53 protein-coding genes are annotated in these 56,863 nt (G+C 71.0%); 29 read left to right on the forward strand and 24 right to left on the reverse strand.

The window, feature by feature from the left end:
* The first annotated feature begins 201 nt into the window (after positions 1-201).
* The 5 genes from ABGB18_RS19545 (at position 202) to ABGB18_RS19565 (ending at position 4,024) form a co-directional block, all read left to right on the forward strand.
* A complete protein-coding gene (locus ABGB18_RS19545; protein ID WP_347696959.1) occupies positions 202-1,413 on the forward strand; it encodes a homoserine O-acetyltransferase in 1,212 nt (403 codons plus the stop codon).
* A 19-nt stretch (positions 1,414-1,432) separates the two neighbouring features.
* A complete protein-coding gene (locus ABGB18_RS19550; protein ID WP_347696960.1) occupies positions 1,433-2,770 on the forward strand; it encodes an O-acetylhomoserine aminocarboxypropyltransferase/cysteine synthase family protein in 1,338 nt (445 codons plus the stop codon).
* Positions 2,767-3,249, forward strand: a complete 483-nt coding sequence (locus ABGB18_RS19555) for a CoA-binding protein (protein WP_347696961.1) — start codon at positions 2,767-2,769, stop codon at positions 3,247-3,249. The genes ABGB18_RS19550 and ABGB18_RS19555 overlap by 4 nt, the downstream gene beginning before the upstream one ends.
* Before the next feature lie 225 nt (positions 3,250-3,474).
* On the forward strand, positions 3,475-3,606 hold the full coding sequence (locus ABGB18_RS19560) for a hypothetical protein (protein WP_347696962.1): 132 nt from the start codon (positions 3,475-3,477) through the stop codon (positions 3,604-3,606).
* A 10-nt stretch (positions 3,607-3,616) separates the two neighbouring features.
* Positions 3,617-4,024: a YciI family protein gene (locus ABGB18_RS19565; protein ID WP_347696963.1), complete on the forward strand. Its 408-nt coding sequence runs from the start codon at positions 3,617-3,619 to the stop codon at positions 4,022-4,024.
* Between the two features lie 51 nt (positions 4,025-4,075).
* Here the strand turns inward: ABGB18_RS19565 and ABGB18_RS19570 are convergent, their stop codons facing one another.
* Together ABGB18_RS19570 and ABGB18_RS19575 are read right to left on the reverse strand one after the other, a co-directional pair.
* Positions 4,076-5,194 carry an aminotransferase gene (locus tag ABGB18_RS19570; RefSeq protein WP_347696964.1) on the reverse strand — a complete coding sequence of 373 codons (1,119 nt, stop codon included), beginning with the start codon at positions 5,192-5,194 and terminating at the stop codon, positions 4,076-4,078.
* A complete protein-coding gene (locus ABGB18_RS19575; RefSeq protein ID WP_347696965.1) occupies positions 5,191-6,108 on the reverse strand; it encodes a hypothetical protein in 918 nt (305 codons plus the stop codon). Before ABGB18_RS19575 ends, ABGB18_RS19570 begins: the two co-directional genes overlap by 4 nt.
* A gap of 52 nt (positions 6,109-6,160) precedes the next feature.
* On the opposite strand from ABGB18_RS19575, the gene ABGB18_RS19580 reads away from it, so the two are divergent.
* Positions 6,161-6,748, forward strand: coding sequence for an XRE family transcriptional regulator (locus tag ABGB18_RS19580; RefSeq protein WP_347696966.1), 588 nt, complete (start codon positions 6,161-6,163; stop codon positions 6,746-6,748).
* Positions 6,749-6,760: 12 nt separating this feature from the next.
* Here ABGB18_RS19580 and ABGB18_RS19585 read toward each other — a convergent pair whose 3' ends face one another.
* Positions 6,761-8,044 (reverse strand): M20/M25/M40 family metallo-hydrolase, encoded by a 1,284-nt coding sequence (locus ABGB18_RS19585; RefSeq protein WP_347696967.1) that lies wholly within the window; start codon positions 8,042-8,044, stop codon positions 6,761-6,763.
* Complete coding sequence (locus ABGB18_RS19590) at positions 8,041-9,036, reverse strand: Lrp/AsnC family transcriptional regulator (RefSeq protein ID WP_347696968.1); 996 nt, start codon at positions 9,034-9,036, stop codon at positions 8,041-8,043. Before ABGB18_RS19590 ends, ABGB18_RS19585 begins: the two co-directional genes overlap by 4 nt.
* Positions 9,037-9,133: 97 nt before the next feature.
* Here ABGB18_RS19590 and ABGB18_RS19595 point away from each other — a divergent pair, with 97 nt between their 5' ends.
* The 3 genes from ABGB18_RS19595 to ABGB18_RS19605 are packed head-to-tail and all read left to right on the forward strand — an operon-like array spanning position 9,134 to position 12,299.
* Positions 9,134-10,426: an MFS transporter gene (locus ABGB18_RS19595; RefSeq protein ID WP_347696969.1), complete on the forward strand. Its 1,293-nt coding sequence runs from the start codon at positions 9,134-9,136 to the stop codon at positions 10,424-10,426.
* On the forward strand, positions 10,423-11,364 hold the full coding sequence (locus ABGB18_RS19600) for a pyridoxal-phosphate dependent enzyme (RefSeq protein ID WP_347696970.1): 942 nt from the start codon (positions 10,423-10,425) through the stop codon (positions 11,362-11,364). Before ABGB18_RS19595 ends, ABGB18_RS19600 begins: the two co-directional genes overlap by 4 nt.
* Positions 11,361-12,299 (forward strand): hypothetical protein, encoded by a 939-nt coding sequence (locus ABGB18_RS19605; protein ID WP_347696971.1) that lies wholly within the window; start codon positions 11,361-11,363, stop codon positions 12,297-12,299. The genes ABGB18_RS19600 and ABGB18_RS19605 overlap by 4 nt, the downstream gene beginning before the upstream one ends.
* A gap of 207 nt (positions 12,300-12,506) precedes the next feature.
* On the opposite strand, the gene ABGB18_RS19610 is transcribed toward ABGB18_RS19605, so the two are convergent.
* From ABGB18_RS19610 to ABGB18_RS19635, 6 genes are all read right to left on the reverse strand, one after another.
* Positions 12,507-12,875, reverse strand: a complete 369-nt coding sequence (locus ABGB18_RS19610) for a DUF6632 domain-containing protein (protein ID WP_347696972.1) — start codon at positions 12,873-12,875, stop codon at positions 12,507-12,509.
* Positions 12,876-12,886: 11 nt separating this feature from the next.
* Positions 12,887-13,423: a carboxymuconolactone decarboxylase family protein gene (locus ABGB18_RS19615; RefSeq protein WP_347696973.1), complete on the reverse strand. Its 537-nt coding sequence runs from the start codon at positions 13,421-13,423 to the stop codon at positions 12,887-12,889.
* Positions 13,424-13,457: 34 nt separating this feature from the next.
* Positions 13,458-13,610 carry a hypothetical protein gene (locus tag ABGB18_RS19620; protein WP_347696974.1) on the reverse strand — a complete coding sequence of 51 codons (153 nt, stop codon included), beginning with the start codon at positions 13,608-13,610 and terminating at the stop codon, positions 13,458-13,460.
* A gap of 160 nt (positions 13,611-13,770) precedes the next feature.
* The gene (locus tag ABGB18_RS19625; protein ID WP_347696975.1) at positions 13,771-14,151 is read right to left on the reverse strand and encodes a hypothetical protein; all 381 of its coding nucleotides are present in this window, start codon (positions 14,149-14,151) and stop codon (positions 13,771-13,773) included.
* 112 nt (positions 14,152-14,263) lie between these two features.
* Positions 14,264-16,807, reverse strand: coding sequence for a polysaccharide lyase family 8 super-sandwich domain-containing protein (locus ABGB18_RS19630; protein ID WP_347696976.1), 2,544 nt, complete (start codon positions 16,805-16,807; stop codon positions 14,264-14,266).
* Between the two features lie 127 nt (positions 16,808-16,934).
* Complete coding sequence (locus ABGB18_RS19635) at positions 16,935-17,171, reverse strand: hypothetical protein (protein ID WP_347697263.1); 237 nt, start codon at positions 17,169-17,171, stop codon at positions 16,935-16,937.
* 63 nt (positions 17,172-17,234) lie between these two features.
* On the opposite strand from ABGB18_RS19635, the gene ABGB18_RS19640 reads away from it, so the two are divergent.
* Complete coding sequence (locus ABGB18_RS19640) at positions 17,235-17,711, forward strand: MarR family transcriptional regulator (protein ID WP_347696977.1); 477 nt, start codon at positions 17,235-17,237, stop codon at positions 17,709-17,711.
* 224 nt (positions 17,712-17,935) lie between these two features.
* The gene (locus ABGB18_RS19645; protein WP_347696978.1) at positions 17,936-19,162 is read left to right on the forward strand and encodes an MFS transporter; all 1,227 of its coding nucleotides are present in this window, start codon (positions 17,936-17,938) and stop codon (positions 19,160-19,162) included.
* A gap of 86 nt (positions 19,163-19,248) precedes the next feature.
* Here the strand turns inward: ABGB18_RS19645 and ABGB18_RS19650 are convergent, their stop codons facing one another.
* The 3 genes from ABGB18_RS19650 to ABGB18_RS19660 form a co-directional block, all read right to left on the reverse strand.
* Positions 19,249-19,854 carry a dihydrofolate reductase family protein gene (locus ABGB18_RS19650; RefSeq protein WP_347696979.1) on the reverse strand — a complete coding sequence of 202 codons (606 nt, stop codon included), beginning with the start codon at positions 19,852-19,854 and terminating at the stop codon, positions 19,249-19,251.
* A 240-nt stretch (positions 19,855-20,094) separates the two neighbouring features.
* Positions 20,095-20,367 (reverse strand): hypothetical protein, encoded by a 273-nt coding sequence (locus ABGB18_RS19655; RefSeq protein ID WP_347696980.1) that lies wholly within the window; start codon positions 20,365-20,367, stop codon positions 20,095-20,097.
* 136 nt (positions 20,368-20,503) lie between these two features.
* Complete coding sequence (locus ABGB18_RS19660) at positions 20,504-21,736, reverse strand: MFS transporter (RefSeq protein ID WP_347696981.1); 1,233 nt, start codon at positions 21,734-21,736, stop codon at positions 20,504-20,506.
* Between the two features lie 75 nt (positions 21,737-21,811).
* Here ABGB18_RS19660 and ABGB18_RS19665 point away from each other — a divergent pair, with 75 nt between their 5' ends.
* On the forward strand, positions 21,812-22,840 hold the full coding sequence (locus tag ABGB18_RS19665) for a LacI family DNA-binding transcriptional regulator (protein WP_347696982.1): 1,029 nt from the start codon (positions 21,812-21,814) through the stop codon (positions 22,838-22,840).
* A gap of 33 nt (positions 22,841-22,873) precedes the next feature.
* Entirely contained in the window at positions 22,874-23,080 is a 207-nt protein-coding gene (locus tag ABGB18_RS19670; protein WP_347696983.1) for a hypothetical protein, read from the forward strand.
* 302 nt (positions 23,081-23,382) lie between these two features.
* Here the strand turns inward: ABGB18_RS19670 and ABGB18_RS19675 are convergent, their stop codons facing one another.
* Positions 23,383-24,723: an FAD-binding oxidoreductase gene (locus ABGB18_RS19675; protein WP_347696984.1), complete on the reverse strand. Its 1,341-nt coding sequence runs from the start codon at positions 24,721-24,723 to the stop codon at positions 23,383-23,385.
* A 176-nt stretch (positions 24,724-24,899) separates the two neighbouring features.
* On the opposite strand from ABGB18_RS19675, the gene ABGB18_RS19680 reads away from it, so the two are divergent.
* Complete coding sequence (locus ABGB18_RS19680) at positions 24,900-25,817, forward strand: RNA polymerase sigma-70 factor (protein ID WP_347696985.1); 918 nt, start codon at positions 24,900-24,902, stop codon at positions 25,815-25,817.
* 36 nt (positions 25,818-25,853) lie between these two features.
* Here the strand turns inward: ABGB18_RS19680 and ABGB18_RS19685 are convergent, their stop codons facing one another.
* On the reverse strand, positions 25,854-27,218 hold the full coding sequence (locus ABGB18_RS19685) for an ankyrin repeat domain-containing protein (protein ID WP_347696986.1): 1,365 nt from the start codon (positions 27,216-27,218) through the stop codon (positions 25,854-25,856).
* A gap of 119 nt (positions 27,219-27,337) precedes the next feature.
* Between ABGB18_RS19685 and ABGB18_RS19690 the strand changes: the two genes are divergently transcribed.
* The gene (locus ABGB18_RS19690; protein WP_347696987.1) at positions 27,338-27,523 is read left to right on the forward strand and encodes a hypothetical protein; all 186 of its coding nucleotides are present in this window, start codon (positions 27,338-27,340) and stop codon (positions 27,521-27,523) included.
* A gap of 249 nt (positions 27,524-27,772) precedes the next feature.
* A complete protein-coding gene (locus tag ABGB18_RS19695) occupies positions 27,773-28,114 on the forward strand; it encodes an Lsr2 family protein (protein WP_347696988.1) in 342 nt (113 codons plus the stop codon).
* A 311-nt stretch (positions 28,115-28,425) separates the two neighbouring features.
* On the opposite strand, the gene ABGB18_RS19700 is transcribed toward ABGB18_RS19695, so the two are convergent.
* Complete coding sequence (locus ABGB18_RS19700; RefSeq protein ID WP_347696989.1) at positions 28,426-29,361, reverse strand: CAP domain-containing protein; 936 nt, start codon at positions 29,359-29,361, stop codon at positions 28,426-28,428.
* A gap of 257 nt (positions 29,362-29,618) precedes the next feature.
* On the opposite strand from ABGB18_RS19700, the gene ABGB18_RS19705 reads away from it, so the two are divergent.
* Positions 29,619-31,814 carry a DEAD/DEAH box helicase gene (locus ABGB18_RS19705; protein ID WP_347696990.1) on the forward strand — a complete coding sequence of 732 codons (2,196 nt, stop codon included), beginning with the start codon at positions 29,619-29,621 and terminating at the stop codon, positions 31,812-31,814.
* Between the two features lie 175 nt (positions 31,815-31,989).
* A complete protein-coding gene (locus tag ABGB18_RS19710) occupies positions 31,990-33,204 on the forward strand; it encodes a cytochrome P450 (RefSeq protein ID WP_347696991.1) in 1,215 nt (404 codons plus the stop codon).
* Between the two features lie 60 nt (positions 33,205-33,264).
* Here ABGB18_RS19710 and ABGB18_RS19715 read toward each other — a convergent pair whose 3' ends face one another.
* The 3 genes from ABGB18_RS19715 to ABGB18_RS19725 form a co-directional block, all read right to left on the reverse strand.
* The gene (locus ABGB18_RS19715; RefSeq protein ID WP_347696992.1) at positions 33,265-33,606 is read right to left on the reverse strand and encodes a DUF6300 family protein; all 342 of its coding nucleotides are present in this window, start codon (positions 33,604-33,606) and stop codon (positions 33,265-33,267) included.
* Entirely contained in the window at positions 33,603-37,157 is a 3,555-nt protein-coding gene (gene dnaE / locus ABGB18_RS19720) for a DNA polymerase III subunit alpha (RefSeq protein ID WP_347696993.1), read from the reverse strand. Before dnaE ends, ABGB18_RS19715 begins: the two co-directional genes overlap by 4 nt.
* A gap of 274 nt (positions 37,158-37,431) precedes the next feature.
* The gene (locus ABGB18_RS19725) at positions 37,432-38,178 is read right to left on the reverse strand and encodes a WYL domain-containing protein (RefSeq protein WP_347696994.1); all 747 of its coding nucleotides are present in this window, start codon (positions 38,176-38,178) and stop codon (positions 37,432-37,434) included.
* 50 nt (positions 38,179-38,228) lie between these two features.
* Between ABGB18_RS19725 and ABGB18_RS19730 the strand changes: the two genes are divergently transcribed.
* Together ABGB18_RS19730 and ABGB18_RS19735 are read left to right on the forward strand one after the other, a co-directional pair.
* Positions 38,229-38,663, forward strand: a complete 435-nt coding sequence (locus ABGB18_RS19730) for an ATP-binding cassette domain-containing protein (RefSeq protein ID WP_347697256.1) — start codon at positions 38,229-38,231, stop codon at positions 38,661-38,663.
* A gap of 173 nt (positions 38,664-38,836) precedes the next feature.
* Positions 38,837-39,691 (forward strand): metalloregulator ArsR/SmtB family transcription factor, encoded by an 855-nt coding sequence (locus ABGB18_RS19735; RefSeq protein ID WP_347696995.1) that lies wholly within the window; start codon positions 38,837-38,839, stop codon positions 39,689-39,691.
* Positions 39,692-39,996: 305 nt separating this feature from the next.
* Here the strand turns inward: ABGB18_RS19735 and ABGB18_RS19740 are convergent, their stop codons facing one another.
* The 3 genes from ABGB18_RS19740 to ABGB18_RS19750 form a co-directional block, all read right to left on the reverse strand.
* Complete coding sequence (locus tag ABGB18_RS19740; protein WP_347696996.1) at positions 39,997-40,452, reverse strand: erythromycin esterase family protein; 456 nt, start codon at positions 40,450-40,452, stop codon at positions 39,997-39,999.
* A gap of 1 nt (position 40,453) precedes the next feature.
* Complete coding sequence (locus tag ABGB18_RS19745) at positions 40,454-41,218, reverse strand: hypothetical protein (protein WP_347696997.1); 765 nt, start codon at positions 41,216-41,218, stop codon at positions 40,454-40,456.
* 79 nt (positions 41,219-41,297) lie between these two features.
* Positions 41,298-42,011 carry an ATP-binding cassette domain-containing protein gene (locus ABGB18_RS19750; protein WP_347696998.1) on the reverse strand — a complete coding sequence of 238 codons (714 nt, stop codon included), beginning with the start codon at positions 42,009-42,011 and terminating at the stop codon, positions 41,298-41,300.
* A 162-nt stretch (positions 42,012-42,173) separates the two neighbouring features.
* Between ABGB18_RS19750 and ABGB18_RS19755 the strand changes: the two genes are divergently transcribed.
* The 6 genes from ABGB18_RS19755 (at position 42,174) to ABGB18_RS19780 (ending at position 50,044) form a co-directional block, all read left to right on the forward strand.
* Entirely contained in the window at positions 42,174-43,322 is a 1,149-nt protein-coding gene (locus ABGB18_RS19755) for a histidine kinase (RefSeq protein ID WP_347696999.1), read from the forward strand.
* 88 nt (positions 43,323-43,410) lie between these two features.
* Positions 43,411-44,652 carry an ROK family transcriptional regulator gene (locus tag ABGB18_RS19760; RefSeq protein WP_347697000.1) on the forward strand — a complete coding sequence of 414 codons (1,242 nt, stop codon included), beginning with the start codon at positions 43,411-43,413 and terminating at the stop codon, positions 44,650-44,652.
* 184 nt (positions 44,653-44,836) lie between these two features.
* Positions 44,837-46,177: a hypothetical protein gene (locus tag ABGB18_RS19765; protein ID WP_347697001.1), complete on the forward strand. Its 1,341-nt coding sequence runs from the start codon at positions 44,837-44,839 to the stop codon at positions 46,175-46,177.
* 7 nt (positions 46,178-46,184) lie between these two features.
* A complete protein-coding gene (locus ABGB18_RS19770; protein ID WP_347697002.1) occupies positions 46,185-47,132 on the forward strand; it encodes a sugar ABC transporter permease in 948 nt (315 codons plus the stop codon).
* The gene (locus ABGB18_RS19775) at positions 47,129-47,986 is read left to right on the forward strand and encodes a carbohydrate ABC transporter permease (protein WP_347697003.1); all 858 of its coding nucleotides are present in this window, start codon (positions 47,129-47,131) and stop codon (positions 47,984-47,986) included. The genes ABGB18_RS19770 and ABGB18_RS19775 overlap by 4 nt, the downstream gene beginning before the upstream one ends.
* A gap of 168 nt (positions 47,987-48,154) precedes the next feature.
* A complete protein-coding gene (locus ABGB18_RS19780; protein ID WP_347697004.1) occupies positions 48,155-50,044 on the forward strand; it encodes a S9 family peptidase in 1,890 nt (629 codons plus the stop codon).
* A gap of 50 nt (positions 50,045-50,094) precedes the next feature.
* On the opposite strand, the gene ABGB18_RS19785 is transcribed toward ABGB18_RS19780, so the two are convergent.
* A complete protein-coding gene (locus tag ABGB18_RS19785; protein WP_347697005.1) occupies positions 50,095-50,589 on the reverse strand; it encodes a hypothetical protein in 495 nt (164 codons plus the stop codon).
* Between ABGB18_RS19785 and ABGB18_RS19790 the strand changes: the two genes are divergently transcribed.
* Positions 50,583-50,744, forward strand: coding sequence for a hypothetical protein (locus ABGB18_RS19790; protein ID WP_347697006.1), 162 nt, complete (start codon positions 50,583-50,585; stop codon positions 50,742-50,744). The two genes, ABGB18_RS19785 and ABGB18_RS19790, sit on opposite strands and share 7 nt — an antisense overlap.
* Positions 50,745-50,862: 118 nt before the next feature.
* Entirely contained in the window at positions 50,863-53,622 is a 2,760-nt protein-coding gene (locus ABGB18_RS19795; protein ID WP_347697007.1) for a BTAD domain-containing putative transcriptional regulator, read from the forward strand.
* 89 nt (positions 53,623-53,711) lie between these two features.
* Here the strand turns inward: ABGB18_RS19795 and aceE are convergent, their stop codons facing one another.
* Entirely contained in the window at positions 53,712-56,171 is a 2,460-nt protein-coding gene (gene aceE / locus ABGB18_RS19800; protein WP_347697008.1) for a pyruvate dehydrogenase (acetyl-transferring), homodimeric type, read from the reverse strand.
* Positions 56,172-56,226: 55 nt separating this feature from the next.
* On the opposite strand from aceE, the gene ABGB18_RS19805 reads away from it, so the two are divergent.
* A complete protein-coding gene (locus ABGB18_RS19805; protein ID WP_347697009.1) occupies positions 56,227-56,844 on the forward strand; it encodes a GntR family transcriptional regulator in 618 nt (205 codons plus the stop codon).
* Positions 56,845-56,863 lie beyond the last annotated feature (19 nt).

Raw genomic sequence — 56,863 nt, forward strand, 5'->3', positions numbered from 1 at the left:
TCACCAAACACCTGATGCGGGCCGTGGACGAGATCACCGGCGGGCGTACGTCACAGGCCAACATGGCGGTGCTCATCAGCACCGCCGAGGTAGGTGGGGTGCTCGCGGCGGCCCACGCCCGCCACCGATCCGCCAATATTCACATTCCAGGTAGAGATAGTCCATAAGGCCGTCTGTTGGGGCGGGCTATAACATAGCTCCATGTCACAGCCCGCCCCGACGCTCGCTGCCGGCTCAGTCGGCACGGTGGAGACGCAGTATCTCGACCTGCCGCAACCAGTGAAACTCGACTGCGGGCGGGAGCTGCACCCGGTTCGGGTGGCGTACGAAACCTACGGCTCCCTCTCGCCGGAGCGCGACAACGTCATCCTGGTCTGTCACGCGCTCAGCGGCGACGCTCACGCGGCCGGGTTCGCGAAGGCGCCGCCCGAGGAGGGCACGCGCGACGGGTTCGGCTCCGAGGACCGCGACGGCACGAGCCGCAAGGGGCTCGGCTGGTGGGACGGCATGATCGGCCCCGGCAAGGCGTTCGACACCGACCGCTACTTCGTCGTCTCCACCAACCTGCTCGGCGGCTGCCGCGGCACGACGGGGCCGTCGTCGATCGATCCGGCGACGGGCAGACCGTACGGGCCGGACTTCCCCGTGATCACGGTCGCGGACATGGTCCGGACCGAGCGGGCGTTCCTGGACGAGCTGGGCATCGAGCGGCTCGCGGCGGTGGCCGGGGGCTCGCTCGGCGGGATGCAGGCGCTCGAATGGGCGGTCATGTTCCCCGACCAGGTCGACGCCGTCGTGTCGATCGCCAGCACGCACGCCCTCCACCCGCAGGGGGTGGCCTGGAACGCGATCGCGCGTGAGGCGATCCTGCGCGACCCGGCCTGGCAGGGCGGCCGCTACCACGGCACGGGCCGCGCGCCCGATGCCGGCATGGGTGTGGCACGGATGGTCGGCCACATCACCTACCTGTCCGCGCCCGCGCTGAGCGAGAAGTTCGGCCGGCGGCTGCAGTTCGCCGACGACCTCCGCTACACGATCGACGAGCCGGAGTTCGAGGTGGAGAGTTATCTGCGCCACCAGGCCGACTCGTTCGTCAAGCGGTTCGACGCCAACACCTACCTCTACACCTCGCGCGCGCTGACCTATTTCGATCTCGCCCAGCAACATGGCGGCGGCTCACTCACGCGGGCGCTCGAAGGCGTTTCCGCGCGGACGCTGCTGATCTCATTCAGTTCCGACTGGCTCTATCCGCCCTCCGCGTCGGAGGAGATCGAGGAGGCGCTCCAGGCCCTCGGCAAGCCGGTCGAGTCGCATGTGATCGAGGCGATGTACGGCCACGACTGCTTCTTGCTGGAGGAAGCACGGCAGACTCCCATCATCCGCCGGTTCCTGGCCCAAGGCAGGCCCGCATGACATCGAGGAAGAGACCTTCGTGACCGACAAGCCTTCCCGCGCCGAACAAGCCCGCGCGTTCGGATTCGAGACCCGGCAACTGCACGCCGGGCAACGGCCCGACCCGAACACCGGCGCTCGTGCGGTGCCGATCTTCCAGACGACCAGCTACGTGTTCGAGGACCCGGAATCCGCGGCGGCGTACTTCAACCTGCAAGAATACGGAAACACCTACTCGCGGATCATGAACCCGACCGTCGCGGTGTTCGAGGAGCGCGTGGCGAACCTCGAAGGCGGCTCCGGCGCGGTGGCCTTCTCCAGCGGGATCGCCGCGCAGGCGGCCGCGCTCTTCACGCTGCTGCAGCCGGGCGACCACGTCGTCTCGTCCTCTGCTCTCTACGGCGGGACGGTCAACCAGTTCAAGCACCTGCTGCGCAAGATGAACGTGGAGCTGACCTGGGTCGATCCCGACGACCCGGACGCCTGGCGGCAGGCGGTCCGCCCGAACACCAAGGCGTTCTTCGGCGAGACGATCGGTAACCCCGCCGGCAACGTGCTGGACCTCGAGACCGTGGCGGCCATCGCGCACGAGCACGAGCTGCCCCTGATCGTGGACAACACGTTCGCGACGCCCTACCTGTGCCGCCCGATCGAGTGGGGCGCCGACATCGTGATCCACTCGGCCACCAAGTTCATCGGCGGCCACGGCACGAGCATCGGCGGGGTCGTCGTCGAGGGCGGCACGTTCGACTGGTCCAACGGCCGTTTCCCGGTGGTCGCGGATCCGTCCCCGGCCTACCACGGGCTGCGCTTCCACGAGACGTTCGGCGAATACGGCTATCTGATGAAACTCCGGGCCGAGACGTTGCGCGATCTCGGCGGCGCGCTCTCGCCGTTCAACGCCTTCCTGTTCCTGCAGGGGCTGGAGACGCTGTCGCTGCGGATGGAACGCCACGTCGAAAACGCGCTGGCGGTCGCGACGTTCCTGGAGTCGCATGAGCTGGCGTCCAACGTGACCCACCCCGGCCTGCCCGGGAGCAAATACCGGCCGCTGGTGGAGAAATACCTGCCGCGCGGTGCCGGCGCGGTGTTCTCGTTCGACTGCGCCGGTGGCCGGGCCGGCGGGCAGGGCCTCATCGGCGGCATGACGCTCTGGTCGCACCTGGCCAACGTCGGCGACGCGAAGAGCCTGGTCATCCACCCCGCGAGCACGACGCACCGGCAGCTCGACGACGACGAGCTGCGGGCGGCCGGCGTCGGGCCGGGAACGGTGCGGCTCTCGGTCGGCACCGAGTCCGTCAATGACCTGATCTGGGACCTTGAGCAGGGTTTCGAACGCGTCGCCGCGGCGATCGGAGAGAAGGTGGAGTCGGCATGACCGACCTCGGGCGATACCAGGACCCGTTGACGATCCAGCGCGTGCTCCACACCGGCGGGACGATCGCGATCGTGGGCCTGTCGAACAACGAGCTGCGGGCCAGCTACTTCGTCGGCTACTACCTCAAGCGGCACGGCTACCGGGTGATCCCGGTGAATCCCCGCGAACCGGAGATCCTCGGGGAGACCAGCTACAAGAGTCTGCTGGACGTGCCCGTGCCGGTGGACATCGTGAACGTCTTCCGCGCGCCGGACGCGCTGCCGGGGATCGCGCGGGAGGCCGTGCAGATCAACGCCGGCGTCCTGTGGTGCCAGTTCGGCGTGATCAACGAGGAGGGCGCGCGGATCGCCGAGGACGGCGGCCTGACGGTGATCATGGACCGCTGCATGAAGGTCGAGCACGCGCGTTATGTGGGCCGGATGCACTGGCTCGGCTTCAACACGCGACGCATCACGTCGGTCCGCGCCGGGCTGCAGTAACCGCCTTTCTGAATGCCCGGGCCGCGCGCATTCGCGCGGCCCCCACCGCCTCGCCGTTTCGCCGGCGGATCCACCACCGGCGCGGGCGAGCCCGCTGAGCATGCCCGGGCCCCAGCCGCGGAAAATCTTGGCCGAAGACGGCACCCCATGTCGAGAACGCGCGGCCGGCTCCGTCTGACTGACGAACGCGCCAGGCGGGCGCGGCGGCCGACAAGGGAGAAGGACATGGACCGCCAAGGCGTCGCAGGGACACCGGCCAAGCCAGATCTCGCAGGAGCTGCCGTGGCCGTCGATCCCGGCGCGGCTGCCGATGGGCAGGTCACGTTCGACGACGCGGACGCGCGGCGGGACGGCTGAGGAGGAGACCATGACCAGATTCATGTTGCTGACCAAGTACGACGACGACTTCGGGGCGGGCCCGATGTCCGAATGGGATCCCGACGACATGACCGCGCACCTGGACCACCTGCGGAGGCTGAACCAGGCGCTGATCGACAGCGGTGAGCTGGTCGAGATGCGGGCGCTCGCCGGGCCGGACCTGGCCAAGGTCGTGGCCTCCGACGGCCGGACCGGCCCGGTGATCGCCGGCGGGCCGTGGACCGGGCTGAAGGAGGTCCTGGCGGGCTACCAGGTGGTCGATGTGGAGTCCGAGGCGCGCGCGATCGAGATCGCCGCGCAGGTCTCGGCCGCGCCCGGTCCCGGCGGCGTGCCGCTGCGGCAGTCGATCGAGGTACGCCAGGTCATGGGCGGGGTCCCGGAGCTGGAGGACATGTGACCTCGGGTGCGGGCACGGCGACTTCGACGCCGCCGAGCGGCAGGCCCGCTGCTACGCGTCGGCGAGGAAGTCCCCGAGGAGGGGCAGGCCCGCCGCCAGCACGGCCGGGTTGTTGGCGTAGCCGATGCGCAGGTAGCCCTCCATGCTCATGGCGCTGCCCGGGGTGAGCATGACGCCGGTCTCCTCGATCAGGCGGACGCACAGCTCGCGGGAGCCCATCGGCAGGTCGTGCCGCAGCAGCGCGGTGGTGCCGCCCCGCGGCTTGATCCAGCCGATCCGGGGCTGGGCCTCGACCCAGCCGGACAGCGTGGCGAGGTTGGCGCGGGTGAGCGCGCGGTTGCGGTCGAGGATGGCGGAGGCGTTCTCCAGCGCGATGGAGGCGAGCAGGTCGTCCACCAGGCCGACGCTGATGGTGCTGTAGTCGCGGTGGACGCTCAGCTCGTGGATGAGCGACGTGGGGCCGACGGCCCAGCCCAGGCGCAGGCCCGCCAGGGAGAACGCCTTGGACATCGACCCGGTGCTGATGCCACGCTCGTACAGGTCCGCCACCGAGGCGGTGGTGCCGGGGTCGGCCTGGTCGATGCCGCGATACACCTCGTCGCACAGCAGCCACGCGCCGACCTGGTCGCAGACGCGCACGACCTCCTCCAGGAAGGCGCGGTCCATCAGGGAGCCGGTCGGGTTGTTCGGATTGTTGATGGCGACGAGTTTGGCGCCGCCGTGGACCAGCGCGGCCAGCTCCTCCAGGTCGGGCAGCCAGCCGTTCTCCTCGCGCAGGCGCAGGATGCGCACGTCGGCGCCGATGGACTCGGGGATCGAGTAGTGCTGCTGGTAGGTGGGCAGCACCGACACCACGCGGTCGCCGGGCTCCACCAGCGTCAGGTGCACGAGGTGGTTGGCGCCGATGCCGCCGTGGGCGATCATGACGTTGCCGGCGGCCTGGTGATCGTACAGGGCAGCGACGGCCGAGCGCAGGCGGTCGCTGCCCTCGATGGCGCCGTAGGTGAGCCGCAGGGGAAGCAGCTCCTCCAGCAGCGAGTCGCCGCGGCCGGCCAGGTCGAGCAACTGTGCGACGGTGAGCGACTCCACGCAGGTCTCGGCGAGGTTGTGGGTGCAGCGGGTCTCGTACGCGTTCATCCACTGCTCGACGCCGAACGGGGCGATCCTCACGACAGCGTCTCCAGGACTGCCAGGGCGACGGCGGCATCCTCGATGCCCAGCCCGACGGAGCGGAAATAGACCGGTTTGTCGCCGGTGGGAGCGGGCGCGGAGCCGGAAACGAGGCCGGCCAGGTCGCCACGGATGGCATCCAGGGTGAAGCCGTGCTCGGCGGTGGCGATGCGCATGTCGCCGGCGGCGGCGTGGGCGCCCGGCGCGTGGTCGGCGTACACGTCGAGCCCGGTCAGGGCGGCCGGGTCGATCTCGTGCGCCATGGGCGCGTTGGTGGAGATCGAGGTGACCAGCGTGCCGGGCGGCAGGCGCCGTACGTCGATGACCGGAGCGGCCGCCGAGGTGCACAGCAGCACCACGTCGGCACCCTCGGCCGCCTCGTCCGCGCTGCCGGCGAGCCGCACGTCACCCAGCCCGTCGAGATCCGCCTTGGTGGCGGTGCGCGAGTAGAGGCGCACGTCGTCGAAGGCGCGCACGGCGCGGGCGTGGCGCAGGTGCGCGCGGCCGACCGGGCCGAGGCCGACGACCGCCAGCGAGCGGGCGCCGGAACGCGCGAGCAGGTCGACGGCCAGCGCGGTGGTGGCGGCGGTGCGCTCGGTGGTGAGCCGGCCGGCGTCCGCGAGCAGCAGCGGCTGCCCGGTACGCGTCGACAGCAGCAGCGTCCAGGCGGTGACGATCGCCTTGCCCTGCGGCTGCGGGAGATAGGGCGAGACCTTCACGGCGTAGACCCCCGCGTCGGCGAGGACCGCCTGGTAGGCGATCACGTCGCCGCCGCCGGGCAGATCGGTCACGACCTGCTGCGGCTGGACCGCGCGGCCCACCGCGAGCTGCGCGAACGCCTCACGCACCCGGGCCTGGACGGCTGCCTCCGGCAGCGCGGGAGAGCTCGCATCGACTACCATTGGAATACCCATAATGAGCAATATAGTGCGCATGTCGGGCGGATGGTCAACCAGGAGGATGGACGTGACCGACGAGGTCGTCACCAGCGGGCCGACCGCCGAGTTCCTCACCCGGCTGGGCGAGGAGGTGCGCCGGCGCCGCAAGGACGCCGGGCTGACCGTCCAGCAGCTCGCCGACGCCACCCGGCTGAGCCGCCGGATGCTCACGCTCGTCGAGCAGGGCAGGGCCAACCCCAGCCTGGTGACCGTGGACAAGATCGCCCGCGCCTTCGGGACGGACTTCGCCTCGCTGACCCGGGACAGCCACCCGGACCCGATCGTGGTCAACGCCCCCGGCACCGCGGCCGGCGTGTGGTCCTCCACCACCGGCAGCCGCGCGGCGCTGCAGGTCGCCACCTGGCACCACCCAGCCGCCGAGCTGTGGGAATGGACGCTGCAACCCGGCGACCGCTACGACGCCCAGCCCGACCCGGCGGGCTCCGAAGAGCTGTTCTACGTCTTCGACGGCATCCTCACCCTGGAGGTCGAAGGGAGGCGGCCGGTGAGCGTACGGGCCGGCGGATCGGCCCGCCTGTCCAGCGACCGCCGCTACGCCTACGTCAACTCCGGCCCGAAGCCGGCCCGGTTCGTCCGCGTCGTACGACTGGCGTAGCCGGGCAACCGGTCAGTACGTGGACAGCAGGTCGCGCAGCACCCGAGCCCCGAACCGCAGCGCCGACACCGGCACCCGCTCGTCCACGCCGTGGAACATGGCCGCGAAGTCGAGCTCCGGCGGCAACCGCAGCGGGACGAAGCCGTAGCCCCGGATGCCCAGCCGGTCGAAGGTCCTGTTGTCGGTGCCCGCCGACAGGCAGTACGGCACCACCCGCGCCTCCGGATCCTCGGTCCGCAGCGCCGCCAGCATGGCCTCGACCAGCGGCGTGTCGAAGGGCGCCTCGACCGCCTCCTCGACGTCGATGAACTCCCGCCGCACCGACGGCCCGGCCAGCCGGTCGATCGTCTCCAGGAAGTCGTCGCGCAGCCCCGGCAGGAACCGGCCGTCCACCTCGGCGACGGCCAGTTCCGGCACCACGTTGGTGGCGTACCCGGCCTGGAATCTGGTCGGGTTGGCGACGTGCACCAGGCTCGCCCCGACGAAGCGGGCCACCGGCCCGAGCCGGTCCAGCACGGAGTCCAGGTCGTCCTCGTCGAAGGGGACGCCGCAGGCATCGCAGATCTCGGCGAGCATGCGGCGGGTGGTCGGGGTGAGCCGCCGCGGCCACGGGTGGGAGCCGATCCTGCCGATCGCCGCGGCCAGCTCGGTCAGCGCGCTGTCGGGGTGCAGCATGGAGCCGTGCCCGGCCCGGCCGCTGGCCGTCAGCCTGAGCCAGGCCAGCCCCTTCTGCGCCGTCTCGACGAGATAGAGCCGCAGGCCGGGGGCCGGCTCGATCGAGTAGCCGCCGACCTCGCTGATCGACTCGGCGCAGCCCTCGAACAGCTCGGGCCGCTTGGCGACGAGGTGACGGGCGCCGTGGTCGCCGCCGGTCTCCTCGTCGGCCAGCCAGGCGAAGACGAGGTCGCGGCGGGGCCGCAGCCCCGAGCGGGCGACGGCCGCCATCATCGCGGCCATGTGCTTCATGTCCACCGCGCCGCGGCCCCACACGCAGCCGTCGGCGATCTCACCGGAGAACGGCGGCACCGTCCACTCGCGCGGGTCGGCGGGCACCACGTCGAGGTGCCCGTGCACGAGCAGGCCGGGCAGCGAGGAGTCGCTCCCCGGCACGCGCAGCACGACGTTCCCCCGGCGCGGTGCCGTCTCGATGTAGAGGGGGTCGAGCCCGGCCTCGGTCAGCCAGGTCATGACCAGTTCGGCGGCCTCGCGCTCCCCCGGGCCCGGGTTGCTGGTGTCGGCGCGGATGAGCTCGGCGCACATCCGTACGGCGTCGTCCTCGTACTGGGCGGGGGTCATGTGGGCCTCCTGGTGAGACGGCCGTCCTTCAGCAGGTGACCGCGCTTGTAGGCGTGCGTGATGAGGAACATGTCCACGTCGTTGACCTCGTCCAGCCCGCCGATGAACTCGGTGGCCAGCTCGTACAGGTCGCTCTCGTGCGTCAGGCACACCTCGACGAGCAGGTCGTGGGCCCCGGCGATGGCCGCGCAGTAGCGCACGCCCGGATGGCCGGCCAGCGCCCTGCCGACCCTGTCGATGCCGGCCGGCCGCACCTCCAGGCCGAGCTGGGCCTCGACCTGGAGGCCGAGCAGCGCGGGCTCGACCTCGGCCCGCAGGTGGACGAGGCGGCGTTCGAGCAGCCAGCCCACCTTGCGGGCGGCGGTCGGCACGGAGGTGCCCAGCTCCTCGGCTATCTGTGTGTAGCTCATCCGGCCGTCGCGTACGAGCAGGTCTGCCACGGCCCGCTCGGCCGGCCCGAGCTCCACGTGAGCGGGCGGCTCGGCCAGCGTCGGCACCGCGCACGCCCGCAGCGCCTCGACCTCGGCCGCGTCGAGCAGCGGCGCGTGCCAGTCGGCGACGGTGGTGAACGTGCGCAGCACCACCTCCGACTCGGTGGCCCGCACGCCCGGCATGGCGGGCAGCTCGCGGGTGAGGATCTCGTGCAGCCGCTGGAGCGGGTCCGGCCCGCCGGCGATCAGCTCGCACCACACGTCGGTGGCCCCCGTCACGGCGAACACGCTCCGCACGTCGGCCCGCGCGGCCAGCGCGGCGGCGGTGTCGTCCACGCTGCCCGGGTCGGTGACCACGCGCACGTGAACGGGCTTGCCGAGACCGCACCGGAGGTCGTCGAGGATCGCGGTGATCCGGATCGCACCCTCGGCGAGCAGCCGCTGTAACCGCCGCGCCACCGTACGCTCGTGCTCCCCCACCGCGCGGGCGAGGTCGCCCCACGACGCGCGGGGTGCCACCTGCAGCGCCGCGACCAGGCGGCGATCAAGCGCGTCCAACATGTCTCAATCTTATAGCCGATCTTTTGGTATGACGGTTTTGTTAAAGCATTCAGCCGATACTTGCCGAAATTTAATGACAAGGGCCAAACTGCGTGACATGGTACTAGCGTCCCCCCTGCGCAGCCGGGTCCGCCAGCTGACGGCCACCTCGATCGGCAACGTCGTCGAATGGTACGACTGGCTCCTCTACGCGTTCCTCAGCACATATTTCGCCGACCAGGTGATCCCCGCCTCCAGCCACGTGGCCTCGCTGCTCGGCACGTTCGCCGTGTTCGCGGTCGGATTCGTGATGCGCCCGGTCGGAGGGCTGGTCATCGGGCTGATCTCCGACCGGTACGGCAGGCGCATGGCCATGACGCTGACCATCGTGCTGATGGGTATCGGGCAGCTCATGATGGTCCTGCTGCCCACGTACGAGCAGGTCGGCCTGCTCTCGCCCATCCTGCTCGTGGTGTCCAGGCTGGTGCAGGGCTTCTCCGTGGGCGGCGAGTTCGCGGTGTCGTCGGTGTTCCTGGTCGAGTCGGCCACCCCCGGGCGGCGCGGTCTCTATTCGAGCATGAGCTACTTCAGCTCCAACCTCGGGCAACTGGCCGCCTCCGGCATCGGCGCGCTGTTCAGCAACCTGCTGTCCAAGGCGGACATGCTGAGCTGGGGCTGGCGCATGCCGTTCCTGATCGGTGCCGTCACCTGCCTGAGCGGCCTGTGGATCAGGAGCGGCACGCACGAGACGTACGCGCTGGCCGACGCCATCAAGGAGGGCCGGGCCGAGCGACCGCGCATGTGGGACTTCCTGCGCCACCACCCCCGCGAGACGCTGCTGGTGGTCGGCATGACGGTCGGCTCCACCGTGAGCTTCTACACCTGGTCGGTCTACCTGCCCAGCTACGCCGAGACGACGGCCGGCACCGACCCGGCCGACTCGCTGCTGGCCACCACGATCGCGCTGGCCTTCTTCACCGTGATCCAGCCGATCGGCGGCTGGCTGTCGGACCGCATCGGCAGGAAGCCGCTGCTGGTGGCGTTCGGTGTCGGGCTCACACTGCTCACCGTGCCGCTGCTGGCCGCCCTGGACCGGTCGTTCTGGAGCCTGCTCTGGATCTCGTGCGTGGCCATGCTGCTCCTGACCTGCTACACCGCGGTCTGCTCGGCGGTCATGGTCGAGCTATTCCCCGCCAAGGTGCGTACCGCGGGCCTCGGCATGCCGTACTCGGCGACCGTGGCCCTGTTCGGCGGCACCGCTCCGTACGTCGCCACGGCGTTCATCGACGCCCACCACACCGTGCTGTTCGGCTGGTACGCGACCGCGCTCATGCTGATCTCCACCGTGGTCTACTTCAGGATGCGGGAGACCAAGGACGTCGTCGTCGAGGTCGCCGGAGCCGGGGCGTGAGCGGAATCCGGCAGGTGGACCCGCCCTCCGGCGACGACCTCGACCGTGCCTGGGCGGCGGTCGGCGGCCGGCTGGCCCCCACTCCGCTGGTGCCGGCCGCGCTCGCGCCCGGTGCGCTGCTGAAGCTGGAGTCGTTCCAGCCGACCGGCTCGTTCAAGGTGCGCGGCGCGGTCGCCGCGCTGTCCGCCCTGCCAGAGGGCGTGGCGGCCGTCACGGCGAGCGCCGGCAACCACGCGCTCGGCATGGCCCACGCCGCGGAGGCGACCGGCCGGAAGGCCACCGTGGTCGTCGCCGAGACGGCCTCGCCCGCCAAGGTCTCGGCCCTGCGGCGCTTCCCGGTCGACCTGGTCAGGCACGGCCCCGACTTCGACGCGGCCGAGGCGTACGCGCTGGAGCTGGCCGGTCGCGACCGGGTCTACGTGTCGGCCTACAACGACACGCACGTGATCGCCGGCCAGGCGACCATCGGCTGCGAGCTGGACTCCCAGACCGACGGCCCGCTCACAGTGGTGTGCGGAGTCGGCGGCGGCGGGCTGGCGGCCGGGCTCGGCCTGTGGGCCGAAAGACGCGGGGACGTCCGGGTGGTGGGGGTCGAATCCGCGGCCTCCCGCGGAGTCTCCGCGTCGGTCGCGGCCGGGCGCGTGGTGACCGTCACGGTCGGCGAGACCGTCGCCGACGGCCTGAGCGGGAACATCGAGCCCGGCTGCGTCACCCCGTCGCTGATCGGCGGCCGGGTCCTGCTCGCCTCGGTCACCGAGACCGAGGTACGCCAGGCCATGCGGTGGCTGTTCGCCCGGCACGGGCTGGTCGCCGAGGGCGCCGGGGCGGTGGGGGTCGCGGCCGTACTGGCCGGGAAGGTGGAGATCGTGGGCAGGCTCGTGGTCGTGCTCACCGGGCGCAACATCGCGCCCGCGGCGTATGCGGAGGCCATCGCGTGAGGGTGCTGACGGAGGAGGAGGTCCGGGCCCTGGTCGGCCCGGGGCTCGCACTGGCCGTGACCAAGGAGGCCCTGGTGGCGCAGGCCACGGGGGCGGTGTCCCAGCCCGACCCGTGGCACCTGGAGCTGCCCGAGGTCCGGGGCGAGGTGCACATCAAGGGGGCCCACCTCCACGGGGCCACCCATTTCGCGGCCAAGCTGGCGACGGGCTTCTACGCCAACGCCGCCAAGGGCCTGCCGGTCAGCTCCGGCCTGAGCGTGATCGCCAACGCGGAGACCGGGTTCCCCGAGGTGATCGCCCTCGACAACGGCTACCTGACGGAGCTGCGCACGGGTGCGGCGGGCGCCGCCGCGACCGAGGCCCTGTCGCGCCCCGACGCGGCCGTGGTCGCGGTGATCGGCCCGGGCGCCCAGGCCCGCTACCAGCTCCGCGCGCTGCTGGAGGTGCGCGCGCCGGTGGAGCTGCGCGTCCACGGGCGCGACCCGGAGCGGGCGGCCGTTTTCGCCGAGGAGATGCGCGGGCTGCACGACTGGCGGGTGGTCGTCGCGCCGGCCGCCGAGGCGGCCGTACGGGGAGCCGACATCGTCCACACCGTCACCCCGTCGCGCGAGCCCGTGCTCTCCGGCGCCTGGCTGTCGCCGGGCGCCCACGTCACGGCGGTCGGCGCCGACATGGCCGGCAAGCGCGAGCTGGACGCGGCGGTGCTGGAGGGGGCGGACGTGGTCGCGGCCGACGACGTGCGGCAGTGCCGGGCGATCGGCGAGCTGCAGTACGCCGCGCGGCGGCCCGCCGTCGCGCTGGGCGACGTCATCGCGGGCCGCGCACCGGGCCGCACGTCGCCCGGTCAGATCACCGTGGCCGACCTGACCGGACTCGGCGCCGAGGACGCCGCCATCGGCACCGCCCTGGCCCGCGCCCTCGCATCCGGGACCTGACGTTCCGCAAGCGCCGGCCTTCGGGGGCGCGGCGGCGCGCTCCTGGACCGCGGCCCCACGCGGCCTCTCGCAGGGGAGGCGCCGCAGCTACGAGCGGTTGCCACCCGACTCGACCTCGGTGGTGCTCAACCACCTGGCGCTCAACTGGCTCATCGTGGACCGGGGCCGACGAGGCCGGCCCACACCACCCCGGGCCGCGCGAACGTGCTACCGCAGGCGGCGCGGTGTGAACACGGCGAGCACCACGGCCACGATCGCCAGCGCCGGCACATCGCCGGCCAGATGAGCCCGCTCGCCGGGATCCGCCACCGCGTGCACGGCCATGACGGCGGCGTGGACCAGGCTCGACCACATGGTGAACCGGATCAGGGAAAGGTGCCCGAGCGGGTCCCGGGAGGCTCGGAGGAGGAAGACGCCCAGCACCGCGTAGATCGCCGCGATCATCTGCTCGTACTCGGGCTGCTCCGCCTGCCAGCGGAACCCGGCGGGCCAGAGGTGGATCAGCGGGTAGACCGCGGCGACGAAGCCGATGCCCACGACGACGAGGACGATGCGAAGGCGTCGATCCGCGTCCACGGGTGAGGCCTTCAACGACGTGCCTCGTGCTGTTCTGCCGGTTGCAGGCCGGCCAGGAGGTTGAAGGCGCCTGTCAGGAGGTTGAGGGCGACCACGCCCGGGATCTCCGCGATGATCCGGTCGCTCCAGCCGTGCGCCCGTAGCGCGGCGACGTCCTCGTCGGTGATCGAGGCGGGCTCCGCGAGCACGCGCACGGCCAGGGAGATGAGTGCGGCCTCCCTGGCGTCGGCCGACGTGCCCTGCCGGGCCAGCGCGATGTCGGCCTCGCTGAGCCCGGCGGCGCGGCCTGCCTCCAGGTGTGCCTGGAGGCAGGTGCCGCAGCCGATCCACTCCTGTACGGCGAGGGAGATCTTCTCGCTGAGGGCACGCGGCACCTTGAGGCGTTTCATGGCACGCGAGAAGTCCAGGTAGCCCTCCAGCAGCGCCGGTGAGTGGGCCATGGTGGCGGCCATGTCACCCACGCCGCCCCTCCTGCTGACGATGTCGTTCAGCAGGTCCTTGGACTTTCCGGGCGCGTCAGCGGGGTCGAGGGGGGTCAGGCGTCGCACACGTCCTCCTTCATGCTCTGAGTACCATACCCCCCTACCGTACACTCTGGAGGAATGACAGCAGGGACTTCGCCAGCTCGTGCGGGGCTTCCTCGGCGGTGTGGTGACCGCAGTCGATCGCGTGGCCGGTCACGTCGCCGGCCCAGGTGCGCCACATCGCCAGGGGGTCGCCGTACAGGTCCTCCATGTCGTCCCTGGCCGGCCAGAGGGCCAGGGACGAGCAGGCGACCGGCCTCCCACTGGGTCCGCCGATTCCGCCACATACCGCCCGCCCTCCTGCCATCGGCCGATGTCATCGTCGGCTCCCCCTGTCAAGCGAGTCGGACAGTGGCGGACATATCCGCCTTTTATCGGTTGAACCACTCCAGCCCTTTGTCCGTGAGCAGCACCGAGCCGATCACGAGGGCGAGAACGAGTCCGACGACCATGGGGAGCCCGCCTCCGAACACGAGCCCGAACAGGACGTTCAGCACGACCACGGCCTCGATGGACAGGACGACCGCGCGTACCCAGCGGTACCGCCTCGGCGCGAGGATCCCGCAGATGACCAGCACGACGGCCACGGCGGCGGAGAGGTACAGCAGGCCACGGACCAGACCGAGGTTCGGCACCTCCTGACCGTGGTCGAGCCGGGCGTTGACCTCGTACAGCAGCGCGAAGGCCCCGAACGCGTTGGCGACGGCCTGGAACCAGACCCCCACGAAGGCGACCTTCACGCTTGCCGGCATGCGTTCCGACACCTGATCAGCCATTGAGCTCGCCTCTCTCCGTATCAGGGAAGGTCCCGGTGCGCCTGAACTGTCTCAGGTCGCGCCCGGGACCGGTCCGCTGATCCGAGGCTCAGCGCAGGGTGGCGGTGAAGGTACGGCCGTAGGCGTGGCGGGTCACCGCCTGGACCAGGGTGCCGCCCGGCACACGCCGGACCGTCACCCCCTCGTCGGCGCTGTCGAGGCGGAGCGGCGCGCCGTGCAGCATGACGGTGACACGCTCGCGTTGCATCGTGGGGTCGGACAGGGCGACCACCGTACGCCTGCCTGACCGTACGATCACCGAGGCGGGGCCGTCGATGACCAGGCGGTCGACGCGCGCCGGGCGAGCGTCGAAGACGTTGGCCGCGACGATCCCGAGCTTCCCGTGCCTGATCGCCTGCACGTCCGGGTCGTTGGCCAGCACGGTCAGCGGGCCGCGCTCGTAGCTGCGCAGGCGGGCCTCGGTCGCGTTCGGGACCAGGGCGTAGGCCAGGGCGGAGGTGCCGCCGGCGGCGGGGTGGGTCACCGAGGCGGTGAACACCTTCTTGGTCACGCCGGTGTCGGGATTGGCCGTGCGTACGACCCTGCGGCTGCGGGTCACCGTCTCCAGCCCGGCCGTGACGGGCTGCCTGCTGAGGAAGGCGTAGCCGATCGCGGTGCCGCGGGTGGCGTTGGCGTAGCGCAGCCAGCGCGGCGGCGCGGTCTCGCCCTGCCGCCAGGCCCCGCCGCCCCAGCCCTCGCCGGTCAGCGTGATCGCGTCGCCCGGGGCGGCGATGCGGCTGTCCACGGTGGTCACCGCGGTCCGGCCGCCCTGACCGGAGACGCCCGCGGCCAGCACCACGATCTCGTCGTCGAGCATGAACCAGGATTTGGTCGCGCGGGCGTTCCGGTAGGCGACGAAGTCGTCCGGCAGGGTGCCCGCCTGCTTGGCGGTGTAGGCGGCGTCGTCGGACTGGACCATGCCGGCCGTGCCGTACGCGCCGAGCGTCACGCCGCCGGAGAAGGCGTTACCGGCCCGCGGGAAGTACACGTAGGTGTTCTGCGACTCCGAGGAGGAGGTGAAGTTCAGCGGGTGCCCCGGGTTCTCGTACCAGAACCGGCCGTACAGGTCGGGCACCGTGCGCCGCTCCTCCTCCGGCGCGGTGATCCCGGCCAGCCGGTAGGGCGAGACGGCGGTGTAGTAGTCCACGCCGAAGACCTCGCGCTGGTCCTCGCCGGCCAGGTAGAGGTAGTACGCCCCGTCGCCCTGGAACCAGGGCATGAGGTTCTCCCCGTTCATGTACTCGTACTTGCTGATCCGGCTGGAGCTGCGCGCCAGGGCGAAGGCGTAGCCGGGGCGCCGGTGCACGGTCCGGTCCATGGCGTTGAAGGCCACGCAGCGCTCGGGCGGGTTCAGGTCAGCGGCGGGGATCGCGGAGTCGGCGCGGATGGCGGCGTAGCGGGCGATGCTGACCGGGGAGGCGAAGGCCGCCGTGTCGGCGGCCGGCAGGAACTTGACGTACTTCCGCAGGGCGCGCGCCGAGGCGTCGTCCACGTGGTCGGCCAGGTCGGCGATGGCCTCCACGACCACGCCGACGTCCTCGTACCCGGTGGCGGGGCGCGAGACCGCCCGCCCCTTGACGATCTCCATCATCCAGCCCTCGAAGATCAACGGGGCGAAGCCGTCGGTGATCCACCGATACACCACGCCGGCCAGGTCGGCCGCGTCGCCGCCGGTCGCGCCCTGGAGCGTCTTGAGGGTCTGCACGACGCGGGTCAGCAGGATGCGCCCGTAGGAGCCGGTGTAGGCGACCGAGTGGTGCTGGATGAAGGAGCCGTCGCGGTAGTAGCCGTCGGTGTTTCCGTGCCGCAGGTCGTAGGGGTCGATCGTGGCGAAGACGGTGGCCTGGTCGGAGATCGCCTTGTCCACGCGGGCGTCGTTGCCGGTGAGCGCGCCCTGCAGGATCCGGTTGGCGGTGAGGTCGGCCAGGTTCGCGCCCGTGTGGAAGCGCGAGTCGAGGTCGACGTCGCCGTTCTTGCCGTTGCGCAGATAGGCGTCCATCGAGGCGACGTAGGTCGCCGTCAGGCCGGGGCGGTCCGTCCGTACGCGCTCGGCCAGCAGGACCAGCGTCCTGCTCACGTGGGTGGAGATGCCGATCTCCCAGTTGTGCCAGTTGCCGTAGTAACCGGTGGACTGGTTGCCGTAGTAGCGGTCGTGCAGCCACTGCAGGCCGTCGATGACCCGCCGTTGCGCGGCCGTGTCGTTGTCGAGCGCGCCGCCTGGGGTGCGGGTCGCGAGCGCGATCTCGTACAGGTATTGGTAGGCCAGGCGGAGGTTGGCGTCGTCGGTGCCGAGCCGCAGGCCGGCGAACAGCTCGCCGTCGCCCGCCCGGTCCATGGCGGTCAGCCGCTGCCGTGCGGTGGCGAGCATCGCCGCGAGCTTGCCGGCGACCTCGGGCCGGGCGTTGACCTCCGCGGTTCCGGCGAGCATCGCGACGGTGTTGGCGAGCAGCCGCGCGTGGTCGATCGCCGCCGCGGCGCGGGAGGGGGAGGGCGCGGCGAGCAGCCCGGCGGCGGGGAGCAGAGAGAGAACCTGGCGACGGGAGATGTGCGGCACGACGGGCTCCAGGCCGTTGGGGGGATATGCCCCGCTCACCCTACATGATCTATTTCCTCGGCCCAGAGACGCACGCGCCGGCGGACCTCGCCGGCCCCGTGAGCTCAACCGGCCACTCCGCGCGTTTCATGCCTCGCTGATCCTGTGCGGCGGCGAGGCGGGTAGATCAGTCGCGGGCGCCCGCGAGCACGGCGTTACGCATCACCTGGTGCGCCTGGCCGGCGTAGTCGCCGATCGCGACGGTGTTGCCGTCGAGATCGAGCGGACACGCGCCGGCCACCCAGAGGGACCGCGCCGGTGCGTCGGCGACCGCGGCATACGCGTAGGGGCCGGATCCGATCCGCCAGGCCGACGCTGGCGCGGACGGCCTGCGCGTCGAGCGCGACAAGATCGACGTTCTCATTTATAAGCATCTGCACATGATGTGCATGCGCTTACTAGCTTGTCAACTGGGTATCTTGGACCCGTGACGAGCCGCCGCGACCTGGCCGAGATGCTGCACCCCCTGCTGCAGTCGCTCATCGCGGCCGAACGACCGGTGCTGGCGGCGCACCGGGTCTCCATGTGGGGCTACGCGGTGCTCGGCGCCCTGGACGACGGTTCCGTACGCACCCAGGCCGCGCTCGCCGAAGCCATCGGCGCCGACAAGACCCGCATCATCGGCATCCTCGACAAGCTGCAGGCAGCCGGGCTGATCACCCGCGACCCGGACCCTCAGGACCGCCGCGCCCGGATCCTCACGATCACCGGCGAGGGCCGCAAGATGCGCAGATCGATACGGGCCGAGATCCAGGCCAACGAGGATCGCCTGCTCGCGCGCCTCCCCGAGGCCGACCGTCATGGTTTCCTGCGCGCCCTCCAGGCGCTCCACCGGTTGCCCCGCGAGCAGATCACCAACGGCTCCCCGCTCGATCGGCGCCTCACCCAGCGAAGAGATCGATGACCGGCCCTGTCACCCGCGGACAGGCATGACCACAGGATCGACCCATGGACATCGAACGCGCCCGCACCGCCTTCGCCACCGGCTGGTCACCCTGACGCGGATGACCAGCGAGCCGAGTGGCGCCGGCCACCGGGCCGCCGCCGCATCCGCGGTCGCCGTGACCCTCCTTGCCGACGCGAAAACGCGTTGCCGTACATGCCCGCAAAACGTATGGTTTTGCGCTCGTGATCACAGTGGTGGAGCGAGTCCTGCCTGCCCGGCTGGGGACAGGATTCAGGTGGTTGCTGGCCTCGAGCTGGCTGACAAATCTCGGTGACGGGGTCGCGGCCGCGGCAGGCCCCCTGCTGATCGCGACGTTGACTCGCGACCCGCTGATGATCGCGCTGTCGGCCCTGGTGAGCTGGGCACCGCCGCTGGTGTTCAGCCTGTACGCGGGCGTGCTGTCGGATCGGTACGACCGGCGCAGGATCGTGCTCGTCGCGAACACGGTGCGGGCCGTGGTGCTGGCGGCGCTCGTCGCGCTCATGGTGACCGGCACCGTGACCGTGGTGACGGCGCTGGTGGCGCTCACCCTCCGATCCATCACCGAGGTGTTCGCCGACAACGCGACGGCCACGCTGACGCCCATGATGGTCGGCAAGGACGATCTCGTCATCGCCAACGCCCGCCTGGGCACCGGGTTCATCACGCTCAATCAGCTCGCCGGGCCGCCGATCGGCGCGGCACTGTTCGGCCTGGGCCTGACCTGGCCGTTCGCGGGCCAGCTACTCCTGGTGGTGGCGGGGATCGTCCTGGTCTCCCGGATCACGCTGCCGCCGGACGGCCGACGGGCCGACGGGCCCAGGCCGAACACCGTACGAGAGCTGATCGCCGGGTTCAGCTGGACCATCCAGCACGCGGCGGTCCGCACGCTGGCGCTCACCATCCTGATCTTCAACTTCACGTTCGGCGCGGCCTGGTCGGTCCTCGTCCTCTACACCCAGGAACAGCTCGGGCTCGGCGCTCTGGGCTTCGGTCTGATGACCACCATCGGCGGGATCGGCGGCCTGATCGGCACCGCCCTGTACGGGGCCATCACTCGCAGGATGAGCCTCGGCGCCCTGATGAGGATCGGACTCATCATCGAAACTCTCACCCATCTGGGCCTGGCCCTGGCCCATTCGCCGTGGGTCGCCGGGGGCATCTTCCTGGTCTTCGGCGCGCACGCGTTCATCTGGGGTACGACCTCGGTCACCGTCCGCCAGCGCGCGGTCCCGCGCGAACTGCAGGGCCGGGTGGGCAGCGTCAACACCGTCTGCGTCTACGCCGGTCTGGTGGTCGGCTCGTTGATCGGCGGTGTCCTGGCCACCCACCTCGGTGTCACGGCGCCCTTCTGGTTCGCCTTCGCCGGCTCCGCGGTGTTCGTGGTACTGCTGTGGCGGCAACTCATGCTCATCGCCCACGACGACTGAGATGTCCGGCTGAGAGACCACAGGCCGGTACGCCACTGTCGCCGAGCCCGGTGGTCCTGGACCGGGCTCGGCGACCTCGCGCGGCGTCAGGCGATGGAGCCGGTGAGGGGCTTGCCGCTGTAGTCGTAGGTGGCGTACAGGATGCCGGAGCCGGTGGATCGCGTGCCGGTCAGCTTCAGACCGGCCGGAGCCGTACCCTCGGCGAAGACCCGCTTGCCCTCGCCCAGGACCACGGGGAAGATCAGCAGCCGATACTCGTCGACCAGGCCGGCCTGCTGCAGCGAGTGGATGAGCCCACTGCTGCCCTGGGTGATGATCTCGCCGTCGGTGCGCTTCTTGAGCGTGGCGACCGTCTCGGCGGCCTCGCCCACCAGCACCTCCGTGTTGCGCCAGGTGGCCGTCATGGGCGTGCGGGTGGTGACGTACTTGGGCATGTCGTTGATCCAGGCGCCCTCCTCGTCCGGCACGTTGGGCCAGTGCGAGGAGAGGATGTCGTAGGACCGGTGGCCCAGCAGCATGCCGGTCGAGTTGGCGAATACCCCGCCCATGATCTCGCCGAAACCCTCGTCCACGTGCGGGGGCAGCCAGCCGCCGTGCGGGAAGTTGTTGTCGCCGTCCTCGCCCGGTCCGCCCGGGGCCTGCATCACGCCGTCCAGCGAAACGAACGCCGCCACCACAAGCTTGCTCGCCATCGTGTGCTCCTCTGCTTCATCCTGCGGAGGGGCTCGTTCGCCCCTGATCTGTGCCCAAAGCTTCGCGCGGCCCGTTTACGGATCTCTTAAGGCTTTCCTACGGCCCGCCCTCGACGCGGCGCGCGACGGGACGCGCGGAGGGCGACCACGCCATCCGGCCCATCCTTCCGCTCCGGCATGGCGAAGGCCAGCGCGACGATGAGCAACGCCGGCCGCAGGAGGCGGCTCAACGCAGCGCGATCACTCTGACGATCCGCGGGAGCCGGGTTGCAGGTAGACGACGGTCGCGAGGGGGACGCGCTCGCGGATGCACTGCTCCGTCTCGTGCAGTGCCTCGGCCACCTGCCCGGCCCCGGACGGGTCCGCCATGGTGACGCGGGCCGCCACGAGCAGCTCCGCGGGGCCCAGGTGCAGGGTACGGAGCCGGGTGAAGTGGCCGATGGCGGCGTCGTCCCGCAGCACGTCCTCGATGGCCCGCTGGATCTCGGGCATGGCCGCCTCGCCGATGATCATGAGGCTGAGGAGCAGCCCGTACGCCTCGGACCCGGGACCCGCGTCCGGGGACCGATCGCGGACCAGCGTCCCGAGCCGCTCGGCCAGCGCGTGAGCCGCGACGGCGTCACCCTGGCCCGGAAGCGCTGAACCGGCGTCACCCTGGCGCGGAAGCCCTGAGCCAGGAGCGCCGTCCGATCGACAGTGCCGGGATGGTCACCGGCAGCACGGCGGTCAGTACGGCGACACCGACGAACGCAGGCTGCACCCCGGTGGCGTCGGCGAGCAGCCCGAAGTACGCAGGTCCGGCGAGGTAGCCGAGGTAGGCGACCGTGGAGATGGCGGAGGTGGCTCGCCCCCGCGACTCGTCGGCAACCGGTCGGAGCCCGTAGGACAGCAGGGTGGGAAAGAGCACCGAGGCGCCCGCCGCGGCGGCGACGATGCCCGCCAGCGCGAGCGGCAGCGTGGGCGCGAACGCCGTCAGAACGCCTCCGGCCGTGGCGACCAGGCTCGCCACGACCAGCGTGGCGATCGCGCGGCGCATGGTGATCGCGGCCGTGGCGAGGCGCGTCAGTGCGGCCGTCGTGGCGAAGGCCGCCGGCGCGACCGCGGCCAGCGCCGGCGAGGCGGCGAACGCGTCGGTCAGCAGGACAGCGACCCAGGTCTGGTACGCGTTCTCCGCCGCGAACGCGAGCGCCCCGATCGCACCGATCACGATCAGGGCGACCCACCGAGACCCCCGTCCGCCACGGCGCATCGACACCCCCTCACTCCCCGACACGACGCCACCCTCGCTCCCCGGAGCGGCACCGCCCCCGGCAGGGGCCGAGTGGGTCGAGACGACGACGGCCAGGCCGAAGGCCGCGACGCCGATGGCGGCCGCGGCGAAGGTCACCAGCAGGCTGTCCGCGAGCGCGGCGAGCGCGCCCGCGCCCAGGCTCGACACCGCGACCGTGGCTGAGAACGTCGCGTGCGAGCGGGCCACGACCGGCCGCCCGGTACGCTTCTCGACCGTCGCCGCCAGCGTGTTGATCGCCACGTCGGCCGCCCCCGAGCTGGCCCCCACCAGCAGGATGCCCACGCACAACGCGCCATAGCTCACCGACCCTGCGGCGAGCACCACACCCATGACACCCAGCAGAGCGAGCAGTATGCCGGCGACCCGCAGCCCGACCGCGTCAACGAGCCGCCCGGCCAGCAGCATGGCGGGCAGCGCCCCGGCGCCCACGAGGAGCAGCGCGACGCCGAACTCCGCGTCGCTGACACCGGCCTGGGCCCGCAGCAGGGGCAGGGCGGCACCCCACACCCCCCAGAACGCACCGAACCCGGCGAAGCCGAAGAAGGGTGCCATGCGGAACGCCACGGCGGGGCGAACGATCGCGGTCGACATTTGTGTAACGCTACACAAGTGCGATGTGTAACGCTACACAACTAGGATGTCCCCGTGCCGACCGACCGCAGACGCGTGACCCTGAAGGATGTGGCGGCGCGTGCGGGGGTGTCACCCATGACCGCCTCCTACGCCTTCACCCGGCCCGCACGGGTCGCGGCGGCCACCCGCGAACGTGTGCACCGCGCGGCCGGCGAGCTGGGATATCGCCCCGACACCGTGGGCCGCGCGCTGAAATCCGGCCGCACGCACCAGTTGGGGGTGGTCTTCAGCGAACACCTGGCCTACGCCTTCGACGATCCGCAGGCGGCCCAGTTCCTGGCCGGGGTGGCGGAGGTCTGCGTAGACGAAGGGCGGGGCCTGACGTTGATCCCCACGCGGGGCGACGCCGCCGACGCCGACCGGGTGCTGTCCGCGGCGGTCGACGGCTTCGTACTGTGGACCACCGCGCAGGACGATCCGGTGCTGACGGCGGTGGCCGGCGACCCTCGTCCCGCGGTCATCCAGGGCGGCCCGGCACGACCGGGGATCGCGTGTGTCACCCAGGACGACTACGCGGCCGCCCTCGCGGCCGCCTCCCAGGGGTTGCGCGACGGCCGTACGCCCGGCGTGATCTCCTTCCCGCTGGATCGCGACCGCGCGCACATGGTGACGACCGGCGCCGACCTGCCGCCCCGCGCGCCGTTCCCGGTCACGGACGCCCGCCTGCGCGGCTACCGCGCCGCCATCGAACAGGCCGGGCTGAGCTGGTCGAGCACACCGGTCGCGGTCGTGGCCCGCAACACCCAGCAGGACGGAGCCGCGGCGGCGCGAGAACTCGCCCATCACCTCGCCCCCGACGCGCTCGTCATCGCCATGAGCGACGAGCTCGCCCTGGGAGCCCACCGGGCGCTGCGGGACAGCCATCCGGAGGCCGCCTACCTCGGCTGGGACGCCTCACCGGCGGGGCAGCGCCTCGGCATCACCTCCGTCACCAACCCGCTGCGCGACCAGGGCCGCCGCTGCGCGCGCCTGGCCCTCGACCCCGCCCGCCCCGACGACCGGGAGATCCCCTGGACCCTCACCCCCGGGGTCGCGGGCACCTCGGCGGACGATGACTCCTGAGCAGGCGCCTCAGGGCAGGTCTCGATGGAGGCGATGACGCCTGAGCGCTCTGCTGCTCCGGCACGCGCCGTCGGCTGTAACAACGGCAACTACCAGGCGTGGTGGAAGATGACGCGGGGGCTGCCCGCCTACCGGAACGCGCAGACCAGCAAGTGCCTGGACCTCGGCAACACGTACGGCGTGCGTGGCGTCAACTGCGACAAGAGCAACTACCAGCACTGGGAGGCCATGCACGTCTGAGCGACGAGTCCACGCGAAGGGCCGGCCCCGCCTCTCGGATCGGGCGTCCATGTCACTGGGAGCCGGGCTACCCCGTCTCGGCGGTTGTAGCCATCGACGGCCCCAGAGGAGAGAAACCATGGACGCGCGACTGAACTACTTCGACGACCCCTTCCATGAATTCGGGGAACGTCTCGAACTGCGTCCACTGGTTGTAGGCGACACTGATCGGGACACGGACGTCTTGGGAGTACTCGATCGTGCTCATGATCGTGCCGCTGCCCGCGTGGCGGCCGGGCTACGCCCGAGGGATGCTCCGAGGGTCACTGGGGCCGGACGTTGTGGTTGCGGGCGAACACGTTGCGGGGGTCGTACTGGCGCTTGACCTCCGCGAGCCGCCGGTGGGTCTCCGCCGGATAGATCGCGGCGACGTCGTCCTCTGTGGCAGAGGTGAGGAAGTTCGCGTAGGCGCCGCTGACGTGCGGCGCGAGTCGCTTCCAGATCGCGTCCAGGACGGGACCGGCGGCCTCGACGACCGGCTTCGGCCCCGCGGTGGTGGTCACGAACATCAGCTCCGCCCGGCGGTGCGCGAAGGCGGTGGCGTCGGCGGGGACGCGGGCCACCGCACCGCCGACGCTGCGAACGGCGATGAACGGCGACCCCGCCGACGCCCCCACCTCGGCGAGGATCCGCAGGACCGCGGGTACCGACTCCCGGTCGGCGAACGCGCTCCGGGTGACGAGCTGGATGCCGGGCGGCGGGGTGAGGCCGTCCACGAGCGTGTCCGCGTACGGCCTCAGCGCGACGTCGTCGCCGATCACCGTGCCGAGCCGGCGGATCGGGTCGATGGCCCGGTGCGCGAGCTCCGGGTCGTCGCCGTCGAAGGCCACCAGGATCTCGACCGGCGCCTCGGGCCCTCCGGCGAACGGATTGGCCAGGTTCGCGATGGACGTGAGCTCCTCGGGGGCGGTGCGGAGGTGGTCCGCCCAGCCCTTGAGCACGGTGGCCACCTCCGCCGCCGGAAAAGTGATCTTGCCGTAGAAGACGTCCGTCGTCGGGTGTGCCGTGAGCTCGAAGGCGGTCACGACGCCGAAGTTGCCGCCGCCGCCGCGAAGCGCCCAGAACAGGTCCGGGTGCTGCTCCGTACTCGCCCGCACGACCTCGCCGCCGGCGGTCACCACCTCGGCGGCGACCAGGTTGTCCAGGGTCAGGCCGTGCTTCCTGACCTTCCAGCCGATGCCGCCGGACAGTGTCAGCCCGCCCACCCCGACGCTCCTGGTGTCGCCCGAGGAGATCGCCAGACCGTGCGGGGTCAGGGCGGCCGCGACCTGGCCCCAGGTGGCGCCGCCGCCGATCCGCACGAGGTGGCGTTCCTTGTCGATGATCTCCACGTTCGCGAGCCCGCCGAGGTCGATCACGACGCCGCCGTCGTTGGTGCCGAAGCCCGCGAAGGCGTGGCCACCGCCTCGTACGGCCAGCGGGAGCCCCGCGGCGGCGGCGAACCGCACAGCCGCCCGCACGTCGCCGACGCTCTCCGGCCGCAGCACATAGGCCGGGCTGCCCGTGACCAGGATCGAACGACTGGCGGCTTCGTACTCCGCGTCGCCCGGCTCGATGATGCCGCCGCCGAAGTCGCGACGCAGGGATTCAAGCGCTGAACTCATGACATTCCTTCCACACGGGAGAAGTTCGAACACAAGATGCCGACGGCCCGGACCTTGTGACAGCGCCATTACGTGACGTACGCCACACAGGGCGGGTTGCTACCGTCGGGGTGTCACAGAACGGCGAGACCGGGCGTCTGGTGGGTGACACAGTCGAGAGCGAACAGGAGTCATCCATGGCCGGCACGTCACAGTCCGCGGACGGGGACCGCCGCCCGGACCCGGCCACCGAGACCTTCATCGCCCACCGCAACCTGCTGTTCACCGTCGCCTACGAGCTGCTCGGCTCGGCCGCCGACGCGGAGGACGTCCTGCAGGAGACCTGGCTGAAGTGGGCGGGCGTCGATCTCGGTGAGGTACGGGACCGCCGGGCCTACCTGGTACGGATCACGACCCGCCAGGCGCTGACCCGGCTGCGTACGCTCGGCCGGCGCAAGGAGTCCTACGTCGGCTCCTGGCTGCCCGAGCCGCTGCTCACCGCGCCCGACGTGGCCGAGGACGTCGAACTGGCCGACAGCGTCTCGATGGCGATGATGGTGGTGCTGGAGACGCTGGCGCCGACCGAGCGGGCGGTGTTCGTGCTGCGCGAGGTGTTCGGCCTGGAGTACGAGGAGATCGCGGAAGCCGTCGGCAAGAGCCAGGCCGCGGTCCGCCAGATCGCGCACCGGGCGCGGACACACGTCGCGGCGCGCCGCCCGCGCGGGATCGTCTCGCCGGCCGAGACGCGGGGCGCGCTGGAGGCGTTCCATCGGGCGATCGAGACGGGCGACCTGCAACGCCTGTTCGACATGCTCGCGCCGGATGTCGTCTTCCTGGGTGACGGCGGCGGGGTCGTCCAGGCCGTGCTGGAGCCCGTCTTCGGGGCCGACCTGGTGGCCCCCGCGCTGGCCACCGGGCTGAGCAGGATGGCCCCCACGGCGTCGCTGGAGCCGGTACACGTCAACGGCTACCCGGCGCTGATCGCCCGGGTCGACGGGGTGGTCGACACCGTGATGGCGCTGCGCATCGAGGACGGCCTCATCGCCGGGCTCTACGTCGTACGCAACCCCGAGAAGCTGTCGCGCATGGAGCAGGAGACCGCCCTGCGCCGCTGAACCCCTCGTGGGGTCGAGGGGCTCAGCGGCGGCGGCTCAGCGCGATCGGGACCGGATCAGATCGTGGAGCTGCTGGGTGAGGGGATCGTGCGGGTGAGCGGCGTGGGATATGTGCAGCCAGCCGTCGGCGTCCGTCTGCAGGAGGTCGTCGCGGACGGACGGGTCGGCGCCGCGCTCCAGGAGCAGACGGACCACCTCGAGGCGGCTGCCCGGGATCGCCCAGTGCAGGCCGGTCCGCCCGAGGTAGGGGGCGACGTCGGGGTCGACGCCGAGGTCGAGGAACCAGCGCACGACCTCGGTCCGGCCATGCTGGCAGGCATGGACGAACGCCTCTCCCACGATCTCCTCCGGATCATCGGTCGGCGGCAGCCGGGCCGGGAAGCCGGCGCCGGAGTCGGCAAGGTTGGGGCGCGCCGACGCGGCGTCCGGCCGTAGCCTGCCGTCCGCGTCGAAGCAGGCCCGTACGAGATCCAGCCGGCCGCAGGCGGCGTACGTCCACAGCGCCCGCGGGACGATCCCGTACCCGGCGAGCAGGTCGACAACCTCCGTGTTGTCGTGGTAGATGGCGTTCGCCAGCGGGGTGGTTCCCTGAGTTCGGCTCCCCGGGTCGGCGCCGGCGTCCAGCAGCAGGCGCACGTATTCCACCCGATTGGCGCGGACGGCCGAGATGAGCGGGACGTTCAGGTCGGTGGCCCTGCCGACCAGGACCTCGACCGCGGCGCGCGGCGCGCCGAGCTCCCTCTCAAGCCGGACGCCGGGGATCGTCTCGGGACCCGCGAGCATGTGCAGCAGGTCGCCGGCCTGCTCGGCGGTCAGGCGGGCCAGCCGATCGGTGTCGCCGGCCAGCAGGGCCTCGGCCTCCCGGCGCAGGCGCCGCCGCCTCTCCTGACGTTCGTCGAACTCGTGCCGCTGTTTCCCGGCGAACGACACGAGCTCCTGCCAGGTCGGGAAGCCGAGCTCCCGCGCGATGATCAGCCGCGCGTCACGAAGCTCCACGGTGGCGGTGGCGGTGGCGGTGGCGTGCCGGGGCACGTACGCCCGCAACCGTCGCAGTGCCCTCGGGTCGTCGCGGCGCAACTCGGTGAGGAGACCGTCGGCCAGGGAGGCGTAGGTGCCCGGGCTCAGCCCCATGAGGCGGGAGACCGGCCGGTCCTCGGTGGTGCCGCGGCTTTCGATGTGGGCGCGGAACTCGGCCCAGGTCCGGAAACCGTGCTCCTGCGCGAGCACGAACTGGGCGTCGCTGAGCAGGAACCGCTCGGCGGCCCGGTCGCCCAGCACGTCGGTGACCCGGTCCTCGGCCGCCGCCTCTCCCGCCGCGTACGCGCGATGCAGGTGCTTGGCCTGCTTGCGGTAGTACTCCAGGTTCGGCCGGGCCGGTAGCTCGAAATGGCGATCGGACATCGCAACCTCCTCCGTCACCGAGGTCCGCTCGCTCGGCCGGAAAGAGGTCGGCCTTGTCCGGTGCGTCGCAGTGGCGCTCGAGGTGGGAAAATCCCTGTCCGCGGACTGGCAGCGCCCTCGTGCGCTCCATTAAGAGTAGTTATCGGCTCGGTGCGGAAGCAACCATTACCTCGACATCGGCACATGCCGCGCTCCGCGGCGCCGGCGAAATCAGCCGGCGATTTCCGGGCGGTGAGATCGCGACCTTCTTCGCCGCCGCCCATATCTCTTTCCACGCGCGGCTGGATCGCATCCTTCACCGGTGAGCTCATACCTGCGACGCCGGTGACCTGGTAAGGTCTTGGGCCCAGTATGCGCGGACCCGGCCGGCGCGTTCGAGTCGCACGAGTATGGGATAGACCGTTCCCGCGACGGACTTTGCAAATCTCGAGGGCCCGTATGTTTCCGCAACACGCGAGGCGGTAGTCTGGAGATGCTCCAACATATCGAGCACGACGATCTTCGCGTGAAAGCGCTACAGTACGCACGACCCTTACCGAACTTGGAGCGTCAGCATGGCAAAGCAGATTCAAGAGATCTTCATCGACGACATCGATGGCAGCGAAGCGGAGATGACGACGACGTTCGCGCTCGATGGGACGAACTATGAGATCGACCTCTCCGGCGCGAACCGGGAGAAGCTTGAGAAGGCGCTCGCACCCTTTATCACCAGGGCGCGCGCCGTTAAGGCCGAGCGGGGTGGCCGTGGCCGACGCGGAGCCGCCGCCTCCTCCCGAGCCATGAGCAGGGAGAAGTCGCACGAGATCCGCCAGTGGGCCAAAGCCAACGGCCTGCCGGTTAGCGAGCGCGGCCGCATCGCGTCCAACGTCGTGGCGAAGTACGAGGCCGCTCACTAGACAGCTTCGCGTGTAGCCCTGGGGATCGACGACCCCAGGCTACACGCGTCTATGACACCGGGCCGCTCAATTTCTTTCTCGGCCGCCCGGATTCACCGCACCCGAGTTTTCGATCTGGCACGTTCGTGGCCATATCAAACTCGCCGCCCCGAAACCCCGGAAGACGCGGACAATACGAGGTTCCCAGCAGTTGTGCGTGAATGTCGCCCGGGCTCGGCGGCGACGAATACCCGGCTTTACTTCTCACTCTTCGTGACCCGCAGGCGCTCGGCATCAAATGCGGTCAACGACAACTACCGCTTGGCGTGCGGTCAGCGGGCGGCGAAGTCCTGGGTCCAGTAGATCTGGCCCTGAGAGTCCTTGGCCGCGCCCACCCCGATGAGGGTGTAGGAGCAGTTCATGATGTTCTGCCGGTGCCCGTCGCTGTTCATCCAGCCCTCGACCACCTCGGCCGCCGAGCGCTGTCCCATGGCGATGTTCTCGGCCCAGGACGAGCCGTCGAAGCCGGTCGCGCGAATGCGGTCGACCATGTCGCGGCCGTCCTGGGAATCGTGGTCGAAGTAGTCGTTCTCCGCCATGTCGGCCGAATGCCCGAACGCGGCCCTGCGCAGCCGGGAATCGTGCTTGAGCGGGCCGCAGCCGCCCTTGGCCCGCTCGGCGTTGGTCAGCCGGACGACCTGGTTCTCCAGTGCCGTGCCGACGGACGTGGCGGAAGCCTTCCCCTCGGGGGCACGCGACGCGTCCGTCTCCTGCGACGTGGGGGTGGGGCTGGGCGTGGGCGTGGGGGTGACGCACGTCAGGCGTACGGCCTTGGACCTGGCGGTGCCGCCCCGGTAGTCGGTGGCGACCGCGTAGTACGTGCCCGGCTCGCAGGGCAGCTTCAGGGCGATGCGGCCCCGCCTGGTGGCGCCGCTCTTGACGACCGGATCGTCGCCGGGGACGGCGCGCTTGACCCGGACACGCAGCAGCGCCGGGCGCACGCAGCCACGGCGGACGGCCGCGGTCCTGATCCTGCGCGCGGATATGTCCGGCCTGTCCACTCTCACGCGGCACGCGTCCGATTCGGGCATCGCCTTCTTGGTCGGCGTCGGTGTCGTTGTCAGTGTCGATGCCGGGACCGGCGCCGCGCCCGCCGGCGGGGTCACCTCGGACGCCGCGCCGGCCGCCGCGCCCTGCGTCCCGCCGACGTACGGGCTGCAGGCGGTGAGGCTGGCTACGGCGGCGAGCACCCCAAGGGGTCTACGCATGGGTTTCCTCCAGTGGCGGACGACGCTGGTGGTCCCACAGTCTGTCGGTCCCGTTACCAACTTGTCACCCAAATACGGACATTTCTCCTGTGAGAAATGTCAACCCAAGCGCCCCTTGAGACGTCCGCAACCGCCTCATGCGGGCGGCGGGCGGGGTTGCCGTTCACGCGGCCGCTTCATGCAGCGGTCCATGACTTTCCTGACGGCGCCGAGTGAAAACTGCCGGGTGATAGGCATCTGGAGATACCTTCGGGCTTATGCACGCACCTGCTGCCGGGGAGGTCCGGGACCTGTTAGGGCGCGCGGCGCGGCTGCTGGGCGACGCGCGCGAGCTGATCGCCGAGGACGGCACCGCGGTCGCGGAGGTCCGCTCCGCCCTCGATCCGATCCGCGGGCGGCAGACCAGGGCGGAGCTCGACGCGATCCCGGTGTCCCGGCTGAAGGAGGTCACCGACGGGCGACTGCGCACGGCGGCGCTGGAGGAGGCCGGCTACGCCACGGTGCTCAGCGTGCTGCGGGCGACGCCGTACGAGCTGCAGAAGCTCCCCGGTGTCGGGCCGAAGACGCGCCGGCAGGCGCACAGCGCGGCCCAGCGCATCGCGCGTGCCATGGAGGAGACCTGCACCCCCCACATCGACGTCGAGGACCGGAACGCCGAGACCACCCGGCTGCTCGTCGCGCTGCACCGGCTGGTCTCCGCCGGTCCCGACCTGCCGCGGGCCCGCCGCACCGCCGAGGAGGTCGTGCGGCGGCTCAACGCGCTGATCCCCGAGGCCCGTCCGCTGCGCGGCTGGGTACGCGGGCTGCTGGCCGGGAGCCGCCGCCGGGCCCGCGCCGCGCAGGCCGTGGAGGAGATCACCGGCCTGCTCGCCGACGAGACCGAGACGCGGCTGCTCATCGCCCAGGCCACCACGGACCTGCTGTGCCCGGCACCGGACGGGACGCTGGCGTGGATCGACTTCGAGATCCGCGCGGCCGACTACTACAACCTGCTCGCGGAGCTGTCGGCCCTGGCCCCGTCGGATCAGGCCGCCGCCGAGGGGTTCCTGCCGGACGACCTGGCCGAGCAGATCAGGGGGCAGGACCTCGACGACAGCCTGCGGCGGGTCTCGCTGCGCGGCTATCAGGGGTTCGGTGCCAGGTTCGCGCTCGCGCAGCGCCGGGTGATCCTGGGTGACGACATGGGGCTGGGGAAGACGATCCAGGCGATCGCCGTGCTGGCTCACCTGCACGCGCGCGGTACGACGCATTCCCTGGTGGTCTGCCCGGCGAGCGTGCTGATCAACTGGCTGCGGGAGATCGAGGGCCGCAGCGCGCTCACCGCGTACCGGCTCCATGGTGACGGGCGGCCGCTGGCCCAGGCCGCCTGGCTCGAACGCGGCGGGGTCGCGGTCACCACGTACGACGGCCTGCACACGCTGGACACCGTGCCGGCGGTGGGGCAGCTCGTCGTGGACGAGGCGCACTACGTGAAGAATCCGCGTACCCGCCGCTCCCAGGCCGTGGCCCGGTGGTGCCGTGGGGTCGACAGGGTGCTGTTCATGACGGGCACCCCGATGGAGAACCGCCTCGACGAGTTCCAATCGCTGGTGCGCTACCTGCGGCCCCGGATGTTCGCCCGGGTGCGGCCGGACGGCGCGGACGACCGGGCGCTGGCCTTCCGCCGGGCCGTCGCGCCGGTCTACCTGCGCCGCAACCAGAAGGATGTGGTCACGGAGCTGCCCGAGCTGGTCCACATGGACGAGTGGGAGGAGTTCAGCACCGCCGATGCCGTCGCCTACCGGGAGGCGGTGGATTCGGGCGCGTTCATGGCGATGCGCCGCGCGGCCTACGCCGTGCCGGAGAAGTCCGCCAAGCTGGAGCGGTTACGCGAGCTGGTGGAAGGGGCGGCCGGGGCGGGGCTGAAGGTCGTCGTGTTCTCCTACTTCCGCGACGTGCTCACCGCCGCGGGCCAGGCCGTGGGCTCCCCGGTGCACGGGCCGCTCCGCGGCGACCTGGAGCCGGAACGCCGTCAGGAAGTGGTCGACGCGTTCACGGCGGCCCCGGGCCACGCGGTGCTGCTCGCGCAGATCCAGACGGGCGGGGTGGGGCTGAACCTGCAGGCGGCCTCCGTCGTGATCATCTGCGAGCCGCAGGTCAAGCCGACCCTGGAAAGCCAGGCCGTGGCTCGCGCACACCGCATGGGACAGGTACGGCGGGTGCAGGTGCACCGGCTGCTCACGCCCGACAGCATGGACGAGCGGCTGCTGCGCATCATGCAGGCCAAGGCCGCGTTGTTCGACGCCTACGCCAGGCGCAGCCACCTCGCCGAGTCGGCCCCCGACGCCATCGACATCTCCGACGAAAGCCTGGCCGAGCGGATCGTCAGGGAGGAACGGCAGCGCCTCGGCGTCGACACCCGCGCCCCCGCCCCGCAGGCGAGCCGCTGCACCCGGCCGGGACCGGGCACGTAACGGCCCCTGCCCACGCGACGACCACAGGGCCGGGGCCTGTTCGCCGCGCGGCGCCGGGATCCGGGACCGTGCCTACCGCCGAAGGGCACCGGATGGGCTTGGCCTAGGCTTGAGCAGCGTCGGATTCATCGTTCTTCGGCCGTCGGCAGGACGGCGGTCCCGATCGGAGTTGACTATGGCGCAGCCTCCCCCAGTAACCTCGCCCTTCGTTGAGTCCACACCGGCTGCCAGGCTCGCCGCGTTCGCCGAGCTGGCGGCGGCCGGGCCCGTGCAGCGGGTCACGTTGTTCACCGGTGTCCCGGTGTGGCTGATCACCGGTTATGCCGAGGCCAGGGAGGCGCTCGCCCATCCCGACGTCATCAAGGGCAAGGGAGGTGACGGCCCGCATCGCGATGCCGTTCCGGCCGAGCTCGCCGCGGCGATGGACCATCACCTGCTCGGCGCCGACCCGCCCGACCACACCCGGCTGCGCCGGCTGGTGTCCGCCGCGTTCACCCGACGGCGGATCGAGGCGCTGGAGCCACAGATCCGGCTCATCGTGGACGGACTGCTGGACGACGTCTCGGCCGCGGGAGCTCAGGGCGAGCCGGTCGACCTGGTGGCCACCTTCGGCTATCCCCTGCCGCTCACCGTGATCAGCGAGCTGATCGGCATCCCGGCCGGCCGCCGGAGTGACTTCCAGGAGTGGACGAAGGTGGCCATCAACGGCTCGGTCCACCCCGCCGAGACCTTCGTCGCCGCGGCGACCTCACTGATCGGCTACATCCGGGAGCTGATCGCGCAGAAGCGGGCCGACCCGTCCGACGACCTCCTCTCGGAGCTGGTCGCGGTGCGGGAGGACGGCGACCGGCTGTCGGAGAACGAGCTGACCTCGATGGTCTTCCTGCTGCTCGTCGCCGGATACGAGACCACCGCCAACCTGATCTGTGGCGGCCTGCAGATGCTGCTGGAGAATCCCGGCCAGCTCGACCTGGTACGCGCCGAACCCGACCGGCTGGCCAACGCCGTCGAGGAGCTGCTCCGGTTCAACGGCCCGGCTCAGGTGGCGACCCCCTACCGGACCGCGGCACCGGTGCTGATCGGCGGCGTCACCATCCCCGCCGGCGAGGTGGTGCTGCCCGCGCTGCTGCCCGCCGACCGCGACCCCCGCCAGTTCTCCGATCCGGAACGGCTCGACGTCACCAGACCGCCCGCCTCGCACCTGGCCTTCGGCCACGGCATCCACCACTGCCTCGGCGCCCCGCTGGCCCGGCTGGAGGCCAGGATCGCGCTCGGCGCGGTGATCGACCGCTTCCCGAAGCTCCGGCTGGCCGTGCCTCCGGAGGACCTCACCCTGCAGGCCAGCATGCTCATCAACGGGCTGACCGCCCTGCCGGTCCTCGTGGCCTGACGGGTCCGCTCCGGAAAGCGAGCCCGCCGCCGGGCGGGACCTGGGGCGGGCTCGCCGGTGTCAGAGCTCGCCGTGCCGCCACCGCTCGATCTCGGCCTCCAGGGCCCGCTCATCCGGCTCCGGCACGTCCAGGCTCGCCGCCCACGCCGCGAGCAACCGCGCGAACTCGGCGTCCGCGTCGTCCGCCCGGCCGTTGACGTGGAACCACGTGATCAGCGCGGCGGCGTGCGGCACCCGCGCGTCGCACTCCGAGCACAGCACGACCCCGCTGTAGCCCTCCACCCGCCGACCGGCGGCGTTGACCCAGCGATTCGGCACCCGCGCCCAGAGCAGCCCCTCGCGGCGGCAGCGCGGGCAGGCCGGCGCGTCGTCCGCGGCGACGACGTCGACGCCCCGCCTCACAACGCGAGCGATTCCGGGCCGAGCAGCGCCTTGATGTCGGCGGCGAAGCTCGGCGCGGCGTTGACCGGCCACTCCGGCAACGCCATCACCATGACCTTGCCGGCCGGCCGCCGCACGTTGATGTGCAGCGGCACCTGCCCCTGGTGCGTCGCCAGCACCTGGCGCAGCTCCTCCAGCAGGCTCGGGGTGATGCGCTCCTCCCGCAGCATCAAGGTGATCGGGGCGCCGGACTCGCTGTTGACGCCGGACACGTCGATGAGGGTCATCTCCTGGGCGAAGATCGAGATGGCGCCGTCCCGGTTGTTGATCTGACCGCGTACCGACACCACGATGTCCGGCCGCAGCTCAGGCCCGTACAGCTCGTAGTTGCGGGGGAAGAACAGGCACTCGACGGCGGCGTCCATGTCCTCCACCGTGAGGATTGCCCAGGTGTTGCCCGCCTTGTTCACCCGCCGGTCCACCTTGGTGACCAGGCCGGACACCTGGACGTCGCCGCGGTCCTCGCGGCCGCTGTCAAGCAGGTCGGCGATCGTGGTGTCGCGGTTCCTGGCCAGCAGCCGCTCGGCGCCGGCCAGCGGGTGGTCGGACACGTACAGGCCGAGCATCTCGCGCTCGAAGTCCAGCTTGGTCTTCTTGTCCCACTCCCCGTCCGGGATGGCGATGGTGAACACCTGCTCGTCGCCGTCGTCGGCGAGGCCGCCGAACAGGGAGTCCTGGCCGTGCGCCTCGTTCTTCTTGATGTCGATGACGGAGTCGACGGCCTGCTCGTGGATCATCAGCAGGCCCTTGCGCGGGTGTCCGAGGGAGTCGTACGCGCCCGCCTTGATCAGAGATTCGATGACCCGCTTGTTGCAGGCGGTCAGCGGCACCTTGCCGAGGAAGTCGTTGAAGTCGGTGAAGCGGCCCTTCTCGGTGCGGGCCTTGACGATCCCCTCGACGACGTTCTCGCCCACGTTGCGGACCGCGCCCATCCCGAACCGGACCTCCGTGTCGCCGACCGCGACGAAGTCGAGCTGGGAGTCGTTGACGTCCGGCGGGAGGACCTGGATGCCCATCTTGCGGCACTCGGCCAGGTAGATGGCGGCCTTGTCCTTGTCGTCACCGACCGAGGTGAGCAGGGCGGCCATGTATTCGGCGGGGTAGTTCGCCTTCAGGTAGGCGGTCCAGTAGGCGACCAGTCCGTAGCCGGCGGTGTGGGACTTGTTGAACGCGTATCCCGAGAAGGGCAGCATGACGTCCCACAGCGCCTGGATCGACTCGTCGCTGTAGCCGTTGCCGCGCATGCCGGCCTGGAAGTTGGCGAACTCCTTGGCCAGGATCTCGGGCTTCTTCTTGCCCATGGCGCGGCGCAGCAGGTCGGCGCCGCCCAGCGAGTAGCCGGCCAGCTCCCGGGCGACGGCCATGATCTGCTCCTGGTAGACGAGCAGGTGGAAGGTGGGACCGAGGATCGGCTCCAGGGCTTCCTTGAGCTCCGGGTGGATCGGCTCGATGTCCTGGCGGCCGTTTTTGCGGTGGGCGTAGTTGGTGTGCGCGTTGGCCGCCATCGGGCCCGGCCGGTAGAGGGCGAGCACGGCGGCGATGTCCTCGAACCGGGTCGGCTCCATGAGCTTCAGCAGTGACCGCATGGGGCCGCCGTCGAGCTGGAACACACCCAGGGTGTCGCCGCGGGCCAGCAGTTGGTAGGTCTTGGTGTCGTCGAGCGGCATCGTCAGGGTGTCGAGCTCGATGCCCCGGTTCTGCTTGATGATCTTGATGGCGTGGTCGATGATGCCCAGGTTGCGCAGACCCAGGAAGTCCATCTTGACCAGGCCCATCTCCTCGCAGGAGGGATAGTCGAACCCGGTGATCACCACGCCGTCCTTGTCCCGCATGTGCATGGGGATCAGGTCGAGCAGGGGTGTCGAGGACAGGATGACGGCCGCGGCGTGCACGCCGGTGCCGCGGATCAGCCCCTCGATGCCGCGGCCGGTGTCGATGACCTTCTTGACGTCGGAGTCGTTGTCGTAGAGGGCGCGCAGCTCGGTGCCCTCGTTGTAGCGGGGGTGGTTCTCGTTGAAGATGTCGGCGAGGGGGACGCCCTTGCCCATGACGTCCGGCGGCATCGCCTTGGTGATCTTGTCGCCCATCGCGAACGGGTAGCCGAGGATCCGGCTCGCGTCCTTCACGGCGGCCTTGGCCTTGATCGTGCCGAAGGTGTTGACCTGCGCGGTGTACTCGTTGCCGTATTTCTGGGTGACGTAGGCCACCATGCGGTCGCGCTGGCGGTCGTCGAAGTCGAGGTCGACGTCCGGCGGGTTGATGCGCTCGGGGTTGAGGAACCGCTCGAACAGCAGGCCGTGCTCCAGCGGGTCGAGCTCGGTGATGCGGGTGGCGTAGGCCACGATCGAGCCGGTGGCGCTGCCTCGGCCGGGCCCGACCGGGATGCCGTTGTCGCGGGCGTATTTGCAGATGTCGGCGACGACGAGGAAGTAGGAGGAGAAACCCATCGGGCCGATGACCTTCATCTCGGTCTCATATCGCTCGATGACCTCGGCGGGGACGGGGTCGCCGTACCGCATGACCAGGCCGCGCTCCACCTCCTTGCGCAGCCACGACTCCTGCGTCTCGCCCTCGGGCACGTCGGGATAGTCGGGCATCCGGTCCACCTGGGCGAACACGTCGCCGTAGTCGCCGACCATCTCGGCGATGAGCAGCGTGTTGTCGCACGCCTCCGGCATGTCGGGGAACAGCGCCCGCATCTCCTCCGCGGACTTGAGGTAGTAGCCGGAGCCGTTGAACTTGAAGCGGTTGGGGTCGTCCTTGTTCTTGCCGACGCCGACGCACAGGAGGCTGTCGTGCGCGTCGGCCTGGTTCTCGGTGACGTAGTGGGAGTCGTTGGTGACCAGGAGCGGGATGTTGAGCTGCTTGGCCAGCTTGAGCAGGTCGGCGCGCACTTCCCGCTCGATGTCGATGCCGTGGTCCATCAGCTCCAGGAAGTAGTTTTCCTTCCCGAAGATCTCCTGGTATTCGCCGGCGGCCTTGACCGCCTCGTCATACTGGCCGAGCCGCAGCCGGGTCTGCACGACACCGGACGGGCAGCCGGTGGTGGCGATGATCCCCTCCGCGTGGCGGGAGATCAGCTCCTGGTCCATGCGGGGCTTGCCGTAGTAGCCCTCGAAGCTGGCCAGCGAGGAGAGGCGGAACAGGTTGCGCAGCCCGGTCGCGTCCTTGGCCCACATCGTCATGTGGGTGTACCGGCCGCCGCCGGAGACGTCCTTGCCGCCTTCGGCGTCAGCGACGCCGGTCTCCGCGCGGGAGCCCCAGAAGACGGGTTTCTTGAAGGACCGGGCCGAGGGCGCCACGTACGCCTCGATGCCGATGATCGGCTTGACCGGGGAGCCCGACGCGACCTTCTGGAACTCGTACGCACCGAACATGTTGCCGTGGTCGCTCATGGCGATCGCCGGCATCTCCAGCCGCTCGGCCTCCTTGAACAGCGGCTTCAGCTTCGCCGCACCGTCCAGCATGCTGTACTCGGTGTGCACGTGCAGGTGCACGAACGACTTGCTCACCCATTCTCCCGACTCCCGCGGCCCACGTCCTCGCCCGAGCTTATTGCTTCTTCTGTGGCTCTTGAGGCATCGCGCGCAGGGTCGGGCAGGTTGTTGCCAGGCTGTTGTTGACGCTGCGTACAGGGCTGTCCACACCGGCGCTGATCTGCGGAGATGCGCGCCCGCTCATTAGCGTGGCTAACGTTCAAGCCGATGGCGACGCCGGTCCCGATGGGGTGAACTGGGGTCCGGTGCGCGAAGCATGGTCACGTTCGGTAGCGACGCCGCTGGAGGGTTACGGGGTCGAGGCCGCGGCCACCAGGCGTTCGCCGAACTCGCGGCAGGCGCGGGTGAATGCCGTTCCCGCGCTGATCCGGAAGTCCGCGTCGAGGAAGGCCAGGTTGAGCACCAGCCACTGCCAGGAGTCAAGTGCCAGGCCGACCTCGGTCTGCCGGTCGTTCACCGCGTGGATCTCGGCGTCCTGGAACTTCAGGGCGTCGATGACGTTCGCGGCAGGCGCTTCGACCAGGAGCCGTACGGGCTGCTTGCCCCTGTTCAGCCCCTGCCGCAGGTATTCAGACGCCGACCCGGCCGGCAGCGGTCGCGGCACGTAGCGGTCCCCGGTCCGCGCCGGGTCGCTGACCCGGTCCAGGCGGAACACGCGCCAGTCCTGGCGTTCGAGATCCCAGGCCAGCAGATACCAGCGCAGGAGGTGGTGAAGCTGCCGGTAGGGCTCGACCCGCCGGTCCGTGCGCTCGCCCCGGGCGTTCAGATAGGTGAACGCCATCGTCTCGCGCCCGGCGATGGCGTCGGCGAAGACGCCGAGTTGCCGCGCGGCCACGCTGGGCGCCGGCTGGGGGCTGGTCTCCAGGCTGGCGCGGATGGTCACCACGCGGGGGCGCAGCCGGGCGGGGAGGAACTGGTCGAGCTTGCCGTACGCGCTGGTCGCGGCGGCGTCGACCCCGCCTTCGGCGGACGGGCCGGTGGCGGCGAGGGAGGCGAGCGCCAGGAGGGTGGCCACCGCCTCGTCGTCGTCCAGCACGAGCGGCGGCATGCTCCGGCCGGCGGCAAGCCGGTAGAAGCCCCCGCGCCCTGCGCCGCCTCGCCGCCGTCGGCCTGGACTACCTGCGCCTGGGCCAGGCTCTGAGCACGCTGTCAGGTGGGGAGTGCCAGCGGGTCAAGATCGCCAAGGAGCTGCACAGCGCGGAGCGGCCCACCACGTACGTGCTCGACGAGCCCACGACCGGGCTGCACCTGACCGACGTCGACACACTCCTGCACGTCCTGGACGATCTGGTCGGGCAGGGCCACACGGTCGTCGTGATCGAGCACAACCTCGACGTCATCCGCCGCGCCGACTGGCTGATCGACCTCGGCCCCGGGCCCGGCAGGCACGGCGGGACCGTCCTGTACGAGGGCCACGTCGCCGACTACACCGGCCGGGACACCCCCACCTGCCGGGCCCTCGCCGGCACAAGCGGTCCGGCCGATGAGTGTCCGGGCTCCCGGCGGTCATCACAGTCATGACGACCTTCGCTCTCATCCATGGTGGCGGCGGGAGTGCCTTCGACTGGCACCTCGTCGAAGCCGAGCTCCGCGACCGCGGGCACGACACTGTCGCGACCGCGCGAGCTGGCCAACCGGATCGCCACATAAGTATTCCTTGAAACGAATATTCGCCATGGAGAATAATTCGTTCCATGGATGAACTCCTTACCGCACTTGCCGATCCGGCCCGCTGGCGGCTGCTGAGCCTGCTCGCCGAGCGACCCCGCCCGGTCGGCGTCCTCGCCCAGCTCGCCGAGGCACGCCAGCCGCAGACGTCCAAGCACCTGCAAACCCTTGAGCGGGCCGGCCTGGTCACCTCCAAGCGCACCGGCCAGCGTCACATCTACGCGCTCCAGCCCGGTCCCCTGCGGGACCTGGCGACCGCGCTCAACGAGCTCGCCGACGCCGCGGCCCAGACCGGCAGCCACCACGAGGCCCACCATCGCTACCGGCTCAGACTCGACGCGGAGCGGAGCGCCGCGAGCGAACCGGGGTGGGCCGACAGCCGCTCGTTCAGGTTCCACCGCTCCCTGGCCGTGCGCCCCGAGCTGGTCTGGCGCTACCTGACCGAGACCTCCCTGCTCACCCGCTGGTGGGCGCCCCACGACATGCGCTTCTCGGAGCTCGTGTTCGAGGCGCGGGCGGGTGGGCGGATCGTCCAGGAATACCGCGATATCGACGATGCCGACGGCTCCGACCTGGTCGCCGGGCGCGCGGAGGGAGTGGTCGACGACGTACGCCCCGGCGAGCGCCTCGCCTACCGGCTCTCCCCGCAGCTTCACGGCGGCGGCCAGGCCTTCACCTCCCACGCGGACTTCGCCCTGCGGCCCTCCGACATCGGCACGGAGCTCGACGTCCACTTCCAGGTGGCTGAGACCACGGTCGAATCCGCCGACTTCATCGCGGGCCTCGAGATCGGCTTCGGCCAGAGCCTCGACAAGCTCGAGGCGGCCCTGGCCACGGATCCCGAGCCCACCGCGCCCGACACCGACCCCGGGAACACCTAGTGACTGATCAGACCGGCGGCGCCATTCTCGTGCTTTCCGGCGCGAGCGTCATCAAAGCGCTGCTGGACCGGGTTCGCTGAGCCGTCCGGCTCACGCGTCCGGGCCCGGCGAATGCCATTCGCCGGGCTTTCCGGCCCGAAGCCGGCGTAGCCCCAGGAAAGCGAGGACAATACCAACGACGAGGACGACGGGCCGTGATCGCCCACATGGTCACGCCGCTCATCACACTGCCGCCGACGACGCCCGGCCCCTGAAGCGTCCACAGCAGGCCGATCGCTCCCAGGAGGACGCCGACGGGCAACGTTTCAGAGGGGCGTGACCGGGCCGGCGTGCGGCAGCCGGACCTTGTCGGCGTCGGGGACGGTGGCGTTGTGGTCGTGGATCCAACGCAGCAGGTCGGCCGTCTCGCGGGTGCGGTAGAGGTCGAAGCCGAGCGCCTTGACGGCGTCCTCGGCGGTGCCCGGGCCGCCCGCCACGTAGTCGTCGGCGACGGCCGTGCCGCCGAAGTCGGCCTCCAGGGCGACGGCGCGGAAGCCGTGCTTCTCCACCAGGGTCTGGATGATCTGTCGCTTGACCTGGACGAACTCCTTGTTGCCGTGCGTCGCCTCGCCGATGGCGACCACGCGGTCGTTCGCGGCGGCGTCGAGCGACGCCCGGGACAGCGGGACAACGGCCGAGGCGGTCACGCCAGAAGTGTCCACCCCACCGCACCCGGCGGTCACCACCGCGAGGGCGGCCAGCACGGAAACAGCCGTCCTCATGTCAGTGCACTTCCTTGCGGAGCACGCGGATCGCGCCGAGCACCGCCGGCAGGACGACCCAGAAGAGCAGGGAGACGGCCAGTCGGGCGACGCCCAGGCCGGTCCAGCCGCCGCTCCCGAGGGGAGCCATGGTCGTGCCCAGGTCCAGCCAGGAGGCCATCGTCTCGCCCGCCTGGGCGACGAAGCCCCACGCCATCGGGGCCAGCAGGTAGATCACGATCGCGACGGGCGCGTTGAGCAGCAGCAGGCCCAGCGCGGTGCCCTGGCCCAGGAGGATGACATTCTCCGCCAAGGACCCCAGCGAGTCGAGCGGGGCGACATTCCAGGCATTCGGACCGCCGAAAGCGGCCGTCACGGGTGCGGCGGCCAGCACGGCGAACACGGTCGCGACCACACCGAGGCCCAGGCACGGCACGACCTTCGCCGCCAGGGCACGCAGGCGGTTGGGTTCGAGGGCGAACGTGGTCAGGGCGGTGTGATGGCTCCACTCGCCGGTCATCGTGAGGATGGCGATGACGGGGAGCAGGACGTAGCCGACACCGGCGGTGCCGATGAGAGTGCGCAGGTCCGCGGCCTCGGGGTTGGAGGCGGCGCGGGCGACGATGGCGCCGATGGTCAGGACCGGCACGAGGGCTGTGAGGATCTTGCTGCTCCGGGTGTCGAACAGCTTGCGGGTCTCGACCAGCACCAGCCGGTGGAAGGGGACCCGCCGGTGGAGAACGCCGGGACGGTCGATGAGGGTGTGGTCAGGGCTGTAGGCGGTCATGCGGGACTTCCGTTCACGGGTCGGCGGTGTCGCCGGAGGTCAGGGATGGTCAGGTTGGCGCATCGGTCAGCAGGGATGGTCAGCGGGCGCTTCGGGCGGCGGCCCCGGTGAGGTCGAGGAACGCCTGCTCCAGACCCCGGTCCCCGCCCAGCTCGGCCGGGGTGCCCTGGGCCAGCACGCGGCCGTGCCCGATCATCACGATCTGGTCCGCGACCTGCTCGACCTCGTGCAGCAGGTGCGAGCTGAGCAGTACCGCGCAGCCCGCGTCGGCCACGTCGCGGAGGAGACCGCGCATCCACTGGATGCCCTGGGGGTCGAGGCCGTTGGCGGGCTCGTCCAGGATGAGCGCTCTGGGCCGGCCGAGCAGGGCCTGGCCGAGGCCGAGCCGCTGACGCATGCCGAGCGAGTAGCCGCCGACGACGCGCCCGCCCTCGCGGCGGGTCAGCCCGACGAGGTCGAGCATCTCGTCCACGCGTGAGCGGGGCAGGCCGAGCGTCATCGCCGCGAGGGTGAGGACCTCCCTGCCGGTGCGTCCCGGGTGCTGCGCGCTCGCGTCGAGGAGCGTGCCGACCTGGCCGGCCGGGCAGTCGAGCCGCTGGTACGGGCGGCCGAACACGGTGGCCGTGCCCGACGTGGGCCGCGAGAGGCCGACCAGCACGCGCAACGCCGTCGACTTCCCGGCGCCGTTGGGGCCGAGGAAGCCGGTGACGCTCCCCGCCTCGACGGTGAAGGACACGTCGTCGAGTGCCTTCACATCCTTGTACGCCTTGCTGACGTGGTTGAACTGGATCACCCTCGAAGTCCATCGGAACACGGGCCCCGGATCATCGGGCCCAGGTCGCGAACCTGCCGGCCCAAGGGCCACACCCGCGATCCCGGGGGTGGCCCCGAGTCTCTATGGACGTCGACCCGAGTCGCTAAGAGCCACCCGACCGCGCCTCCTAGGCTGGCGTTCGTGCACGACGTGACCGAGGTACAGCCGCCGGTGGACAAGCTGGGCACCGCGCTGCGCTACCTGTTCGCCGCGATACCGCTGCTGCTGTCCGGGCTCATGCTGACCCTGCTGGCCGGGAATGAGGCCGTGCCGCTCGGGGTGCTGGCCGCGCTGCCGCTCGACATGCTGCTCGGGGTGGCCGCGCTGGTGCTGATGTGGTGGCGGCGCCGCTGGCCCCGGGCGATCGCGCTGGTCACCGCGGTGATGTCCGCGTTCTCCTCCTCGGCGACGGGGGCCGCGCTGGTCTCGTACGTGTCGCTGTGCACGCGCCGGTCGGCGCGATGGATCGCGCTGACCGGCGCGGTCCTGTGGGGCTGCCTGACGGTGGCGTCGGTGTGGCAGGGCAAGGTCGGTTTTGTCCTGGTGTACTCGGCGGTCGCCAGCGTGGCGGTCGTCACGGTGACCGTGCTCGGCCTCTACCTGCGCGAGCGGCGCGAGCTCGCGGCGGCGCGGCGCGCGGCGGACCTGGCCGCGCAGGCGCGGCGGGTGGAGCAGGCCCAGCTCGGCGAGCGGCTGAAGATCGCGCAGGAGATGCACGACGTGCTGGCGCACCGGATCTCGCTGCTGTCGATGCTGGCCGGCGGGCTGGCCCACCGCACCGACCTGACGGCCGAGCAGCACCGCGAGACCGCGCTGGCGATCCAGGAGAACGCCCACCAGTCGCTGAACGAGCTGCGGGCGGTGCTGGGGTCGCTGCGGCGGGAGGACGGGCCGCAGGCGCCGCAGCCGACGATCGACGAGCTCGACGCGCTGTTCGAGGAGGTACGGGCGGCGGGCCAGCGGGTGGACGCGGACAACCAGATCGACGGGCACGACCGGCTGCCGGCACGGACCGGGCGGCACGTGTACCGGATCGTCCAGGAGGCGCTGACGAACGCGCGCAAGCACGCGCCGGGCAGCCGGGTGCGGGCGGAGCTGTCGGGACGGGCGGGCGAGGGCGTGCGGATCCAGGTGTCGAACCCGGCCTCGCCGGAAGTGCGCGGGCCCGGGGCGGGATTGGGGCTGGTGGGACTGGCCGAGCGGACGCGGCTCGCGGGCGGCGGCCTCAGCCACGGGATCACGGACGGTCGGTTCGTCCTGGACGCCTGGCTGCCCTGGGACGCTCACTGAGCCCGTGGTCGCGTAGCATTTCGCTTCCACTCAGTCCAGCACGACACCGCCGAGCTTCGACGGGCCAACGCACGTGGGGAGGCCGGCCTTGGATCGCACGGGAACGAACCTGCCCGCCGTCGGTGAGTACAACCAGACGGTCGTTCTCGATGCCATCCGCCGGCGCCCCGAGGGGATCACCAGGTCCGAACTCGCCGCCCTGACCGCCCTCAGCGGGATGACGGTGACGAAGGTCTGCCGGCGGCTGCTCGACGCGGGGCTCGTCGACGAGCACGGCACCCGTACGAGCGGTCCCGGCAAGCCGGCGGCGGTGGTCAAGCTGAACCCGGGCGGCGGTTTCGCGGTCGGGGTGCACATCGATCCGGCGGCGGTGACGTACGTGCTCGTCGACCTGTCCGGCACGGTCCGGGACCACTCGCGCACCGGCACGCCGACCGCGGGAGACCCGAGCGCGGTCCTCGAGGAGATGGCGAACGCGATCGAGGCGCTCATCGCGGGGTCCGCCGTGGACAGGTCCCGGATCCTCGGCATCGGCATCGCCTCCCCCGGCCCGGTGAACGTCGAGGACGGCGTGCTGCTGAACCCTCCGATGATGCCCAACTGGCACCGGGTGGCCTTACGGCGAGCGCTCGCCGAGGCGACCGGCCTGCCCGTGCTGCTGGAGAAGGACACGACGGCCGCGGTCGTCGCCGAGCTGTGGTTCGCGGGCCCCGGCAGCAGCCGCGACTTCGCCTTCATGTACTACGGCACCGGTCTCGGCACCGGCCTGTCGGTGGCGGGCGAGGTCGTTCGCGGCATCAGCTCCAACGCGGGCGACGCGGGCCACATCACCGTCGATCCCGCCGGCCCGGTGTGCGTGTGCGGCCGGCGCGGCTGCGTGGGGTACATCACCGTGCCGCGAGCGCTGGTCGAACGCGCGGTGCTCGACGGCGTGCTCTCGGCGGCCGAGGCCGGCGATCCCGAGGACATGGTCGACGTGGACGCGGCGTTCGGCCGGCTGGCCGGTCTCGCCGCGACCGGGCACCCCGGGGCGAGCGCGATCCTCGCCGACACCGCTCGCTCGCTGGCGCGCGCGATCGTCGTGATCGTGAACCTGCTCGACATCGACGAGGTCATCTTCGGCGGGCCGTTCTGGGCCCGCGTCTCCCCGGCGATCCTCGCCGCGCTGCCGGACGCGGTACGCGGCGATCCCGCCCTGGTCACGCCGCATTCGGTGCGGTTCGCCCAGTCCGCGATCCCCGTTGACGTCGCCGCCGTCGGAGCCGCGACGCTCGTGCTCGACAACACCTTCTCGCCCCGTCCGTCCGCCCTGCTTCTCGCCGCGGAGTGACCGACTTTGTCCTCACAAAGTCTTGCGGGCAATTTGAAAACATGATTTGCTAACCCGCCATGGCGCTCGGCGCTTGAACCGACACCGTCGCGCCCTGTCCGTTCCGACCCGGAAGGCCTCCCGAGACCCCCGCCTGAGGTGTCAACGCCGGCCTGCCTAGCACCGTTGCTAGTCAGAAGGAAACATGAGCAACACAGTCACGCGCATCCGCCTCTTGGGTGCCGTCGCCGCCGCGGCAGCGAGTGTCTCCGTACTGTCCGCGTGCTCCTCGCCCGCCCCCTCGGGTGATGCCTCCGCGGCCTCCTGCGAGCCCGCCAAGGGCAAGGTCACCCTCCAGTACTGGAACACCGTCCCCGGCATGGACCAGGTCATCGCCCTGTGGAACAAGAAGAACCCGAACATCCAGGTGGAGATGAAGAACATCTCCAACGACCAGTACGGCACCCTCGGCAACGCCCTCAAGGCCGGCAAGGCGCCGGAGCTCGCGCAGATCGGTTACGACCAGCTCCCCAGCATGCGTACCCAGAACGCCTTCGTGGACGCCTCGGCCTGCGCGGACGCCGCCGCGGCCAAGTCGAAGTTCGTGCCGTGGACCTGGTCGCAGACCAGCTTCGGTGACACCGGCGTGTTCGCCTTCCCGCAGGACACCGGCCCGATGGCCCTCTTCGTCCGCAAGGACATCTTCGAGAAGCGGCACATCGAGATCCCGAAGACCTGGGACGAGTACGCGGCGGCCGCGCAAAAGCTGCACGACGCCGACCCCGATCTCAGCATCACGTTCTTCGACCCGAACAACGCCGAGTTCTTCAACGGGCTGCTCTGGCAGAACAACGCCAGGATGTACGGCTACTCGGGCGACAAGTGGCAGGTCACCGTCGATTCGGAGCAGAGCAGGCAGGTCGCCGACTACTGGCAGAAGCTGATCGACGCCAAGCTCGTCCGCACCGACCTCGCCCACGCCACGCCCCCGATGTACGCCGCGTACCAGAAGGACCAGGTCGCCACCTACATCGGCGCCGCCTGGGGCTACAGCATGCTGCGCGACAACCTGCCCGACCAGGCCGGGAAGTGGACGATCGTCCCGATGCCGACCTGGGGCACGAGCGCCGCGTCCGGCGACTGGGGCGGGTCCACCGTCGCGTTCATGAAGGGCAACACGCACCTGTACGAGTCGGTCAAGTTCAACACCTGGCTGAACACCGACCCCGAAGCCCTCGCGCTGGAGAACAAGCTGGGCGGCCTCTACCCTGCGGCCACCGCCGGTCTGGCGCTTCCCGCCCTGTCGGAAGGCATCCCGTACTACGACAACGAGAAGATCTTCGACGTCTTCGCCCAGTCGTCGAAGAACATCGACACCAGCTTCGCCTGGGGCCCGACCCAGAAGACGGTGAACCTGGCGCTGCAGGACGCGATGGCCAAGGCGGTGACCGGCAGCGGCAAGCTCACCGACGCCATCTCGGCCGCCCAGGCCGCCGCGCTGAAGTCGATGCAGGACCAGGCGATCCCGGCCGTGGCGGGCAACTGACCGCAGCATGGCTGACATCGCAACCCGCGCGGCCCGCGTGGTGGCAGAGCCCGGGGGCCGCCGTCGCCCCGACGACGGCGGCCCCCGGGCGGGCACCGTCGTCGCGTTCCTGACCCCGTTCTTCCTCCCGTTCGTGCTGTTCTACCTGGTGCCGATCGCCTACGCGGTCTGGCAGAGCTTCCTGGTGGTACGCCGCACCGGTGGCCAGTACGGCACGTCGTACACGACTTTCGGTGGTTTCGAGCAGTACGCGCAGGTGTTCCAGAACACTGAGTTCTGGGCCAGCATCGGGCGCATCGGGCTGTTCGGCATCGTGCAGGTGCCGGTCATGCTGTTCGTCGCGCTGGTCATGGCGCTGCTGCTCGACACTCCCCTGCTGAGGCTCAAGGGTTTCTTCCGCGTCGCGGCGTTCATGCCGTACGCCGTACCCGGGGTGATCGCCGCGATCATGTGGTCGTTCCTCTACTCGCCGCAGCTCAGCCCCGTCGTCGACCTGCTGAAAGGCGCCGGCCTGCAGCCGGACTTCCTCGGCCCGGGCGCCGTGCTGTGGTCGGCGGCGAACGTCTCCACCTGGCTCTGGACCGGCTACAACATGCTGATCATGTTCTCGGCGCTGCAGGCGATCCCGGAGGAGCTCTACGAGGCCGCCAAGCTCGACGGCGCGAGCAACTGGGCGATCGCCTGGCGGATCAAGGTCCCGATCATCGCCCCGTCGATCATCCTCACCACGGTCTTCTCGATCATCGGCACGCTGCAGCTCTACGCCGAGCCGGCCGTGCTGCGCCAGATCTCCTCGAACATCTCGAGCACGTTCACCCCGAACATGCTCGCCTACGCGGTGGCCTCCGGGAACAACTACCAGCAGGCAGCGGCGATCTCCGTGGTCATCGCCGTCATCACCTTCGTCCTGAGCTTCGGGTTCATGCGACTGACCTCGAAGAAGGCAGGACTGTGAGCATCCAGACCCCGATCCGCGAAAGCCGCGTCAGCCGCACGGCCGCCATGGCGCTGATGTTCCTGCTGGCGATCTACTTCCTGCTGCCGGTCTACTTCCTGATCGTCGCGGCCACGAAACCGCAGGGCGACCTCGCCTCCACCTTCGGGCTGGCCTTCTCGCACTTCGACCTGTTCCAGAACCTGAGCACCCTGTTCGGCCGCAGCGACGGGATCTTCGGACGGTGGGCGCTGAACAGCGTGATCTACGCGGTGCTGGGCGCGGCCGTCGGAACGCTGATCTCCGCGCTGTGCGGCTACGCGCTGGCCAAGTTCAGGTTCCGGGGCCGGGAGTTCCTGTTCTCCGTCATCCTCGGCGGTGTCCTCGTTCCCACCACCGCGCTCGCGCTCCCGCTGTTCCTGCTGTTCTCGGCTACCGGGATCGTCAACACCTATCTCGCGGTGTTCCTGCCCAGCATCGTCAGCCCGTTCGGCGTCTACCTCGCCCGCGTCTTCACCGCCGCCGCCGTTCCCGACGAGATCATCGAGGCGGCGCGGCTGGACGGCGCCGGCGAGTTCCGCACGTTCTTCTCGGTGGCGTTCAAGCTGCTGACGCCGTCGCTGGTGACCATCTTCCTGTTCCAGTTCGTCGGCATCTGGAACAACTTCTTCCTGCCGATGGTGATGCTGCAGGAGGAGTCGCTCTTCCCGATCACGCTCGGCCTCTACGGGTGGAACGGCCAGACCGCCCGGGTCTCGCTCCTGCAGGAGTCCGTGATCACCGGCTCGCTGGTGTCGATCGTGCCGGTGATCATCCTGTTCATCCTCCTCCAGCGGTTCTGGCGCGCCGGGCTCGCCGCGGGCTCCCTCAAGTAGCCGGGATCACTCGGGTGGCAGGTGGGCGACCCGCAACGGCTCCGCGCGACCGGCGGTGACCCCCGGCCGGGGAACCGGATGGCCGGTGCCGGAGGTCGTGACCGGAGCGGAAATTCGTGATCTCCTCGTTGCTGTAGCGGCAGAAGTACGACAGTTAGGGTCTTTGGCATGAAACCTGCGGATATCTCCCTTTTGCCCGCACTCGGCGCGCCGACGATCTCACCCGACGGGAAGCACGCGATCGTCGCCGTGTCCCGGCCCGACCTCGACACCGACGAGTACCGCGGTGGCCTCTGGCTGGTCCCGACGGACGGCTCCGCCGAGCCGCGCCGGCTGACGAGAGGTCCGCGCGACGACCAGCCCGCCTACTCCCCCGACGGCGCCTGGCTGGCCTTCGTCCGCGGCGGCGACGGCGCCAAGCCGCAGGTCTACGTGATGCCCACCGCCGGCGGCGAGCCGCTGAAGGTCACCGACCAGCCGCTCGGCGCCGGCGAGCCGGTGTGGAGCCCCGACTCGCGGCGGCTGGCCTTCGTCGCACGCGTGCCCGAGGAGGGCCGGTACGTCGACACCCCGCCGGAGAAGGAACGGCCGCGCCGCGTCACCGGCTTCAAGTACCGGCGGGACAACGTGGGTTTCTTCCTCGACCGGCGCGCCCACGTCTTCGTCGTCGATCCCTTCACCGAGGAGCCCGCGGCCACCCAGGTGACCGAGGGGGACTTCGACCACGGCGGGGTCGCGTGGAGCCCGGACGGCGCGCTGCTCGCGTTCGTGGCCGCCCGCCACGACGAGCGGGACAGCACGCTCACCGACGACGTGTGGGTGTGCGCCTCCGACGGCTCGGACCTGCGCCGCGTCACCGCCACCGGCCTGTCGGTGGCCGCGCCGCGCTTCACCCCGGACGGCGACGCCCTGTGCTTCCTCGGCGCCGAGGCGGGTCCCGAGGGCCGCGAGCTGGTCGGCAGGAACTTCGGGCTCTGGCTGGTGCCGCTCGCCGGTGGCACGCCCCGCCGCCTCACCGACGAGGAGCGCTTCCACCTGCCCGTCGTCCCGTACGTCCCCACCGCCGACGGTGTGCTCGTCACCGTGGAGAACCGGGGTGCCAAGGACCTGCTGCGCGTACCGTACGCGGGCACCGAGCCCACCGTGCTGATCGACGGGCACCGCGAGGTCAACGCCGTCGCCCACGCCGCCGGTGTCACCGTCGTCACCGTCGCCGACACCCGCAGCACCGGCGAACTGGTCGTACTCCGCGACGGCGCGGAGGCCACCCTCACCTCCTTCGGCTCCGGCCTCGACGTGCTGCCCATCGAGGAGGTCACCGGCACGGCCCCGGACGGCTACCCGGTACACGGCTGGATCGTCCGGCCCGCCGGCGAGGGGCCGCACCCCGTACTCCTCATGATCCACGGCGGCCCCTTCGCGCAGTACGGCTGGCGCGTCTTCGACGAGGCCCAGGTGTACGCCTCGGCCGGTTACGCGGTCGTCATGGGCAACCCGCGCGGCTCCTCCGGCTACGGCCAGGCGCACGGCCGGCACATCTTCGGCGACGTCGGCCGCCGGTCGGCCCTGGACCTGCTGGCGCTGTTCGACGCCGCCCTGGCCACCGGCGGCCTGGACGCCTCCCGCGCGGGAGTGCTCGGCGGCTCGCACGGAGGCTTCATGACCACGTGGATGGCCGCCCACCACGGCGACCGGTTCAAGGCGGCGATCAGCGAGCGCGCGGTCAACGCGATCGACAGCTTCCACGGCAGCAGTGACATCGGATGGTCGTTCGCGCGTGACCTGTACGGCGACGACCCGGCGCGCTGGGTGGAGCAGAGCCCCCTCACACACGCCGACAAGATCGACAAGCCGTTCCTGATCATTCATTCGGAGCACGACTGGCGGTGCCCGGTGGAGCAGGCGCAGCGGCTGTTCGTCAAGCTGCAACTGCGGGGGGTGGAGTCGGAGCTGCTGCTGTTCCCCGGGGAGGGGCATGAGATGTCCCGTTCGGGGCTTCCCAGCCACCGGGTGGCCCGCTTCGAGGCCATCCTCGACTGGTGGGGACGGCACCTGTAGGCGCACCCCGCCGGTGCGCGCACGGCCGTGGGCATCAGCGCCCACGACCGCTACGGCTGGGGCGGTGCCGCGACCTTTCGCCGGCGTCGTCCGCTCCTGACGAGGAAGGTCACCCCGGCGAGGAGGAAGAGGCCGCCCGTTCCGGCCCAGAAGTATTCCGAGTTGCCGGGCACCGGGCGGATGAGCGTGCCGAACGCCTCGGCGCCGCACTCCCAGCCGTATTCGCCGGACACCGGCGAGACGAACGTGCCGACGACATCGCTGTCGTTGGCCGGTGCCGGGGTCAGGGTGACCGGGACACCCTGCCGGCCGTACCCGGGGGACAGCGTGCAGGTGACCCGCTCGCCCGCGGCCGGGCCGCCGCCGAACATCGACACCTCGTACGGCGAGCCCTGGCGGAGGGTGGTCGTGTCGAAGCTGTGGCCCTGGTTCATGTCGTCGTACATGTGAACCAGGCCCGGGGACGCGAACGCGACAAGTGAGATCACCAGAAAGAACACCGAAGCAGCGATCAGCAACCAGCCCGCGCCCCGTCCTGATGCCATGGGCCCCATCCAACCAGCATTCGACCGGGATCGCGCACGCCGTGGACGTCTCCAACATCGTCGGCCTCGTGATGATCGCGGCGCTGGTGGGCGTGAGTGTGGTCCTCATCCAGCGCCCCAGGAAGATCATCCAAGAACCGGCCGAACAGACGTAGCCCCCAGCCGGACCGGTCCGGGCAGCCCGCAGGAGGGTGTCGTGGGCCGCGGGACTAATCTGCACCGTGCGGTATCACGGTCGATGGCGGGTCTGCTGTCCGCGGGTTGGGGGAGGATGTGGGCTGGGTCGAGTTCGAAGTGCTGGGGCAGGTGCGCGCCTGGGCCGGCGGGCAGGAGATCGAGCTGGGGCCGGCCCGGCAGCGGAGCGTGCTGGCGGCCCTGCTGGTGCACGTCAACCAGCCCGTCTCCGTGGAGCGACTGGCCGAGTGCGTGTGGGGGGCGGCGCCGCCGCAGCGGGCCGCGGGGACCCTGCACAGCTACCTGTCCCGGCTGCGTACGGCCCTGCCCGCCACCTGGGACGGCGGCATCCGGCGCGGCAGCGGCGGCTACCTCCTGCGTGCCGAGGAGGACGCGGTGGACCTGCACCGCTTCCACGCCCTGCTGGCCCGGGCCCGCGCCAGCGCCGGCGAAGGTCCGGCGGCCGACCTCTACGAGCAGGCGCTGGGGCTGTGGCGCGGCGCGCCCCTCGACGGGCTGGACACCCCGTGGGCGGCCACCCTGCGGCACGCCCTGGAAAGCGAGCGGTTCACCGCGCGGCTCGACCACCACGACCTCAGGCTCAGCCGCGGCGAGCACGCCGCGCTCCTGACCGATCTCACCAGCCTGGCCGTCGCCCATCCACTGGACGAGCGCCTCGCCGGACAGCTCGTCCTCGCCCTCTACCGCTGCGGCCGCCAGGCCGAGGCCCTCGTCCACTACGAGCAGACCCGGCTGCGGCTGGCCGAGGAGCTCGGCGTGGACACCGGCCCCGAGCTGCGGCGTCTGCACCAGCAGATCCTCACCGCGGACCCCGCCCTCACCGCGACCCCGTCCGCCACGGTCCCGACGCCGCGGCAGCTACCGGCGCCACCGCCCACCTTCGCCGGCCGCGCCCACGAGCTGGCCGCCCTCGACGAGGCCGCCGGCCAGGGCGGCCGGACGGTCGTCATCTCCGCGATCGGCGGCACCGGCGGCATCGGCAAGACCTGGCTGGCGCTGCACTGGGCCCACCGCAACCTCCACCGCTTCCCCGACGGCCAGCTTTACGTCAACCTGCGCGGCTTCGACCCGTCCGACACGCCAGTGTCTCCCGAGACGGCAGTGCGCGGCTTCCTGCAGGCCCTGGGCACCGACCCCGGCACCATCCCCTCGGATCCGCAGGCGCAGGCGGCGCTGTATCGCACCCTGGTGGCCGGCAAGCGGATGCTGATCATGCTGGACAACGCCCGCGACACCGCCCAGGTCACCCCGCTGCTCCCCGGGGGCCCGTCCAGCGCGGTCCTGGTCACCAGCCGCCACCAGCTCACCGGCCTGGTCACCGGCCACGGCGCCCGCCCGATCACCCTGGACGTCCTGGACCCGGCCGAATCCCACCAGACCCTCACCCGCCACCTCGGCACCGGCAGGACCCACGCCGAACCGGCGGCCACCGACGAGCTGCTCGCCCACTGCGCCGGTCTGCCCCTGGCGCTGGGCATCATCGCCGCCCGCGCCGCCATGCAGCCCCGCCTCCCGCTGTCCGAGCTGGCCGGGCAGTTGCGCGCGTACGCGCTGGACGCGTTCGACGCCGGAGAGCACCACGCCGACCTGCGTACGGTCTTCTCCTGGTCCTACCGTGCCCTGACGCCATCGGCCGCGCGCCTCTTCAAGCTGCTCGGCACCACCCTCGGGCCGGACATCGACCGGGACGCCGTGGCCAGCCTGACCGGTCTGGCGGCAGGCGAGGTCAGGCCGCTGCTCGCCGAGCTCATCCGCGCGCACCTGCTCATCGAGCACCTCCCCGGCCGCTACACCATGCACGACCTGGTGTGGGCCTACGCCGTGGAGCTCGTCACCGCCAGCGACGAGTACGAGCCCGCCCTGCACCGCCTGCTCGGCCACTACCTCCATTCCGCCTACGCCGCCGGCCTCCAGCTCAACCGGCACCGGCGTCCCCTGCCACTCGGCGACCCCCCGCCGGGGACCACCCCGGTCGAACCGGCGGACGACGGCCAGGCACTGGCCTGGCTCACTTCCGTGCACCAGGTGATCCTCTCCGCCGTGCAGCAGGCCGACCGGACCGGACTCGACAGCCACGCCTGGCAACTCGCCTCCGCCATCGGCGACTACCTGGACCGGCAGGGGCACTGGAACGATCTGCTCAGCACCCAGCGGACCGCCCTGTCGGCGGCCCGCCGGCAGGCCGACAAGATCGCCGAGGCGCAGGCGCATTGCGGTCTGGCCCGCGCGCACATCCGGCTGGGCCAGTACGACGACGCCCGGACCCGGCTCCGGCAGGCTCTCGCCCTGTACGTCGAGTTGGCGGACATCGACGGCCAGGCACGCACGCACCAGGGCCTCAGCTTCATCCTCGAGAAACAGGGCCGGTACGCCGACGCCATCACCCACTCCGAGCAGTCTCTCCATCACTTTCGGACGACGGGCAACGTCGGAGCGATCGCCATGCTGCTCAACTCGCTCGGTTACCATCACGCCCTGCTCGGCGACCACGAGCAGGCCATCCTCCACTGCCGGCAGGCCCTCGACCTGGCGCAGGAGAACGGCTACAAGCACGGCCAGGCCCAGGCGTCCGACAGCCTCGGCTACGCCCATCACCGGCTGGGCCGCCGCTCCGAGGCGATCGACCACTACGAGCGCGCGGTCCGCCTCTACCAGGACGTCGGCGACCGCTGGGGCGAGGCCGACACGCTCGTCCACCTGGGAGACGTACAGGAGGCCTGCGGTGACGAGCAGGCCGCCCGTGACACGCTGGGCCGCGCGCTCGGCATCCTGGAGCAGCTCGACGACCCGGACGCGGACAAGCTCCGCGCCAGGCTGAACGGCCACGCGTCCCGGTAGCGGAAGGAGCTGTCACGCCGCCGGCCTCGGGTCCGCCACCGGGCCGCCGGCCGGCGAACCGGTGGCGGCCCGGTGGTGAACCGGGCGGGTCAGCGCCGGGTGGACTCCTCGACGCCCTTGAGCACGGCGTCGGCGATCGAGCGCGGGTCGACGCCGAAGTGCCTGCGTACGGACTCGCGGGTGCCGGACAGCCCGAACCCGTCGGTGCCGAGCGACGTCCACGGCTGGTCGATCCAGGGCCGGATCTGGTCGGGGACGGCGCGCATCCAGTCGCTGACCGCGATCACCGGGCCGTCGATCCCGGCCAGGGCCTTGCGCAGGAAGGGCACGTCCGTCGCGGTCATGGCGTCACGGCGCAGCTCGCTCCACGAGGTGACGGACCAGACGTCGACGCCCAGGCCGTACTCCTCCCGCAGCAGGCGCTGCGCGGCCAGCGCCCAGTGGATCGCGGTGCCGCTGGCCAGCAGGTGAGCCTGGCCGCCGCCGGCGGAATAGCGGTAGATGCCCCGGAGGATGCCCTCCTCGACGCCCTCGGGCATCGCCGGCTGGGGCATCGGCTCGTTGTAGACGGTCAGGTAGTAGAACACGTCCTCGGCGGCGGGCCCGTACATCCGCCTGAGGCCCTCGCGCACGATCACCCCCACCTCGTAGGCGAAGGCGGGGTCGTAGGCCAGGCACGCGGGGTTGGTGGAGGCCAGGAGCTGGGAGTGCCCGTCCGCGTGCTGCAGCCCTTCTCCCGTCATCGTGGTCCGGCCGGCGGTGGCGCCGATGAGGAACCCGCGGCCGAGCTGGTCGGCCAGCGCCCACATCTGGTCGCCGGTGCGCTGCCAGCCGAACATCGAGTAGAAGATGTAGAAGGGGATCATGGGCTCGCCGTGCGTGGCGTAGCTGGACGCCGCGGCGGCGAAGGAGGCCATCGATCCGGCCTCGGTGATGCCTTCGAGCAGGATCTGCCCGTCGGTCGCCTCCTTGTAGGCCAGCAGCAGCTCCCGGTCGACGGACTCGTAGCGCTGGCCCAGCGGGGAGTAGATCTTGGCGGTGGGGAAGAGCGACTCCATGCCGAACGTCCTGGCCTCGTCCGGCACGATCGGCACCCAGCGGCGTCCCGTCTCCGGCTCCTTCATGAGGTCCTTGACGAGGCGGACGAAGGCCATCGTGGTCGCCACCGGCTGCGCGGAGCCCTTCTCCAGCGCGCGGAAGGGGCGCTCGCCGGGCTCGGGCAGCGGGTGGTGGGAGACCCGCCGGCTCGGCACGGGGCCACCGAGGGCGCGCCGCCGCTCGGCCACGTAGCGGGCCTCCGGCGAGTCGGGGCCGGGGTGCAGGTAGGGCGGCAGGTCGCCGTCGAGCTCGCGGTCCGGCACGGGGAGGTCGAGCCGGTCGCGCAGGACGCGGAACTCCTCGTTGGTGAGTTTCTTCATCTGGTGGTTGGCGTTGCGCGCCTCGATCCCGGCGCCGAGCGTCCACCCCTTGACGGTCTGTACGAGAACCACGGTGGGCGCGCCACGGTTGTCCAGGGCCCGGCGGTAGGCGGCGTGCACCTTGCGCGGCTCGTGGCCGGCCCGCGAACCGCCGATGACGCGCCGCAGGTGCTCATCGGAGAACCGCACGTCCAGCCCCTGGAACAGGTGCTCCCTGATGTAGGCCCCGTCGGCGGCGGCGAACGTCTGGAACTGCCCGTCGGGCACCGTGCCCAGCCGGGCCACCAGCTCCTCCGAGCGGAGCAGCTCGTCCCACTCCCAGCCCCACAACGCCTTCACCACATGCCAGCCGGCGCCCCTGAAGACGCTTTCGAGCTCCGACACGATGCGGGTGTTACCGCGTACGGGCCCGTCGAGCCGCTGCAGGTTGCAGTTGATCACAAAGGTGAGGTTGTCCAGCCCCTCGCGGGCGGCGTGCGTGAGGGCGGCCGTGGACTCCGGCTCGTCCATCTCGCCGTCACCGAGGAAGGCCCACACGTGACTCCGCGACGTGTCCTTGATGCCACGGTTGTGCAGATAGCGGTTGAAACGGGCCTGGTAAATCGCATTGAGCGGGCCGAGGCCCATGGAGACAGTGGGGAACTGCCAGAAGTCCGGCATGGCCCGCGGATGCGGGTATGACGGCAATCCGCCCTCGGGCTCGCGCCGGAACAGATCGAGCTGCTCCAGGCTCAGCCTGCCCTCCAGGTAGGCCCGGGCGTAGATCCCGGGCGAGGCGTGGCCCTGGAAATAGACCTGGTCGTGCTCACCGTGGAAGAAGTGGTTGAAGCCCACCTCGTACAGCCAGGCGGCCGAGGCGTAGGTCGCCAGATGGCCGCCGAGCCCCAGCTTGCTGCCCCTGGTGATCATGACCGCGGCGTTCCACCGATCGTAGGCCGCGACGCGCTCCTCGATCGCGAGGTCCCCCGGATACTCGGGCTCATCCGACGTCGGTACGGTGTTGATGTAGCGGCTGCTTGTGGCCAGCCTGCGCAGCAGGTAATCGGCCCGTTCGGGGCCCGCTGCCCGCCGGACCGCCTCCAGCGATTCAAGCCATTCGGCGGTTTCCTGCGGATCGAGGTCTTTCTCCATGTCACCATTAAACACCCTATGATCGATCGTCCGATGTCTGTATTACTATGCTGTGGTGAAACCTGTCGTGCGCTCACCGCTTCGGGATCAGATCCGGCAGGTCGTGCTCGATGGCCTCATCGACGGCCGCTGGGGGCCAGGTGACCGCGTCGTCGAGCGCCAGCTCGCCACCGAGCTCGGCGTCAGCCAGGCCCCGGTGCGCGAGGCGCTGCGCGAGCTGGAGGCGCTCCGGCTGATCGAGTCCGCCCCCAACCGGGGCGCGCGTGTGCGCAAACTCACCGAGACGGATTTGCGCGAGGTCTATCAGGTGCGCGCGGGCCTGGAGGAGACGGCCGTACGGCTGCGCCGCCCGCCCGTGGCGGCCCTGCGCGCCCACGTCGCCGGCCTGCACGCGGCGGCCGCCGCCGACTCCCTGACCGACCAGGTCCGCCACGGCGTGGCCTTCCACCGCGAGATCGTCAAGGCGCCCGGCAACGACGTGCTGCTGGCGGTGTGGGAGTCCCTCGGCGTCGAAGTGTGGACACACCTGTCGATCCGCCTGTTCCGGGCCCGGGCGGTGGAGAACACCGCCGGTCACGAGGCGCTCGTGGCGGCGTTCGAACGTGACGACCCGCACGTGGGCGCGCTGCTGCGCGAACACGTCCTCGACTACTCCTCAACCGCTCGCCGCTGACCCGAGCCCACTCAATCGG

The organism is Nonomuraea sp. B12E4 (genome assembly GCF_039871825.1).
Taxonomy (GTDB): Bacteria; Actinomycetota; Actinomycetes; order Streptosporangiales; family Streptosporangiaceae; genus Nonomuraea.

Bases quoted from the DNA above. Each gene is read 5' to 3' on its own strand.
- aceE (WP_347697008.1), bottom strand. From the start codon at position 56,171: ATGGAGAAAGACCTCGATCCGCAGGAAACCGCCGAATGGCTTGAATCG.
- ABGB18_RS19555 (WP_347696961.1), top strand. From the start codon at position 2,767: ATGACCGACCTCGGGCGATACCAGGACCCGTTGACGATCCAGCGCGTG.
- ABGB18_RS19595 (WP_347696969.1), top strand. From the start codon at position 9,134: ATGGTACTAGCGTCCCCCCTGCGCAGCCGGGTCCGCCAGCTGACGGCC.
- ABGB18_RS19625 (WP_347696975.1), bottom strand. From the start codon at position 14,151: ATGCCGGCAAGCGTGAAGGTCGCCTTCGTGGGGGTCTGGTTCCAGGCC.
- ABGB18_RS19700 (WP_347696989.1), bottom strand. From the start codon at position 29,361: ATGCGTAGACCCCTTGGGGTGCTCGCCGCCGTAGCCAGCCTCACCGCC.
- ABGB18_RS19705 (WP_347696990.1), top strand. From the start codon at position 29,619: ATGCACGCACCTGCTGCCGGGGAGGTCCGGGACCTGTTAGGGCGCGCG.
- ABGB18_RS19650 (WP_347696979.1), bottom strand. From the start codon at position 19,854: ATGGCGAGCAAGCTTGTGGTGGCGGCGTTCGTTTCGCTGGACGGCGTG.
- ABGB18_RS19670 (WP_347696983.1), top strand. From the start codon at position 22,874: ATGACGCCTGAGCGCTCTGCTGCTCCGGCACGCGCCGTCGGCTGTAAC.
- ABGB18_RS19565 (WP_347696963.1), top strand. From the start codon at position 3,617: ATGACCAGATTCATGTTGCTGACCAAGTACGACGACGACTTCGGGGCG.
- ABGB18_RS19765 (WP_347697001.1), top strand. From the start codon at position 44,837: ATGAGCAACACAGTCACGCGCATCCGCCTCTTGGGTGCCGTCGCCGCC.
- ABGB18_RS19575 (WP_347696965.1), bottom strand. From the start codon at position 6,108: ATGGGTATTCCAATGGTAGTCGATGCGAGCTCTCCCGCGCTGCCGGAG.
- ABGB18_RS19655 (WP_347696980.1), bottom strand. From the start codon at position 20,367: ATGATCATCGGCGAGGCGGCCATGCCCGAGATCCAGCGGGCCATCGAG.
- ABGB18_RS19685 (WP_347696986.1), bottom strand. From the start codon at position 27,218: ATGTCCGATCGCCATTTCGAGCTACCGGCCCGGCCGAACCTGGAGTAC.
- ABGB18_RS19790 (WP_347697006.1), top strand. From the start codon at position 50,583: ATGCCATGGGCCCCATCCAACCAGCATTCGACCGGGATCGCGCACGCC.
- ABGB18_RS19745 (WP_347696997.1), bottom strand. From the start codon at position 41,218: ATGACCGCCTACAGCCCTGACCACACCCTCATCGACCGTCCCGGCGTT.
- ABGB18_RS19740 (WP_347696996.1), bottom strand. From the start codon at position 40,452: ATGAGGACGGCTGTTTCCGTGCTGGCCGCCCTCGCGGTGGTGACCGCC.
- ABGB18_RS19620 (WP_347696974.1), bottom strand. From the start codon at position 13,610: ATGGAGGACCTGTACGGCGACCCCCTGGCGATGTGGCGCACCTGGGCC.
- ABGB18_RS19695 (WP_347696988.1), top strand. From the start codon at position 27,773: ATGGCAAAGCAGATTCAAGAGATCTTCATCGACGACATCGATGGCAGC.
- ABGB18_RS19735 (WP_347696995.1), top strand. From the start codon at position 38,837: ATGGATGAACTCCTTACCGCACTTGCCGATCCGGCCCGCTGGCGGCTG.
- ABGB18_RS19590 (WP_347696968.1), bottom strand. From the start codon at position 9,036: ATGTTGGACGCGCTTGATCGCCGCCTGGTCGCGGCGCTGCAGGTGGCA.
- ABGB18_RS19785 (WP_347697005.1), bottom strand. From the start codon at position 50,589: ATGGCATCAGGACGGGGCGCGGGCTGGTTGCTGATCGCTGCTTCGGTG.
- ABGB18_RS19585 (WP_347696967.1), bottom strand. From the start codon at position 8,044: ATGACCCCCGCCCAGTACGAGGACGACGCCGTACGGATGTGCGCCGAG.
- ABGB18_RS19660 (WP_347696981.1), bottom strand. From the start codon at position 21,736: ATGTCGACCGCGATCGTTCGCCCCGCCGTGGCGTTCCGCATGGCACCC.
- ABGB18_RS19770 (WP_347697002.1), top strand. From the start codon at position 46,185: ATGGCTGACATCGCAACCCGCGCGGCCCGCGTGGTGGCAGAGCCCGGG.
- ABGB18_RS19545 (WP_347696959.1), top strand. From the start codon at position 202: ATGTCACAGCCCGCCCCGACGCTCGCTGCCGGCTCAGTCGGCACGGTG.
- ABGB18_RS19710 (WP_347696991.1), top strand. From the start codon at position 31,990: ATGGCGCAGCCTCCCCCAGTAACCTCGCCCTTCGTTGAGTCCACACCG.
- ABGB18_RS19680 (WP_347696985.1), top strand. From the start codon at position 24,900: ATGGCCGGCACGTCACAGTCCGCGGACGGGGACCGCCGCCCGGACCCG.
- ABGB18_RS19675 (WP_347696984.1), bottom strand. From the start codon at position 24,723: ATGAGTTCAGCGCTTGAATCCCTGCGTCGCGACTTCGGCGGCGGCATC.
- ABGB18_RS19780 (WP_347697004.1), top strand. From the start codon at position 48,155: ATGAAACCTGCGGATATCTCCCTTTTGCCCGCACTCGGCGCGCCGACG.
- ABGB18_RS19560 (WP_347696962.1), top strand. From the start codon at position 3,475: ATGGACCGCCAAGGCGTCGCAGGGACACCGGCCAAGCCAGATCTCGCA.
- ABGB18_RS19635 (WP_347697263.1), bottom strand. From the start codon at position 17,171: ATGAGAACGTCGATCTTGTCGCGCTCGACGCGCAGGCCGTCCGCGCCA.